The 53967-nt window shown below is 64.6% G+C and carries 63 protein-coding genes, 1 pseudogene and 1 riboswitch (1 of these 65 only partly in view); of the genes and pseudogenes, 23 read left to right on the forward strand and 41 right to left on the reverse strand.

Annotated elements, in window-relative coordinates; genetic code table 11:
* Positions 1-491: 491 nt before the first annotated feature.
* The 4 genes from AEQ27_RS09290 to AEQ27_RS09305 form a co-directional block, all read right to left on the reverse strand.
* Positions 492-719 (reverse strand): hypothetical protein, encoded by a 228-nt coding sequence (locus AEQ27_RS09290; protein WP_054146386.1) that lies wholly within the window; start codon positions 717-719, stop codon positions 492-494.
* A gap of 476 nt (positions 720-1195) precedes the next feature.
* Positions 1196-1678, reverse strand: coding sequence for a DUF2382 domain-containing protein (locus tag AEQ27_RS09295; protein WP_082383397.1), 483 nt, complete (start codon positions 1676-1678; stop codon positions 1196-1198).
* Entirely contained in the window at positions 1675-2319 is a 645-nt protein-coding gene (locus tag AEQ27_RS09300; RefSeq protein ID WP_082383398.1) for a hypothetical protein, read from the reverse strand. The genes AEQ27_RS09295 and AEQ27_RS09300 overlap by 4 nt, the downstream gene beginning before the upstream one ends.
* A complete protein-coding gene (locus AEQ27_RS09305) occupies positions 2316-3179 on the reverse strand; it encodes a DUF2382 domain-containing protein (RefSeq protein WP_054146388.1) in 864 nt (287 codons plus the stop codon). The genes AEQ27_RS09300 and AEQ27_RS09305 overlap by 4 nt, the downstream gene beginning before the upstream one ends.
* 315 nt (positions 3180-3494) lie before the next feature.
* Between AEQ27_RS09305 and AEQ27_RS09310 the strand changes: the two genes are divergently transcribed.
* Positions 3495-4211 (forward strand): TetR/AcrR family transcriptional regulator, encoded by a 717-nt coding sequence (locus AEQ27_RS09310; RefSeq protein WP_082383399.1) that lies wholly within the window; start codon positions 3495-3497, stop codon positions 4209-4211.
* A gap of 136 nt (positions 4212-4347) precedes the next feature.
* Here the strand turns inward: AEQ27_RS09310 and AEQ27_RS17190 are convergent, their stop codons facing one another.
* Together AEQ27_RS17190 and AEQ27_RS09320 are read right to left on the reverse strand one after the other, a co-directional pair.
* Positions 4348-4719, reverse strand: a complete 372-nt coding sequence (locus AEQ27_RS17190) for a PRC-barrel domain-containing protein (protein WP_152970260.1) — start codon at positions 4717-4719, stop codon at positions 4348-4350.
* Positions 4720-4839: 120 nt separating this feature from the next.
* Positions 4840-5145, reverse strand: coding sequence for a hypothetical protein (locus tag AEQ27_RS09320; RefSeq protein ID WP_152970261.1), 306 nt, complete (start codon positions 5143-5145; stop codon positions 4840-4842).
* Between the two features lie 182 nt (positions 5146-5327).
* On the opposite strand from AEQ27_RS09320, the gene AEQ27_RS09325 reads away from it, so the two are divergent.
* Positions 5328-6380, forward strand: coding sequence for a DUF475 domain-containing protein (locus tag AEQ27_RS09325; RefSeq protein WP_152970262.1), 1053 nt, complete (start codon positions 5328-5330; stop codon positions 6378-6380).
* A gap of 130 nt (positions 6381-6510) precedes the next feature.
* On the opposite strand, the gene AEQ27_RS18750 is transcribed toward AEQ27_RS09325, so the two are convergent.
* Together AEQ27_RS18750 and AEQ27_RS17770 are read right to left on the reverse strand one after the other, a co-directional pair.
* Positions 6511-7416, reverse strand: a complete 906-nt coding sequence (locus tag AEQ27_RS18750; RefSeq protein WP_152970263.1) for a helicase associated domain-containing protein — start codon at positions 7414-7416, stop codon at positions 6511-6513.
* 287 nt (positions 7417-7703) lie between these two features.
* Positions 7704-7880 carry a hypothetical protein gene (locus AEQ27_RS17770; RefSeq protein ID WP_161805513.1) on the reverse strand — a complete coding sequence of 59 codons (177 nt, stop codon included), beginning with the start codon at positions 7878-7880 and terminating at the stop codon, positions 7704-7706.
* Positions 7881-8119: 239 nt separating this feature from the next.
* Between AEQ27_RS17770 and AEQ27_RS09335 the strand changes: the two genes are divergently transcribed.
* The 3 genes from AEQ27_RS09335 (at position 8120) to AEQ27_RS09340 (ending at position 16349) form a co-directional block, all read left to right on the forward strand.
* Positions 8120-8755, forward strand: coding sequence for a TetR/AcrR family transcriptional regulator (locus AEQ27_RS09335; protein ID WP_161805514.1), 636 nt, complete (start codon positions 8120-8122; stop codon positions 8753-8755).
* A gap of 380 nt (positions 8756-9135) precedes the next feature.
* Positions 9136-9309, forward strand: coding sequence for an Rv0909 family putative TA system antitoxin (locus tag AEQ27_RS17195; RefSeq protein ID WP_152970265.1), 174 nt, complete (start codon positions 9136-9138; stop codon positions 9307-9309).
* A gap of 668 nt (positions 9310-9977) precedes the next feature.
* Positions 9978-16349, forward strand: coding sequence for a PA14 domain-containing protein (locus tag AEQ27_RS09340; RefSeq protein WP_152970266.1), 6372 nt, complete (start codon positions 9978-9980; stop codon positions 16347-16349).
* An 828-nt stretch (positions 16350-17177) separates the two neighbouring features.
* On the opposite strand, the gene AEQ27_RS16570 is transcribed toward AEQ27_RS09340, so the two are convergent.
* Entirely contained in the window at positions 17178-17426 is a 249-nt protein-coding gene (locus AEQ27_RS16570; RefSeq protein WP_082383401.1) for a DUF3892 domain-containing protein, read from the reverse strand.
* A 245-nt stretch (positions 17427-17671) separates the two neighbouring features.
* On the opposite strand from AEQ27_RS16570, the gene AEQ27_RS09345 reads away from it, so the two are divergent.
* Entirely contained in the window at positions 17672-18256 is a 585-nt protein-coding gene (locus tag AEQ27_RS09345) for a recombinase family protein (RefSeq protein WP_054146395.1), read from the forward strand.
* 80 nt (positions 18257-18336) lie between these two features.
* Here the strand turns inward: AEQ27_RS09345 and AEQ27_RS09350 are convergent, their stop codons facing one another.
* Both AEQ27_RS09350 and AEQ27_RS09355 read right to left on the reverse strand, forming a co-directional pair.
* Positions 18337-18540 carry a hypothetical protein gene (locus tag AEQ27_RS09350; protein ID WP_054146396.1) on the reverse strand — a complete coding sequence of 68 codons (204 nt, stop codon included), beginning with the start codon at positions 18538-18540 and terminating at the stop codon, positions 18337-18339.
* 441 nt (positions 18541-18981) lie between these two features.
* On the reverse strand, positions 18982-19686 hold the full coding sequence (locus AEQ27_RS09355; protein WP_054146397.1) for a hypothetical protein: 705 nt from the start codon (positions 19684-19686) through the stop codon (positions 18982-18984).
* A gap of 249 nt (positions 19687-19935) precedes the next feature.
* Between AEQ27_RS09355 and AEQ27_RS09360 the strand changes: the two are divergent.
* Positions 19936-20504: pseudogene (locus tag AEQ27_RS09360) on the forward strand (recombinase family protein).
* Positions 20505-20670: 166 nt separating this feature from the next.
* Here the strand turns inward: AEQ27_RS09360 and AEQ27_RS16575 are convergent.
* The 3 genes from AEQ27_RS16575 to AEQ27_RS09375 all read right to left on the reverse strand — a co-directional run bounded on the left by AEQ27_RS16575 (position 20671) and on the right by AEQ27_RS09375 (position 22798).
* A complete protein-coding gene (locus AEQ27_RS16575) occupies positions 20671-21372 on the reverse strand; it encodes a DUF3800 domain-containing protein (RefSeq protein WP_082383402.1) in 702 nt (233 codons plus the stop codon).
* A gap of 168 nt (positions 21373-21540) precedes the next feature.
* Positions 21541-22359, reverse strand: coding sequence for a DUF1883 domain-containing protein (locus tag AEQ27_RS16580; RefSeq protein ID WP_082383403.1), 819 nt, complete (start codon positions 22357-22359; stop codon positions 21541-21543).
* A gap of 160 nt (positions 22360-22519) precedes the next feature.
* On the reverse strand, positions 22520-22798 hold the full coding sequence (locus AEQ27_RS09375; RefSeq protein WP_054146399.1) for a hypothetical protein: 279 nt from the start codon (positions 22796-22798) through the stop codon (positions 22520-22522).
* A 103-nt stretch (positions 22799-22901) separates the two neighbouring features.
* On the opposite strand from AEQ27_RS09375, the gene AEQ27_RS09380 reads away from it, so the two are divergent.
* The 3 genes from AEQ27_RS09380 to AEQ27_RS17205 all read left to right on the forward strand — a co-directional run bounded on the left by AEQ27_RS09380 (position 22902) and on the right by AEQ27_RS17205 (position 24912).
* Positions 22902-23612, forward strand: coding sequence for an SDR family NAD(P)-dependent oxidoreductase (locus AEQ27_RS09380; RefSeq protein WP_082383404.1), 711 nt, complete (start codon positions 22902-22904; stop codon positions 23610-23612).
* Between the two features lie 138 nt (positions 23613-23750).
* Positions 23751-24428: a hypothetical protein gene (locus tag AEQ27_RS09385; protein ID WP_152970268.1), complete on the forward strand. Its 678-nt coding sequence runs from the start codon at positions 23751-23753 to the stop codon at positions 24426-24428.
* A gap of 139 nt (positions 24429-24567) precedes the next feature.
* Positions 24568-24912, forward strand: a complete 345-nt coding sequence (locus AEQ27_RS17205) for a hypothetical protein (RefSeq protein ID WP_152970269.1) — start codon at positions 24568-24570, stop codon at positions 24910-24912.
* 8 nt (positions 24913-24920) lie between these two features.
* Here the strand turns inward: AEQ27_RS17205 and AEQ27_RS09390 are convergent, their stop codons facing one another.
* From AEQ27_RS09390 to AEQ27_RS17215, 8 genes are all read right to left on the reverse strand, one after another.
* Positions 24921-25430: a hypothetical protein gene (locus tag AEQ27_RS09390; protein WP_054146401.1), complete on the reverse strand. Its 510-nt coding sequence runs from the start codon at positions 25428-25430 to the stop codon at positions 24921-24923.
* A 256-nt stretch (positions 25431-25686) separates the two neighbouring features.
* Complete coding sequence (locus AEQ27_RS09395; protein ID WP_054146402.1) at positions 25687-26040, reverse strand: DUF6188 family protein; 354 nt, start codon at positions 26038-26040, stop codon at positions 25687-25689.
* A 153-nt stretch (positions 26041-26193) separates the two neighbouring features.
* Positions 26194-26727 (reverse strand): hypothetical protein, encoded by a 534-nt coding sequence (locus AEQ27_RS17775; RefSeq protein WP_161805515.1) that lies wholly within the window; start codon positions 26725-26727, stop codon positions 26194-26196.
* Between the two features lie 177 nt (positions 26728-26904).
* Positions 26905-27135, reverse strand: a complete 231-nt coding sequence (locus AEQ27_RS16585; protein ID WP_082383405.1) for a DUF2188 domain-containing protein — start codon at positions 27133-27135, stop codon at positions 26905-26907.
* A gap of 150 nt (positions 27136-27285) precedes the next feature.
* Positions 27286-27495, reverse strand: coding sequence for a helix-turn-helix transcriptional regulator (locus AEQ27_RS09405; RefSeq protein WP_054146404.1), 210 nt, complete (start codon positions 27493-27495; stop codon positions 27286-27288).
* Positions 27492-28160: a hypothetical protein gene (locus AEQ27_RS17210; RefSeq protein WP_152970270.1), complete on the reverse strand. Its 669-nt coding sequence runs from the start codon at positions 28158-28160 to the stop codon at positions 27492-27494. The genes AEQ27_RS09405 and AEQ27_RS17210 overlap by 4 nt, the downstream gene beginning before the upstream one ends.
* Positions 28161-28684: 524 nt before the next feature.
* The gene (locus AEQ27_RS09415) at positions 28685-29119 is read right to left on the reverse strand and encodes a hypothetical protein (protein ID WP_054146406.1); all 435 of its coding nucleotides are present in this window, start codon (positions 29117-29119) and stop codon (positions 28685-28687) included.
* Positions 29120-29632: 513 nt separating this feature from the next.
* Positions 29633-30139, reverse strand: coding sequence for a hypothetical protein (locus AEQ27_RS17215; protein ID WP_152970271.1), 507 nt, complete (start codon positions 30137-30139; stop codon positions 29633-29635).
* A 141-nt stretch (positions 30140-30280) separates the two neighbouring features.
* Here AEQ27_RS17215 and AEQ27_RS09420 point away from each other — a divergent pair, with 141 nt between their 5' ends.
* From AEQ27_RS09420 to AEQ27_RS09430, 3 genes are all read left to right on the forward strand, one after another.
* Positions 30281-30529: a hypothetical protein gene (locus tag AEQ27_RS09420; RefSeq protein ID WP_054146407.1), complete on the forward strand. Its 249-nt coding sequence runs from the start codon at positions 30281-30283 to the stop codon at positions 30527-30529.
* 290 nt (positions 30530-30819) lie between these two features.
* A complete protein-coding gene (locus AEQ27_RS09425) occupies positions 30820-31056 on the forward strand; it encodes a hypothetical protein (protein ID WP_054146408.1) in 237 nt (78 codons plus the stop codon).
* A 109-nt stretch (positions 31057-31165) separates the two neighbouring features.
* On the forward strand, positions 31166-32227 hold the full coding sequence (locus AEQ27_RS09430) for a hypothetical protein (RefSeq protein WP_152970272.1): 1062 nt from the start codon (positions 31166-31168) through the stop codon (positions 32225-32227).
* Positions 32228-32327: 100 nt separating this feature from the next.
* Here the strand turns inward: AEQ27_RS09430 and AEQ27_RS09435 are convergent, their stop codons facing one another.
* The 7 genes from AEQ27_RS09435 to AEQ27_RS09465 all read right to left on the reverse strand — a co-directional run bounded on the left by AEQ27_RS09435 (position 32328) and on the right by AEQ27_RS09465 (position 37787).
* Positions 32328-32921, reverse strand: coding sequence for a TetR/AcrR family transcriptional regulator (locus AEQ27_RS09435; protein WP_054146410.1), 594 nt, complete (start codon positions 32919-32921; stop codon positions 32328-32330).
* Between the two features lie 4 nt (positions 32922-32925).
* Positions 32926-33480, reverse strand: coding sequence for a hypothetical protein (locus AEQ27_RS09440; RefSeq protein WP_054146411.1), 555 nt, complete (start codon positions 33478-33480; stop codon positions 32926-32928).
* Positions 33481-33581: 101 nt separating this feature from the next.
* On the reverse strand, positions 33582-34097 hold the full coding sequence (locus AEQ27_RS09445) for an ASCH domain-containing protein (protein ID WP_054146412.1): 516 nt from the start codon (positions 34095-34097) through the stop codon (positions 33582-33584).
* A 108-nt stretch (positions 34098-34205) separates the two neighbouring features.
* Entirely contained in the window at positions 34206-35669 is a 1464-nt protein-coding gene (locus AEQ27_RS09450; protein ID WP_152970273.1) for a bifunctional hydroxymethylpyrimidine kinase/phosphomethylpyrimidine kinase, read from the reverse strand.
* Positions 35651-36292: a thiamine phosphate synthase gene (thiE, locus tag AEQ27_RS09455; RefSeq protein WP_054146413.1), complete on the reverse strand. Its 642-nt coding sequence runs from the start codon at positions 36290-36292 to the stop codon at positions 35651-35653. The genes AEQ27_RS09450 and thiE overlap by 19 nt, the downstream gene beginning before the upstream one ends.
* Positions 36289-37104: a hydroxyethylthiazole kinase gene (thiM, locus tag AEQ27_RS09460; RefSeq protein ID WP_152970274.1), complete on the reverse strand. Its 816-nt coding sequence runs from the start codon at positions 37102-37104 to the stop codon at positions 36289-36291. Before thiM ends, thiE begins: the two co-directional genes overlap by 4 nt.
* Positions 37087-37185: riboswitch (TPP riboswitch) on the reverse strand. Its footprint overlaps the gene before it by 18 nt.
* A 74-nt stretch (positions 37186-37259) precedes the next feature.
* A complete protein-coding gene (locus AEQ27_RS09465; RefSeq protein WP_235451045.1) occupies positions 37260-37787 on the reverse strand; it encodes a hypothetical protein in 528 nt (175 codons plus the stop codon).
* Between the two features lie 153 nt (positions 37788-37940).
* Here AEQ27_RS09465 and AEQ27_RS09470 point away from each other — a divergent pair, with 153 nt between their 5' ends.
* The 3 genes from AEQ27_RS09470 to AEQ27_RS09480 all read left to right on the forward strand — a co-directional run bounded on the left by AEQ27_RS09470 (position 37941) and on the right by AEQ27_RS09480 (position 40404).
* Positions 37941-38591: an epoxide hydrolase family protein gene (locus tag AEQ27_RS09470; RefSeq protein ID WP_054146415.1), complete on the forward strand. Its 651-nt coding sequence runs from the start codon at positions 37941-37943 to the stop codon at positions 38589-38591.
* Between the two features lie 98 nt (positions 38592-38689).
* Complete coding sequence (locus tag AEQ27_RS09475; protein WP_054146416.1) at positions 38690-39760, forward strand: sensor histidine kinase; 1071 nt, start codon at positions 38690-38692, stop codon at positions 39758-39760.
* A complete protein-coding gene (locus AEQ27_RS09480) occupies positions 39742-40404 on the forward strand; it encodes a response regulator transcription factor (protein WP_235451046.1) in 663 nt (220 codons plus the stop codon). Before AEQ27_RS09475 ends, AEQ27_RS09480 begins: the two co-directional genes overlap by 19 nt.
* A gap of 65 nt (positions 40405-40469) precedes the next feature.
* Here AEQ27_RS09480 and AEQ27_RS09485 read toward each other — a convergent pair whose 3' ends face one another.
* From AEQ27_RS09485 to AEQ27_RS09490, 4 genes are all read right to left on the reverse strand, one after another.
* Complete coding sequence (locus AEQ27_RS09485) at positions 40470-40778, reverse strand: hypothetical protein (RefSeq protein ID WP_152970275.1); 309 nt, start codon at positions 40776-40778, stop codon at positions 40470-40472.
* Between the two features lie 188 nt (positions 40779-40966).
* Positions 40967-41197, reverse strand: coding sequence for a hypothetical protein (locus AEQ27_RS17220; RefSeq protein ID WP_152970276.1), 231 nt, complete (start codon positions 41195-41197; stop codon positions 40967-40969).
* On the reverse strand, positions 41194-41397 hold the full coding sequence (locus AEQ27_RS17225; protein WP_143048754.1) for a hypothetical protein: 204 nt from the start codon (positions 41395-41397) through the stop codon (positions 41194-41196). The genes AEQ27_RS17220 and AEQ27_RS17225 overlap by 4 nt, the downstream gene beginning before the upstream one ends.
* 454 nt (positions 41398-41851) lie before the next feature.
* Complete coding sequence (locus AEQ27_RS09490) at positions 41852-42292, reverse strand: hypothetical protein (protein WP_054146418.1); 441 nt, start codon at positions 42290-42292, stop codon at positions 41852-41854.
* Positions 42293-42420: 128 nt separating this feature from the next.
* Here AEQ27_RS09490 and AEQ27_RS09495 point away from each other — a divergent pair, with 128 nt between their 5' ends.
* On the forward strand, positions 42421-42672 hold the full coding sequence (locus AEQ27_RS09495; RefSeq protein ID WP_152970277.1) for a hypothetical protein: 252 nt from the start codon (positions 42421-42423) through the stop codon (positions 42670-42672).
* Between the two features lie 599 nt (positions 42673-43271).
* Here the strand turns inward: AEQ27_RS09495 and AEQ27_RS17230 are convergent.
* Positions 43272-43736: a hypothetical protein gene (locus tag AEQ27_RS17230; protein WP_161805517.1), complete on the reverse strand. Its 465-nt coding sequence runs from the start codon at positions 43734-43736 to the stop codon at positions 43272-43274.
* A 279-nt stretch (positions 43737-44015) separates the two neighbouring features.
* Here AEQ27_RS17230 and AEQ27_RS17780 point away from each other — a divergent pair, with 279 nt between their 5' ends.
* A complete protein-coding gene (locus AEQ27_RS17780; RefSeq protein WP_161805518.1) occupies positions 44016-44156 on the forward strand; it encodes a hypothetical protein in 141 nt (46 codons plus the stop codon).
* Positions 44157-44980: 824 nt separating this feature from the next.
* Here the strand turns inward: AEQ27_RS17780 and AEQ27_RS16590 are convergent.
* Positions 44981-45211 carry a DUF2188 domain-containing protein gene (locus tag AEQ27_RS16590; RefSeq protein WP_082383405.1) on the reverse strand — a complete coding sequence of 77 codons (231 nt, stop codon included), beginning with the start codon at positions 45209-45211 and terminating at the stop codon, positions 44981-44983.
* A gap of 142 nt (positions 45212-45353) precedes the next feature.
* Positions 45354-45575, reverse strand: a complete 222-nt coding sequence (locus tag AEQ27_RS09500) for a hypothetical protein (RefSeq protein ID WP_054146420.1) — start codon at positions 45573-45575, stop codon at positions 45354-45356.
* Between the two features lie 530 nt (positions 45576-46105).
* Here AEQ27_RS09500 and AEQ27_RS18755 point away from each other — a divergent pair.
* On the forward strand, positions 46106-46690 hold the full coding sequence (locus tag AEQ27_RS18755; protein ID WP_369813627.1) for a LuxR C-terminal-related transcriptional regulator: 585 nt from the start codon (positions 46106-46108) through the stop codon (positions 46688-46690).
* Here AEQ27_RS18755 and AEQ27_RS09505 read toward each other — a convergent pair.
* Together AEQ27_RS09505 and AEQ27_RS17240 are read right to left on the reverse strand one after the other, a co-directional pair.
* Positions 46608-47234, reverse strand: a complete 627-nt coding sequence (locus tag AEQ27_RS09505; protein WP_161805520.1) for a hypothetical protein — start codon at positions 47232-47234, stop codon at positions 46608-46610. The two genes, AEQ27_RS18755 and AEQ27_RS09505, sit on opposite strands and share 83 nt — an antisense overlap.
* A 1443-nt stretch (positions 47235-48677) precedes the next feature.
* Positions 48678-49055: a hypothetical protein gene (locus tag AEQ27_RS17240; protein WP_152970280.1), complete on the reverse strand. Its 378-nt coding sequence runs from the start codon at positions 49053-49055 to the stop codon at positions 48678-48680.
* 126 nt (positions 49056-49181) lie between these two features.
* Between AEQ27_RS17240 and AEQ27_RS09515 the strand changes: the two genes are divergently transcribed.
* Both AEQ27_RS09515 and AEQ27_RS18335 read left to right on the forward strand, forming a co-directional pair.
* The gene (locus AEQ27_RS09515) at positions 49182-49559 is read left to right on the forward strand and encodes a hypothetical protein (protein ID WP_152970281.1); all 378 of its coding nucleotides are present in this window, start codon (positions 49182-49184) and stop codon (positions 49557-49559) included.
* Positions 49560-49955: 396 nt separating this feature from the next.
* Complete coding sequence (locus tag AEQ27_RS18335) at positions 49956-50318, forward strand: hypothetical protein (RefSeq protein WP_235451047.1); 363 nt, start codon at positions 49956-49958, stop codon at positions 50316-50318.
* Between the two features lie 693 nt (positions 50319-51011).
* On the opposite strand, the gene AEQ27_RS09525 is transcribed toward AEQ27_RS18335, so the two are convergent.
* Together AEQ27_RS09525 and AEQ27_RS09530 are read right to left on the reverse strand one after the other, a co-directional pair.
* Positions 51012-51275: a hypothetical protein gene (locus tag AEQ27_RS09525; RefSeq protein WP_161805521.1), complete on the reverse strand. Its 264-nt coding sequence runs from the start codon at positions 51273-51275 to the stop codon at positions 51012-51014.
* Between the two features lie 260 nt (positions 51276-51535).
* A complete protein-coding gene (locus AEQ27_RS09530) occupies positions 51536-52381 on the reverse strand; it encodes an alpha/beta fold hydrolase (protein ID WP_082383406.1) in 846 nt (281 codons plus the stop codon).
* A gap of 130 nt (positions 52382-52511) precedes the next feature.
* On the opposite strand from AEQ27_RS09530, the gene AEQ27_RS09535 reads away from it, so the two are divergent.
* A complete protein-coding gene (locus tag AEQ27_RS09535) occupies positions 52512-53069 on the forward strand; it encodes a MaoC family dehydratase (RefSeq protein WP_200908353.1) in 558 nt (185 codons plus the stop codon).
* A 221-nt stretch (positions 53070-53290) separates the two neighbouring features.
* Here the strand turns inward: AEQ27_RS09535 and AEQ27_RS09540 are convergent, their stop codons facing one another.
* Positions 53291-53689, reverse strand: a complete 399-nt coding sequence (locus tag AEQ27_RS09540) for a hypothetical protein (protein WP_054146427.1) — start codon at positions 53687-53689, stop codon at positions 53291-53293.
* A gap of 232 nt (positions 53690-53921) precedes the next feature.
* Between AEQ27_RS09540 and AEQ27_RS09545 the strand changes: the two genes are divergently transcribed.
* Positions 53922-53967, forward strand: the 5' portion of a protein-coding gene (locus tag AEQ27_RS09545; RefSeq protein ID WP_054146428.1) for a hypothetical protein. Its footprint extends 185 nt past the window's final position; only the first 46 of its 231 coding nucleotides appear in the window; the start codon lies at positions 53922-53924; its stop codon lies off the right edge, out of view.

Below are 53967 nucleotides of genomic sequence, written 5' to 3' on the forward strand. Positions count from 1 at the left end.
CACGGTCATCGCTGCGTCGTTCGACCCCGCACTCATCACTGCCTAACGACGGATATCGGCAAAGGCACGGCGACTTTGCAGCGGGGCCTGACCACCTCGTGCCGTTGTCGTCTGCCCGTTAGACGGTGGTCTACCGGGCGGGTGGTCGGTTTCTCTAAACTGGTCCGCGACTAGAGGCCATAGAACGCATTTAAAAGACATGCACTACTCATAATTGCCCTTTATCTATACGCACTTGTCTGTCAGTGTGACTGCGGGGGACCTTCCCCGCTGAAAGGATTGACATGACAAAGAAGGGTCATTCCAAGTGGTGTCTCCTTGCAGGCTGGAGCTGTACCGAGACGATGTCTTCAGAGGGTCCAAGTTCGGACCGGCTAGGGACACCGGCAACCTGGGCATCATGGACCGCGAAGCTTCATCGATGCGCATTGTCGCGTAGCAATCTCTGAAGAGGGGCCCGCATAGCTGCGGGCCCCTCCGTGTGTCGGTGCCTATTCGCGGCTAGTGCCTGTAGCTCGGAGCGCGTCAGCTATCTCCTCGTCTGTGAAGCCCTCGTCCTTGAGTGACTGCCTAACGCCGCGTTCCTCCCGCTCCTCACGGGTTAGGCGCGTCTGCGCACGGATCTTTTTCAACTCCCGCAGGGCGGCGATCGCCACGTACGTGGCTACAAGGGCGGCCGCCAAAGCGACACCTGCCGCAATCAGTGCAACTAAGTCCATTTGTCGAGGCTACGCGAGCTTCTTCCGCACCCCTGCCTCTAACACGTGCAATCAGCGCACCCGGCCGGGGCGGGCGAATTGCCCTCTCGTAAGGGGAAGGTCCTACGAAGCAGTTGTCCAAGAAGTCCGCCTAATAGACGGTCCTTAACCGGACGGTTAGCGTTGGGTCGCGTGTTGGCCCACACGTGCACTGCGTAGGGCCAAATGTGCCGTTGGGTTCCGGCCTTAAAAGCAAGTTCGGCTGCTTCTGAGTGGGGGAGCATGGACGAGAGATTGATCTCATCGTCGACCGCCAGGTCAACCCGGCGCGAGTGGAGCACCTTCCGGGTGCCCACGTGCACGGAAGGGTGCGGGCAGAAAGATGGCATACGACACCCGCCTACACCCTCGAACGCTGCGATGACGGACGACATCGGGCGGCGAGACCCCGAGAAGGGCGTCTCGTCGACATCGAGATGGTGCAGGCGAGAGAGCCGTCAGCTTCTCGGGAGCGAAGGCACCCCGTCGTCTGTACGTCCGGCGGGAATGTCCGTCACGTCGACATGTTCGTGCCGGAGGGTGGTGGTGACGTCGATATCCTCCACGACGTGGTCCACGGTCACGCGGATGCGTTCGACGGGGACGACGACGCGGTCGACGACCATACGTTCTTCGTGCAGGACGATCTCGAACGGCGTCACGGCCGACTCCGAGAGGGTGGGCCCGTCCGGGGCCACGTCCTCGTGGACGATCTGGAGCTCCTCGCGGCGGACGGTCACCGTGATCGTCTCCTCGTACGAGACGACGACCTTCCGGAGGCGCACCCGCTCGACCGGGACGGTGGCCCTCGTCAGGCGGGCGCGTTCTCCGGAAAGGACCGCATCCACCGTTACGGGGAGTGGCGCCGTCGACCCGCCATGACGACCGACGGGATCGTCCTCGGGGTGTGGGTCGAGCGGGTCGACGGTGCCGGGGGTCATCGGCCCAGGCCGACGCGGTCGATCTTGCGGTGGTAGCGCATGCCGGCGAGGCCACCGAGGATCGCGCCCACGAGGGTGACGACCAGGACGGCGACGAGTCCGAGGACGCCCCCGAGGGTGATGTCTCCCTGGTCGAAGGTGCCCGTCGGGACGGTGCCGATGCGTGACAGCACGTCGAACTGCGCACCGGCGATCGCACCGACGACGGCCAGTACGACGGTGACGAAGATCGCCCAGAGCCATACGGCCACGCCTTGCTTGACGCCGGAGAACCGCGCCATGCGCCCGGCGACGTAGCCACCGGCGTAGTAGGCGATCAGCAGGACGACGAGGAGTACGACGATCCCGACGATGCCGGTCGTCGTCGCGTCGTCGGCGGCGGCGTCTGCCGCGTCACCGTCGGTCCCGGCGGTGACGCCGAGGCCGATCGCGGTGAGCAGGGCGAGGAGGAGGACGGTCAGTCCGGTGGCGCTCAGCCATCCGAAGAAGGCCGCGCCGAACTTGACCCCGCCGAACTCGGCCTTCTCACGTGCGACGACGCTGTGCCGGTCTCGATCGACGTCCGCCGGGACCCGGGTCTCGGCGTCGGGCGTGCGACGGTACGGGGCGTCGTCCCCGGTGGCACCTGCCGCGGTGCTCATGCGCCGGTGGTGCGGTCGTCGGAGCGGCGGCCGTCGGTGACGGTGTCGTCGCCGTCGAGTTCGATCTCCTCGTGGCGGACCTCCTCGGTCACCTTCTGCTGCTCGGTGACGGTCTCGGTGCCGAGCTGGACGCGCTCGACCGGGACGGTCTCCTTGTCGGTGACGACGCGGTCGGCGGTCAGGACGACCTCGTGGGTCTCCTCGGTGAGGTCTCCGCCGGAGAGGGCGTCGCCGACGTTGGCGTCGGTGATGGCCTCGCGGGTCACGCGGATCTCGTCGTGGCTGACCGGGACGGTCTCGGTGACCTGCTCGGCGACGACGTACTTGCGGAGGCGGGCGCGGCCGGCCTCGGTGGTCTCGGTGCCGACGTGCAGGCGCTCCTCGCTGCGGGTCATGGCGTCGTCGGTGTCGGGGCCCGAGGTGTCGTGGCCCGCGCCGGTTCCCGTGACGGTGTCCGCCGCGGTGCCGGTCGTCCCGGCGTCCAGGTCGACGGCGTTCGTGTCGGCGTCCTGGTCGAAGAGGGGCTGGTCGACCCGCGCGCTCTCGAGGCTGTAATAGCGGTACAGGTCCGCCTCCTGGTCGGGTGAGAGGTGACCGTCGGAGTCGTCGCTGTGGGGCGCGTCCTTGACCATGCCCTTGCCGTAGGCGACGTGGACGTCGTCGCCTCGGACGGTGGCGTCGACGAGGGGGGCGAACGATTCGCCGGTGCCGAAGAGTCCGGTGTTCACGGTGATCCAGGCGGGCTGGCCACTTTGGTCGTCGAGGTAGACCTGGCCGATGCTGCCGATCTTCTTCCCGTCCTGGTCGACGACGTCGCCGCCGGAGGAGAGGATCGTGTCGATTTCGTTGGTGCTGATCATGGTGATTCCTTTGCCGGGATGAGCGTTGGACGGGGTGTTCAACGTCGGTCTTGCTGAACCTGTTGTCGTCGGTGGCAGCAGGAGTGGGATGCGAGTCCCGCGACGACGATCTGCTCTGCACGTAATCGGCCCTCGGTTTTCGACCTATGTGCGCGCTCGTCGCGGGGTATGCAGTGTGGTGCCTTTGGCAATCCTGGGCTTACAACGTAAACCCAGGGGAAACGTACACCGTAAGCCGCAGTAGCGTGGGGTCGAGATGGCTGGGGTTCGTTCTTGAGGAGCAACCTCACGACACACGGGCAAGGAGCTTCGACGGTGGGAGAACGCGAGAAAGCGCGTCGGTCGGGTCTGGGTGCGCCCAGGCTCAGCCGGGAGTTGATCGTCGAGACGGCGCTCCAGCAGATAGATCGCTCAGGCCCTCAGGGTTTGTCCATGCGCACTCTCGCCCAGGAGCTCGGCGTGGAAGCCATGTCTCTTTACCGGTACGTCCACGGCAAGGAAGACCTTCTCGAGGGCGTCGTCGCGTCGTTGATGAGTGACCTCACCTCGCAGCTGAGAGACGCCCAAGATCAGCACTGGCAGGAGTTCCTGCAAACGGTTGCCCATGCGGTTCGTCAAATAGCCACGGATCACCCGAAGGCGTTCCCCCTCGTCGCGACCCGTCACCCTGCGGCCCCCTGGCTTCGCCCACCTCTGCGAAGCATCGAGGTCGTGAACACCTTCTTGACGGCCCTGACCGGAAACGGTTTCGACGACGCGGCGGCGGTAAACGCGTACCGGGCGTTCAGCAGCTTCTTACTGGGGCAGCTACTCCTTCAATCGGTGGTACGAGGAGCGGAGGCAGGTCCGGTGGAAGAGCCACTCGACGAAGGACGAGCGTCTGTGCCCGAGCATGACGGAAACACACCTCTCGACGAGGCTCCTGAGGTTCGCCGACTCCGTGCCCTCCTCAGTGAAGACCGCAGCGATGAAGAGTTCGAAGTCTCTCTCGAAGCCCTCCTGGACCGGCTGGCGCGCGACGTGTCGCAGTGACGCGGCCGCTTCGGTAGGTCGTTTCGTCCCCTCGTCGACTCAAGTTCTCTCCGAACGGTAGGGTTGGCGCGCGACGGGCCGGCCATGTCTGACAGGCGGTCGGTGATCCAATGCGGCGTGGCTGGTGGGCTAGCTGCTAATCGAAAAGGGCCGGTTCGGTGCCGTCTGGCTCGAGGTCATAGTGATCAATCAGTGCGGTGATTACCGTGCCTGAGAGAGCGCCATCGTCGCTGTGGGAAGCGTCTTTGATGATCTCTTTGGAGTACGGGAGGTGGATGTCGTCGCCTTCAGCCGTTAATTGATCGAGGGGCGCGAAAGTGGGTCCGTGACCAAGGGGGCCAATCGTGAAGGCCACCCACCTAGGAGCATCGGTGCCGGTGGCAAATTTGGTGCTGCGGATGGTGCCAATCTTCTTCCCGGCTTGGTCGTAAACGCTTCCGTCTGAGTGCAAAGGACCTCGAGTTGCTCGCTGCTGATCACTGTGTGTCGTCGGCTCGGAAGGTGTCATCAATCTAGGCCTCGCGTCCTGACTCTGTGCGCCACTGACTTGTGCGTCCGAGACCGCCCACAGCACTCCACGGGTGGAGCAGGCCAGCGTCAGCTGGACTGCAGAACAGGAGGGGCTAGCTCAGTCGACGTTGTTCTCGGGGTGCAGGTCTTGGAGATCGATATCGTGATCGATGATGGCCTGCACAGCCTCGGGGCTCGCGTTCAACGCCGCCGAGAGGTCTGCAACAGGGACGTGAGCGTCGACGGCGTCTTCCAGAGCTGTGGTGGCGGTCTCGGCGGCTTCAGGGATGTCTCCGACAGGGCTGCCAAGGAACGCCTGAACTTCATCCCGGGCGAACTTGGCCAGACGTTCCTGCTCGGGTGTCAGCGCTGCTGGCGTCGCTGCGGCATCACTCGCAGGTACCAGATAGGAAGAGTCGCTCATAGCGCTGATCTTAAGTCGAACCGAGCCCAGCCCGCGGTCGTTCATCGGCACTTTTTGGCCCGAACCAAGTCAGATCCGGTCGTCATTGAGGTCGTTACGGTTCAGCTACTTCGCACGTGGCCCTGCTCGACTGGGTAACCGGGCTCGAGGATGCGCCGCCGACATCGAACCGGAAGGCCCGGATGCGCGTCCTCGTCCGCAACTCGCTCGCCCTGCCCGTCGGCCTGACCGTCGTGGCCGTGCCACTGGTCTGGTGGCTGATCTCACCGGCCGCGGCCTTCGCGCTTGTCGCCCTGGTCGCGCTCGAGGTTGCCATGAGCGCCGACTCGTCGGTGCCCATGGCTGGCCTCGCGGCCCGACTGCATTTACCCGCCCGCCGATTCTTCCTGTCGGTCGGGCTGGTAGCCGGCGTGCTCGCCATGCGCCTGTTGCTGCCGCCGGCCGCGGTCGCCGTGAGCGCGGCCGAGTCGCCGGTAGACGCCGCGACCGAGGCCCTTGTCCAGCCTGCGCTGTTCGCCGAGCACCTCGGGGCCGCCCGGCCAGGACTTGCCGCGTTTGGTGCCGCGTTCATCTGGCTCGTCTTCGCCGAGTACCTGTTTAACATTGACCGGGCACCACGCCCGCATCCGTGGCTTGGACGACTCGAGGCGGCCGCGGCCCGGGTGACCAGGCCACGGGTGCTGGCGCTCGGGACCGCCGTGGCCGGAGCGGCGCTGATGACCGCACTCGTGCCTGCTAACGACCGGGTCACCGTTGGGGTGGCCGGGATCGTGGGCGTCTCGACCTACCTCTTCATGCGCGCCGTCGGGCGGCTCGCCCTACGGGGCGACGCCGCCTGGCGGCTGCACGTCTACGCGGGCACCGTAGTGTTCCAGCGCGGCCTGACGGTGTTCATGCTGTTCGAGATCCTCGACGGCGTCTACACGCTGTCCACGACCAACACGGGGCTCGCCTACCTCGAACAGGCGGCCGTGGCGGCGGTCGGGGTGGGCATCGGCGCGGTGTACCTCGCTCGACTGACGTCACGCATCGACTCGACGAAGGGGCTGGCCCGGCTGCGTCACCTCAAGGCCGGAGCCGCCTACGTGCTCGGCGTCCTGGCCGTGCTGCTGTGGGCGAGCCTCGTGGTGCCGATCCCCGGGGCGGTGGTCGGGTGGTACGGCACGGCCATCATCGGGGCGGCGTTGCTCACGTCGTTGCGGTGGCGTCGTCCGAGGCGCCTCTTGGCTCGATGATCGCCGCACGCTCACGGCTGATCAACCTGGCGGCCGGTGCAACCGGGACTACCTAGGGCAATATTCTGTGGCGCGACCTGGACCGGGCAACCTGACCGGTCAGTGCGAGGGTGCCGAGCGAGGCCTCGCCTTAGGTGGAAGGTTGCCTGGGGTGGGACGGGATGAACCAGCCCGGAATGGATGCGTCCAGATCATGCCGACGTGTTTGGCTAAGCCTGCCCGTTCGTGCCAGGCGGCGTTGTCGCCCCAACCACCTCCCTACCGCGATCCCTGTATGGTCCCGGTCTCGGGCTGTGGGGAGTGTGCCGCCGCCCTCGTCTATCCAGGACACGGTTCGATTGAGCATGCGGGTGAAGTGGTCGTCTTCCCGTCGGCGCCGTGATGAAGCGTCAGGAGTTCCTCGAATACTCCACACCATTCCTATCTCCGCCAATGCGGCGATCCTTGTCTGTGTCAGGGTGCCGGCACGGTATTCGACTCTTCGGGTGTCGACCCATCTGCCGAGGGCGAACCCGTCGGAGGTGACGAACCACACCGGGACGAGAGTGTCCCCTCGTTGGGCTTGGTATGCCCGCAACTGTTCCAGGCCGCTCTCCCATTGCTGGGCTAGGTCACGCACAACCCATGTGAACCCCATGTCTTCCAGCTCGGGCCACAACCTCATCGCGCGCACGGGGTCGCGCTGCCATTGCCTGCGCCGAGACTGCACCCACACCCCCAACGTCAGCCCGTCGTCGGTGCAATAGGTGTGAGGGACCAGTCCGTGGCCGTGGGCCTGGATGAATTGTCGGTAAGCGTTGATCCCGGCATCCCGGTCGATCATCACCCACCGAACGCCGACGTCATCCAATCGTTCGCGCCGATCGCGGGGGAGCGTGCCGGCGTCGGCGAGAGTGCGCTGACGGTGCAACCACGCCCCCAGACGGTCACCTTCGGCCGTGACGTAGGACCGGGGAACGTCAGCACTGGAGTGCTCTGCGCGGTACAGCAGGAGCGCATCGAACATGTGCTCCCAGAGGTCCTCGCGCCCACTCATGACCCCATTGTGCAAGGTGCGGCCCCTCAAGCCCAGACCCTCCCCTTCACCGACTGCGCTGGGTGCAAAGTGGCGCACGCCAGTCCACTTCGAGCAGGCGCCTGTCACATCCTCGAAGGTGTGTGCAGTTGCGGTCTAGGGCGGGTGTGGGAGGCTGAGGTGGGTCGCGATTCACAGGTCGCGGCCCTGTGTGAGGACGAAGGGCAGGGGTGCTCGGCGTCGGTGGGAGACGGGCCGTAAGTATCTGAGCGCTACGGCTCGTCTCTCCATGAGGCCCCGTGGAGTACTCAGCCGCGGCGGAGGTGCCGGCCGATGGCTATCTGCCAGGACTGGTCAATGATTGTTTCTCGTGCGGCGCTGGTGACGGTGAAGGTGTCGTCTGTGTAGATGAGGTGCCCGTGTCCGATGTGCTGGCTGCCGAGGTCTTCGACGATGCTCCATCGGCCCGGGGCGTCGTAACTCACGACGGCAGGAGATGGTGTCCGGGGAAGGCGCACGCGAAGCGGCTCAGCAGCGGGCCGAAGCGGGAGCCCCGGAGCGGTGCGGGGTCCGATGATGCGCGGTCAGTGTCGTTCAAGGAATCTCCGGATGGTCTTGGCCATCCTGCGGTGTGCGGCGCACAACTAGTCGACCCAAATCGTGGGTTGGTGGTAGCCCCGGACGGGGGATTGCCCACGGTGGCTCTAGTTGGTGGGGTGGGTGTGTGAGTGAGCAAGCCCCCGCCCCGACGTACCAAGACAGCGGCAACACCGACATTCGTGTCCGGATCGTGGAAGCCACCATCGATTCGTACCGGCATCACGCCTTTCACGAGACCACCCCGGCACTCGTTGCCCGCCGGACAGGTCTAAGCGAAGAAGTGATCGCAGCCCACTTCCCTGTGTGGGATGGCCTGGTGATGGCAGCCGTTGACCGGTGGAATGCTGAACGGATGCAGCACGTGCACCCCCTCATGGTTTCCCACGGCACGGTCGCTTTCCTGCGTGGAATCGTCAGGGAGAATGTCGCCGATCCGTCTCTGATGAGAGTGCTGACGGCACTGCTGAACGTCGCCGCGACCCCGAACCACCCGATGGCGCCGCTGCTGCACCACGAGTGGAGGAAGTTCCACCACGTCGTGATGGCGGGCCTTGAAGCCGACATCCGCGAGGGGCGAGAACCAGCGAGCATGGAACCAGCCCGGGGAGCTGAACAACTCATCGCCCTGTACGAGGGCCTGCAGATGCAATCCATGGTCCGGCCCCGGATGGATCTCCTCGAGGCCTTTGACCGGGCCATCACACGTCTTCGGGCTGGGTGGTCCCACGCTTACACGGCCCCTGTCTGGGATCTTAGCTAAAGCCGCAGAGGCGGCCCTGCTGCCGTTCACGCGCGCTCAGTGTGTCCAAAAGGTGCCGCCAATCAGGCGTGCGGGGCCGCGCCTCGGGCACGCCGGATCAGGTAGGCAGTCCAAGACGCGACCTGTGCTCGGTAACCAGCCGGACACCCCGCAACGGTACCCCGGTTGGCATGAGCAACGGCTAGAGCTTGAGGCAGGGTTCCCGGGACTGTGGTGTTCTGGGTGTCGGCGATGCCAGTCCCGTGGGGTAAGCCCGGGTGTCAGTCAAGCCGGCAGGGAGTATCTACCGGAAGGGTCGCGAATCTGCGGGCGTCAGAGAGCTAAAGGGTGTCCACTGACTTTGGCTCGCAACGCGCGAGCTAGAAGCAAAGGAGAACACGATGGGCCTGCTCGATAACGCCAAGGACGCCATGAACGGTGAACAGGGTGAGAAGATCACCGACTCCGCCATTTCCACAAGCGAGAAGACCGTCTCTGCCAAGACGGACGGCAAATACGACAACAAGCTCGATGCGGCTGGCGACGCCGCCGACAAGAAAGTCGGCAACGACTAAGCGCCCGCGCTCTCTAGCGCGGTGCAGCTCGCAGGAGCTGCGCCGCGCTTTCCAGTGTCCTGGCTCATAGCCTCTTGTCGGTCGTTCATCGGGAGACAATTCGGAGTGGGTTTGTGGGCATGTAGGCGACGGTCGCCGTCGTCTGGTCACGGTTGCGTAACTGATGTGACCACCCTGTACCCCAGTTGTGCACCATCTTGCTGAGCTGGTCGGGCAGGTCGCTGGGGCGCTGATCAGTCCGTGTAACCCGGACTGCATGGTCTGGTCGGCGGTGGCCGACCTGAGGGCCTTTTCAGTGTCGTTTGGGTGCTTATTCTCAGCTTGACGTGGGTCATGGGGGCCCGCGCTGGTTGGGGTTTGAGATGTTGTCTGGTTGGGGGCGCCGCGGCGCCGTTGTGGGTTCGGTAGCGGCGTTCGCGTTGCTGGCCGAATTGTTGGTCGCGGTTCCCGCGGTCGCGGCGGAGCCGGTGCCGGATTACGGTTCCGTGCCGCCGATTTCGTCCGATGCGGTCGATCCGGCTGTGCCGACGGTCCCAGACGGGTCGACTGTGCCGGCCGTGGGGGAGGGGTACGAGACTGCCCCGAACCGCACGGGCGAGGCGCCGAAGGCCTCGACCAAGAATCAGCCGAAAGTCGATGAGTCGTATGACCCGGCGACGTCGGTGTTGGTGGAGCAGTCCGAGTTCCAGGATGTGTACGAGAACGAGGACGGCACGAAGACTGCCGTGATCGCGCCGGAGCCGGTGAACGTCGAGCAGGCCGATGGGTCGTTCGTGCCGGTCGAGACGACGTTGGTCAAGCGCCGTGACGGTGACCTCGAGCCCGGTGCGCACCCCCTCGCGCCGGTGTTCGCCGACACCGCAGCCGACGGACAGGTGTTCTCCGTCACGAAGGACGGCTACACGATGGGCATGGAGCTCGTCGATGCTGCGGACAGCAAAGCGGTCCGGAAGGTGTTCCCCTGGTCGAGTACCCCGGCGGACCTCGTGCGCTACCCGGACGTGTTCCCCGACACGGACCTGACCTATGAGGTCACCGACGGGTCGGTGAAGGAAGAACTCGTCCTGGCGAAGGTGCCCTCGGCGAAGAACGAGTCCTGGACCTGGAACGTCACCGCCCCGGGCCTCACCGCCACGATCGACGACAACGACGCGGTGGTCTTCACCGATGCTGCCGGGGCCACGGTGTTCGGCATCCCGGCACCCGTGATGTATGACTCGTCCGGGGTCGAGGGGCAGAAGACCGACGCCGAGGCGATGGTGCCCTTGACCCTGAAGAAGACGTCGGCGGGGTGGGCGATCACGTTGACGCCGGCACGGTCGTGGTTGACGAATGAGGACCGGGTCTATCCGGTGCACATCGACCCCGCGGTCCACGACGGGGCGATGAACGATGCCCACGCCTTCCGAAGCGACGGGGTCAACCGGGCCGACGGGATCTCTCGCATCGGCAACTCTCGTGATGGTGGCGACAAGTTCTGGCGCACCGTCCAGCACTACAACTACGAAGCCCTCTTCGGTAAGCAGATCCTCGACGCGTACCTGTACACCCGCAAGGGTGGCGAGGGAACCACGGACACGTACCTGAACACGCTGCACTACGCCACCGCGTTCAGCTACGGGGGCGTCGGCAACCACCTCGGCAACTGGAACCTCGGCGCTGGAGAGGGCTACGTCGATGACGACCGGGTCACCCAACAGATCTCCAACTGGGTCAACGCCTCGTCCAGCGGGAACTACCTCATGCTCCGCGGGTACGAGGCGGCCGGGAAGTACTCCTACAAGTCCGTCGTCTCGCAGCTGCAGATCACGTACAAGGAATTCCCGACCGCGGGGACCGCGATCGCACCCTCGCCGGCGAATGGAGCGCGGTCGACGTTGACTCCGACGCTGCAGATCTCGGCTTCTGACCCGAACGGTGAAGGCCTCGAGTACGTCTACCGCATCAGCGAGAACCCGAACCCTGACGTGTCTCCGGTGTGGGTCTCCGGTTGGCAGGGCTCGTCGAAGGCGACCGTTCCGGCGGGTGTGCTGCAGCCGGGCAAGACGTACTACTGGAAGGGACACGTCCGGGACGGGTACGACGGCCAGTTCGGTACGTCCACCATCCGCGGCTCGGGTTCGTGGTCGTTCTCGACGAACACCCCGGCCCCGACGCCTGCGCAATCCAGTGCCTCGATCGCGGACGGGACGGTCATCACCGGTCTGACGCCGACGCTGTCGACGGGGACGTCGGCGGACGCGAACGGTGACGCGGTTCAGTATCAGTTCACGATCGCGACCGGCACCGACGGGGTGACCGGGGCCGTTAACTCCTCCGGCTGGCTCGCGACGCCGTCGTGGACCGTTCCCGAGAACACCCTCCAGGATGGTGGCCGGTACACCTGGTCGGTCCGCACGAACGACGGCTACGACAAGCCGCAGCCGTCGTGGCGGAACGCCCTCGTGGTGAACCAGAGGATCGGCGAGTCCGGGCCCGCACCGGTCGACACCGCGGGCCCCGTGACGGTGAACCTCGCCAACGGAAACGTCGGCATGCGCTTCAGCTCGCCGACGGTGTCGACCGTGGGCGGCAGCATGGGCATGGCGTTCAGCTACAACAGCCTCAAGCCCAAGGCCGGCGGCCTGACGGGGTCGTACTACGACGTCACCCCCGCAGCTGGCGCGACGCCGTCTTTCGACTTCACCGGCAAGACGCCTGTGCTCGTCCGGACCGATCCGAATGTGTCCTTCGATTGGGGGTCGAGTTCGCCCGGGCCGGCGGTCTCCAACGACTACTTCCTCGCGCGGTGGACCGGGTTTCTCAAGGCACCCGCTGCCGGGACCTACCAGTTCGGTGTCAGCCGTGACGACGGTGCCCGGGTCACGGTCGGCTCCACCAAGGTCTACGACGGGTGGGGCGCCGAATCTCGTAGCGCCGTGCTGTGGGGCTCGAGCGTGAATCTCGCCGCGGACGCGGTGCCGTTCTCCATGGACTATTACGAAGGCGCCGTCACCGCCGGCATCGAGCTGTGGGTGAAGGACAGCACCGGTAACTCGTTCGTCGTTCCGCCGTCGTGGTTCTCCCGTCAGGTGGAGACCCTGCCCGCGGGCTGGTCGGCCTCGACCGCGCTGAACGGTGATGCCGGCGACTGGTCCAGCGTGCAGGTCACCGACACTGCCGTGATCCTCACCGACACCACGGGAACCGCACACACGTACACCAAGACCGGTGGCACGGGTGCATCGACCGGGTACAAGGCTCCAGAGGGGGAGTACGGCGTCGTCGCGCTGGATGCCACCGGGAAGGTCACCTTCACCGAGGACGACGGCACGGTGACCGTGTTCGGTGCCTCCGGCCGGGTCGAGACCGTCACCGGTGCGGGGGACGCCTTGAAGCGCGCCACCCCGATCGCCACCTACGTCGGTGGTACCGGGATGATCCAGTCCCTGTCCGACCCGCTCTCGTACGACAGTGCGTCGAAGACGTACAAACGGCAGGTGATCTTCGCCTACGGCACCGCGACGGGTTCGCCCTGCGCCACGGCTCCGTCCGGGCTGGCTGCTGCTCCGTCGGGGATGCTGTGCAAGATCAGCTACCCGGACGGCACGGTGACCGACCTGTTCTACGACGCCAAGGGCAACCTCGCCCGGATCGTCGACCCTGGCAACGAGATCACCGACTTCGGCTACGACGACGGCAAGCTCACCGCCCTGCGGGATTCCCTGGCCAACGACTGGCTGGCCGTGCCGAACACGGGCCGGGTCGACGCGCCCGCGGTGAAGACCCAGATCGCCTACGACGACAAGGGGCGCGCCACGAGCGTGACCCTCCCGGCGCCGGACGGTGTGACCGAGAACACCCGCCCGCAGAAGACCTACGCGTACGGCCCCCTCACCGGTGCCGGCACCGCGACGGTCGATGTCGCCGGCCTTCCTGTCCCGGCCGGTGCCCACGCGATGACCGTCACCTACGACGACGCGTGGCGGCAGCTGACCTCGACCAGCCCCTCGGGGCTGACCAGCAGCCAGGTGTGGAACGGCAAGGACATGCAACTGTCCTCCACCGACGCGCAAGGCCGCATGTCGACCACGATCTACAACGCCCAGGACCGCCCCACCGACACCTACGGGCCCGCCCCCGCGTCCTGCTTCGGCAGCGACCGGAAACCGGTGGCGTCTTGTGCCGTCACGCCGGCGCACTCCTCGACGACGTACGACCAAGGACTCAGGGGCCTGAACGCGGTCTGGTACGACAACAACCGCTTCGCGGGTGCCCCCAAGGCCTACAGCCTCGGCCTGCCGGGTGTCACCGACGGGTCGATTAACAAGGACTGGGTGATGGACGCCCCGATGGCGGGCATCCCGACCGACAACTGGTCGCTGCGCATGACGGGCCTGATCACGTTCCCGACCGCGGGCACCTACACGGTGAACACGCGCGCCGATGACGCCAGCCAGGTCTGGATCGACGACATCCCGTCGCCGGCCGACCCGACACCGGGCGCCGTGCACGACGCCCCGGGTGTCACGATCACCACGACGGCGCCGAACCAGCAGGCCCGCATCCGCATCCACTACCTCGACTACACCTACAACGCGACCCTCAGCCTCAGATGGTCCGGCCCCGGCCTGCCGTCAGGCGTCGTGCCCGGCTCGGCCCTGACCCCGGACTACGGTCTGGCGACCTCGAGCACGACCGACGACGCGGCCCCGGCTGGTGTCGCAGGGGTCTCGAGCAGCCAGGTGCCGTCGCAGACGAGCTTGACCGAGTACGCCAACCCGTGGCTCGGCCAGCCGACCGCAACGATCGAAGACCCGACAGGGCTCGCGCTGAAGACCACGACGACCTACGAGGCCGTCGGGTCGGGATACCTGCGTCGTCTGACGCGCACGCTGCCGGCTCAGGCCTCGGCGGGGGCGACGACGTCGACCTACTACGGCGACACCGAGACCACCACCGCAGCCGTCTGCGGCGTCCCGGCCGGGACCCCGCAGTACGGGGGCACGAAGACGACCACGACCGGTGCCGGCATCGTCACCACGACGGTCACCGACATCCTCGGACGCGTCGCCGGCACGAAACGCACGGGAGACGCCGACTGGTCTTGCATCACATACGACGCCCGAGGACGTACGGTGACCGCGACGACCCCGGCATACGGCACCAGCCCGGCCCGGACCGCGACGTCGAACTACGCCGTCGCCGGTGACCCGCTGACCTCGAGCACTACGGACGGATCCGTCGCGGGGTCTCCGAACGGGAGCACGATCACCACGAAGACCGACCTGCTCGGTCAGACGGTGTCCTACACGGACGTGTGGAACACGGTCACCACGACCGCCTACGACCGCACGGGCAAGGTCACCTCGACGACCACGAAGGCGGCCAAGGGGGCTCCGCACACGCAGGCGTTCGAGTACAACATCGACGGGCAGATCACGAAGGTTACCTACGACGCTGCTGTCCTGGCTCTGCCGGTCTATGACCGTGGCGAGTTGGTGTCGGTGTCGTACCCGGCCGGTGCCGGGAACCTCGGCAACGGGTCGGTGTTGCAGTCGATCCAGAAGAACGCCGCGGGTGCCCTGACCGGTCTGACGTGGGCGTTCCCGAACGGGCAGCAATCAGTTACCGATCAGGTCGTGCGGTCGCAGTCGGGTCGCATCCTGACGAACACCGCGACGTCCGGTGCGGCGTCGAACGTGTCGTCCTACGGGTACGACGCCGCCGGGCGGCTGGTCACGGCCTCGATCCCGAGGCACCAGCTGACGTACTCCTTCGCCAACGCTTCGTGCGGTGCTGCGGCAGCAGGGCGGAACGGCAACCGGACGTCCTCGACGGATGCTCAGGACGGAGGCGCGGCGTCGGTCACGACGTCCTGCTACGACACCTCCGACCGGCTGCTCTCGACCACGGTCACGGCGCCTCCGGCGGGTGCGACGCCAACGGCGCAGACGATCCCGGCAGCGAAGATCACCTACGACGCCCACGGGAACACCACCCGCCTCGCCGACCAGGTCATGACCTACGACAGCCTCGACCGGCACCTGACCACGGTGCTGGACGACGGCAGCAAGGTCGTCTACCAGCGTGACGTCACCGACCGGATCGTCAAGCGCACCCAGACCACCAAAGCCGGGGCCACCACGTCGACGACGTACTCCTTCGCCGGCGACGGGGACAGCCCCGACCTCGAGCTGGATGACCAGGGCGGCGTCACCTCGGCCGTGGTCTCGCTGCCCGGCTCGGTGCTGGTATCGATGGGGGCGGCGTCGCAGTCGTGGTCGTACCCGAACATCCATGGCGACATCATCGTCACCGCCGACCAGACCGGCACCCGTTCTGCGGGGCTTGCCGTGTACGACCCGTTCGGTCAGACCATGGACCCGACCACGGGTGCGCTGGGCACGGTTCCCGCCAACCAGGCAGGACCCGACAACAAGCCCGGCGACGCCGACTACGGCTGGCTCGGCCAACACCAGAAACTCAGCGAACACCTCAGCACCCTCGCCACCATCGAGATGGGGGCCAGGCAATACGTGGCCGTTCTCGGCCGGTTCCTGGAGGTCGACCCGGTCGAGGGGGGTGTTGACAATGACTACGTCTACCCGGCAGACCCGGTCAATTCGTTCGACCTGAGTGGCGAGTTCGCGATGGCTCTGGCGCCTCTCATCGCTGTCGGAGTGGCTAGCTCGTGGAATCCGGTCGGTTGGGCCATTCTTGCCGCAGTTGTCGTCATTGGAGTCGTTTCCCTTGGCATTCTCTATGCCAAGAAGCACAAAAGCAGCAACGCGGGCTCAGGAAGCAAACCTCGAGCTGAGCGGCCCAAATCAACCCCGCAGCAGATCGACAAAGCTGCAACTAAAGCTGGGTACAAGAAGACCAGCCAAATTTCTGAGGGGCAAGCGGTCTACAAAAAAGGACGAGAATACATTTCCTATGACCGTTTGGGGCACAAGGGTGCCTTTTGGAAGAAGGGGCCGACCGTAAGTGGTCTAAAAAATCCTTCAACGCGTACTGGCTCCTTCGCCAAGGACACGAAGAGACGAGTAGCAAATTGACCGACACGTCTTATGGGCTATATCGCTGGGCGGTCCAGCTTCCGGGAGACACGAACGATCGCACACTCGAAGCCGTACGCGACGGTCAACGTCCCGAAGATACTGGATGGTCGACCAGCGGTCCGAGAGATTCATTAAAACTGGTTTTTGACAGAGGCTCGAGTGCCCTGCTCCAGCACGTTTTACGAGAGAAATTCTCCACACCGTCTCAGGGCGAGATGGGGCGTCTCAGACGAGAATTAGCCAATGGCATTGCCGCCTCTCTATCACAGACGAAGCCTAGATCTCAGGTCTCTTCGAAGACAGAGGAAAGCGATTTTTTTGAGGTTGTTACTTGGGCTCTCATCGACGTGCCAGATGGGTCTACCGCCACAGCACTCAAGGAACGTGCAGATGGTGCGTCCCAAGGTTCCCTGTCACGGGTAATTGATCCGTTCAAGACGTTCTTTATCAGTCTCGATGACACATCGTCAGTTGCCCTGCGCAAAATGGTTCTACAGCAGACGACAGAGCTCGAAGGCCTGAGAGACCTGCTAATTCAGAATTTGCAAGAGTTCCTAATTGAGTCGGGTGTCTCTTAAGACAACTAGCTTGACCGATCGATACATGCTGGATTAAACCTCTCCGTCGTGCCGAGCGCGCCGAGTCCGATCCCTTGATCGGAGGGGCCGTTAGAGCGCGTTGTAGCTACCTCGTGTGGAGGTGTGCGGTGACGGCGGCCTGCCATGACGGGCGGCAGGTCTGTTCGTCGGCCGCGGTCTAGAAGAGGCCGAATCAAGAAAGGACCCCGCTGAGATAGCGAGGCCCTTCCCCGTGGGTGATGATCCGTCAGCAGTCCGGAAGGTAGTCCAGGTTGTTCCGTCCGGTCGAGTCCGGGTTTGTTGTCAGGTAGTCCTTCAGCCCACGGGTGCCGACTCGCACGTACGTAGTCTGCCCTCCCGCGGAAACGGAGTAAGCCTTTGAGTCTGCTTCGATCTTGGCTATTGCCTCGGACTTCGTGTGGCTCCATGACGCTCCGCAGAGGCCGGTGATGTCGCCATCCTGGTCTTTCTTGCTCTTCGTGACTTCCTGGGTCATGGCCAACTCCTTTGTCGCCGAGGTCGCCGGGTGCTACCTCAAGTCGGACTGTCGCAGGCATGGCTGGAATATCGCTGACATAGCTGAGGAAGGGTCGACCGACCGCCTTTTCCCAGGGCGGCCCTTGCTCGGAAGAAGTGTTGCCATGGGTATACCCCAGCGCTACGGTCTCTCGAGGGTGCGGCGCGCGTGGCGGTAGGGCGTGGTTGAAGCCTTTCGCCTCAGGTCTGTGTCAGGGTCTAGGGATGGTGCAGCACAAAACGCAGGTCGTGGCATATGTCCGGGTGAGCTCGGTCGATCAGAACCTGGGCCGGCAGCTCGAGGCCGTCGGCGAGGTCGACCGTGTCTTTGAAGAGAAGGTCTCGGGCGGATCAAGGGCGGACCGGGTCGCGCTCATCGACTGCATCCGGTACGTCCGCGAGGGCGACGTCGTCAAGGTCGCGTCGATGGACCGGCTCGCCCGGTCGCTCGGGGACCTTCGGGAAATCGTGGACGAGATCACGAGCAAGGGTGCCTCGGTGGTGTTCGTGAAAGAGCAGCAGACCTACAGCCGGGACACCGACGATGCGATCGGCCGGCTGATGCTGAACCTACTGGGGGCGTTCGCAGAGTTCGAGCGGACCCTGATCCGGGAGCGGCAGCGAGAGGGCATCCGGCTCGCGCAGGCGGCCGGGAAGTACAAAGGCCGCTCCAAGAAGTTGTCCGATGAACAGGTGGCTGAGGCCCGCTGCCTGATCGAGTCGGGTGTGCCCAAAGCGAAGATTGCGCGGGACCTGCAGATTGACCGGACGACGCTGTACCGGGCACTTGTAGTCAAGTTGTCGGAGTGACCCTGGGGTGAGGGGAATGGCCGCGTCGTGTAGGAGCAGAAATGGAGTTCCGGGATGCACCGTTTGTTACTTTATGGCGGTTAGCGGCGGCGAAGGTGGTCGATGATGGCTGCTTGCCACGACTGGCCGTAGGTGGTCGTACCGGAGGGACCGGTGATGATGAATTGACCGTTGTGGTAGCGCAGGCGGCCCTGTCCGATGCGCTGATCGCCTAGATGCTCGGTGATGAGCCAGGCGTTCGGTGCTTCGTAGCTGAGGCTGAATGGGAACGGTATCTGCGTCATTCTCCCCATCAGAGGTGGTTCAGAGGGAGTCGCGGGAAGTGATGGTAATGGGTCAAATCTGGGCAAGGTCACGGTGTTGGTCCTGCAGGAGAGGTCGTGGGTGAAAGTGGGTCACGCCTGCGCTACCGGATCAGGAGAGCGACACAGGCGCGACCCGTGACCGGTAACCAGCCGGAACACCCTCGAAGGCTAACCCTGAACGACAACTCGGTCTACTTTTCTTCCGCTTATCTACGTTTAGGCGTGTCGACGAAGTCGAGTCAGAAAAAATTTGGGGAGTCGTCAACTCCGTTGGTGTTACTCGGGTTGTTTCAGGTGCCGGTGACGATCCCTTAACGGGAGAACCCCCTCTCGTACGGGATACGAGAGGGGGCCCACCGGGATCACCGGCCCCGAGTAGGGCAAGGTCGGTGCGTCGTCACGGAGACGACCCGGGAGGTGTTACTCCGTGGCGGCGGTGATCTTCGCGACGCCGACGAGCATCTCGTCTTGGACGGCGTCGGTCTTGAAGGTCTGGTTCAGCAGGTCGGCGGCGTCGGGGCTGATGTGGACGGTGGTGCCCTCGAGGACGGCGTTGGTGCCTTCCATCTGGATGGGCTTGAGGGTGCCGCCCCAGAGGTTGAAGAGGTAGGCGTCCTCGGCGGCGACGGTGCCGTTGGCGGTGACGGTGCCGTAGAGCTTGCTCTCGCCCGGGTCGATGCGGAAGTCGGTGAGTTCGACGACGGTGCCGTCGGCGGCGGTGAGGCTGATGCCGGAGCCGTCGTGGTCGATCTCGCCCTGGACGTAGGGGCGCACGTCGCTGTCGGGGCCGTAGTAGTCGACGTTGCCGCCGGTGATCGGGAACGCGAACGTGCCGTCGGTGAAGGTCGCGGTGCCGACGACACCGGGCGTCAGGCCGAGCGAGGTGAGGGCGTCGACGAAGGACTGGTCGACGGCGACCTGGGTGTCGACACCGTTGCTGAGGTCGGCGATCGACGCGGCGGGCGTCGAGGCGGCGCTGGGCTCGGACGAGGACGAGCTCGACGAGGACGACGTGTCGGAGGACGAACCGGAGTCCATCGAGCAGGCCGCGAGGCCGAAGACGAGGGCGCTGGAGGCGACGAGGCCGAGGGCGGACTTGGTGAGGGTCTTGCGGGTGATGTTCATGGTGGTGCTCCTTATCGTTGTCCCGGTGGGGAGTTGATAAGGGTTCGCCGCCAATGCTGGATGGGATTGGTGCGTTACCTGAACGTGATGTGGGCAAAATCTTGTGCACCGATCATTGGCCGTTCATCGGGACACCTGCTCGGGCCTAATTCGGTTTGTTGAGGTCAAGTGGGGCCTGGCCTGCGGATTCGCGTATGCCTGTCCCGCAAAAATGCCCGGTGACGGGGGTCTAAACGCTACAGTCGGTGGATGCTCATCGGATACGCCCGCGTCTCGACCTCGGGACAGGATCTGGCAGCACAACGTGATGGTCTTGCAGCACTGGGTGTTGACGATCAACACGTGCATGTTGACCACGGCTTGTCGGGCACAACTCGAGCCCGGCCGGGCCTTCGCGAGGCCCTCGCTGCCTGCCGTGCCGGCGACGTCCTGGTCGTCACAAAGCTCGACCGTCTCGCACGGTCACTGCGCGACGCGACCGACATCGCGGACGAGCTGACGAAAAAGGGTGTCGCGCTCAACCTCGGGGGGCGGTCTACGACCCCACCGACCCCGTCGGCCGGCTCCTTTTCAACGTCCTTGGCATGGTCGCCGAGTTCGAGGCCGACCTCATCCGTGCCCGAACCCGGGAGGGCATGGCGATCGCGAAGGCCGCCGGCAAGCTCCGTGGCCGCAAGCCCAAGCTGACCGCCTCTGAGGAGAAGCACCTCGTGCAGCTGCACCGCACCGGCGCCCACACCACGAGCGAGATCGCGGAGCTGTTCGGTGTCGCCCGCTCGACGGTCTACTGCGCAATCCAGAGGGGAGCGCAGGCATGAGGAACTTTTCTGGCGAGGCAGGATTTGCGTCGGGACGACTACGCACGAGTGCGCCCCGTCGAAGACTCATCGAACAGATCTGCCGGTAGTGGGAGATAAGGGCTATAGTCGGAGTCGCAGACCCCCTCCGCGCACGCGGGCCAAGGGGGTCTAGCTGTGTCCGGACTTAGATCTGTTGTGGCCTGCGCGCAAGGTCACGCTCAGCAAGGTACTTTTCGTACCACTGCTGGGCGAACTGGTTGCTGTCGTGCTGATCGAGATATGCGTTCGCGCTCCAGGCGACCAAATCAGCCATCTGCTCCAGCTGCGACTGTCGCGAGTCAAGATGGATGGCGTCCTCAATGACTCGCCGCTTATCGAGCTTGAGCGACCGGTGCGTCGATCGATACGTGGGATCGGACCCATCGCCGTCCATGAAGATCATGGCCAACGAGTTCGACTGCTCGAGCTCCTGTTCGACTCGAGAAACTAACGCCTGGTACGTGCGCTGTCGTGTCTCCGCAAAATCTTCAGGCCGACCGCGCCGATAGACAGCCCCGGCGCGCAATCCCTGCGCGCACCGCAGCGTCTCGAGGCACTCCTCCGCGACCTCGCGGCCAAAGTCCTTCCAGAAGTCCACGCCTTCGTGTCTGTGTCGATCCGGGAACTTTCGCGAGATCCTGCCCCGCCCATTGACGTAATCAACTGTGTGCAGCTCCTGAGTGACCGGGATCCCCGAGTCGCGCCAGAGCCGCTTCCGCAGATCGAGCCAGTCCCGCAGCACCCCTGCCCATCTGTCCGGAGCGAACTCCACCCACCCGTAGACGACCAGCCCCGATTGCGGTCGCCCCGAGTCATCGACGTAGATGAGGCGATCAAGTCCTGGCACAACACCATTCTTGCAACCCCTGGACTTGATCTCGGCAGACCCTGGTCCGGCTCACTGAACAAGTCGCCCGCGGGTGACCAAGATTGCCTCGCAATGGGTGCAGAGCTGTGAGGTCATCTAATTCAGCCCAGTATCAAGGCGCTCGAAGTAGGTCTAGCCTCATGCCTCCTACTCTGACCCGGCCTGCTGGCGTTCTCGAGCATCAATTACGAGTTCGGCAATCTCTTCCGCTATGTCGCTGATCGGAGTGTCACTGGTTGACCGAGCGAACTTGTCGGCCAGGGATGGACTGTGCGCCGCAACGGCAGCGTGGTCGACGTTATGCCAGACCGGCAGCAGGTTCTGTTCACCCCCTACCGTGAGGGTGACAATGCCGTCGAGTTCATACTGCGGCCATCCCTTTGCGAAGTAAGCATCACTGAACACGACCGCAGCGAAACGGCTGCTTCGCAGACCTCGATCGATGCGACGTCGAAGACTGTCACCGATCCTGAGCTCTGCTCTGTCGAGCCATACCGATACTCCGCGGTCCTGAAGCGCTTGCGCCAGAGGCAGAGCGACGTCGGTCTTGTCCTCGCTCGCATGGGAAAGGAAGACGTCCCAAGTGCGTCCGTCGAAGTCCCCCTCTGATTCGGGCGGAAGCGGGCGCCGAACGGAGACCTGTCCAGAGACCCTGCCTTCCGGCGCGCTTCGATACTCAGGAAGGTTCCCGCGCGGCGGCGGCTCAACGGCGATCGTGGCGTTGATCCGACCGGGGGCGCCCCCGAGGTCAATTGCGAGATACCAGTGGCCATTGGAAGGCACAGTAAGTCGCGCCGGGCTCTTCTTGATGAGTCCGCCGGTATACCGAAAACGGCCACCGCGACTGGCCGCATAAATGCGATAGTTCGATGAATCCATTAGCAAGACATTGGCCTGCTGCCGAAGGGTGACGACGACCGTCGCTCCCTTCTTTTGCTGCCCGAGATCCTTCTTCAGATGCTCCATGTTGTGAGCCTACGTGCGACCTCTGACCATGCCCATTGCTAACGGTGCCTGCCCGGTAGGGGATACCAGAGCGGACAGTGACAATGGGCATGCGCGGACAAACCGGTGAGCGACGGTGGTTCCGCGGAGGCCACATCGCTTACAGCGTCACTGAGCCTGGCTAGGCGGAGTCGTTCACGCGCTTCCAAGCAAGCTCCAAGGCCCCGAAAACGATATTGGGGATGACCACGGTCACCGTCCTGCCCAAGATCACCGCGGTGACCACGGTCTCCTTACCCTCTGTGACACGGGAGACGACCTCAAAGTCGCTAGGAACTACCCGCTTCATCTCTAGGGGTTCACACGAACTCGCTGGCGCGGCGCCCCACAGCAGAAAACCGTGGTCGACCTCGGCCGCGTAGGAGATGCCGTGCACCGTCCACTTCGAGCTGAAAGTCACCCTCAATCATAAAGCCGCTTCAAGCGTCGATCGCGATCGACGCTGCCCGATAGACGATCGTTGAGCGGGAGACACGGTGAGATGGAATGGCTAGCGTGAGGTCATGACTCACGCAGTAGTGACTGGTGCCTCTCGTGGGCTGGGGCTCGTTGTGTCCATCGAGCTAGCGCGGCGGGGCTGGACCGTCTTCGCCGGCGCCAGGCGGCCCGCCGATCTACACCCTCGCCTTGCCGAGCTGCGGGAACAAGAGGGCGAGTCCTTCGACATCAGGCCTGTCGCTCTTGACGTAACTTCGGATGCGTCGGTCCGGGCTGCTGTCCAGACGATCGCCGACCAGACGGGGCATATCGACGTCGTCGTCAACAACGCAGGTGTCCCTGGCACCTGGGCCGCGCCCGAAGATGTCGGCCCGGACGACTTCGCGGCCGTCCTCGAGACCAACGTCCTCGGACCGGTCCGGGCCTCTCGAGCATTTCTGCCCTTGCTCCGCGAGAGTGCTCAGCCCCGGCTCGTGTTCGTCTCCTCCGGAATGGGGTCCTTTGCGTCGCAGACCACCGACCCTGCGTTCCGGGAAATTGCGCACGTGCCCTATCCGGCGTCCAAGGCTGCACTGAACATGATTGCCGTCCAGTACGCCAAGGCTCTTCCCGACATCATCGTGACGGCCGTTGATCCAGGGCTGACGGCTACAGAGTTCACCGCAGGGTCAGGCCACTCCGTAGATGAGGGTGCGGCGCCAATCCTGGCCGCGGCACTCAACGTTGAGGGGCCGTCTGGCCGCTTCTTGAACGGGGCCGGACCTGCGGGCTGGTAGATGAATTGCCTCTTCGCCGCAAATGTCCGATAGCCGATCGTGCACTGGGAGCCGAGTCGACGTGGAGTCCTGATCTCTACGCGGGGGTCCCGTCGATCGCCCTCGCCGTCTCAATCGGGGGATCGGCATACTGAGGTCGTGCCGATCCCGCCCCATCACGAAGCCGTGTTCCGGCGGCTGACCGACGCGGCCAGGAAGACCTTCGGGACAGACCACGTCTCCGTGACCCTGCTCGCTCCCGACACAGATCGCCTGCCGTTCCTGGAAGTTCCCGGCCTGTCATTTATCGGCGAACAATGGATCGTCGTCGACTTCGCCACCGGTCGAAGACTAGAGCTCGAGTGGAACCAAGCCGGGGTAGACCGCGCGATCAGTCTGCTCGAACGACGGCAGCGGAGGATGGCCATCGACAAGACCGCCTCGGAAGGCCTGCCGGGCTGGATCGAGTCACTCGTCGGCACTCGCGGCCGGGTGACGGTCCACGCTCCGGTTGCTGAGTTCGACCTGGTGGTGCGGGTGGTTCCCGATCGGGGTTTCGCTTTGCCCTTCTCCGTTCACGTGCGGCATGACGGCAATGTTGTGGTCGAGGGCTCGCAGCTTCACTGGTGGACGTTCGGCGCCGGGCGCAGTGACGATGACGGCATGGCGGCAGCGAAGGACCTCATCGAACAGGTTGTGCTCTACGGCGGCAGCATCAGACGCACATGGCGAGGCGTCACCTTGCTCGATGAACACGGTGACTACTTCTCAGGGCCAATTTCGGGGCCGAGGCTGCCGTTCCGGCCCCAACGCCTCCACTTTCGCGCCTACGGCTAGCTTCATCCCGCCCCCATAGAACGCATGACGTCCAGCTAAGGTGTTCCGCATCTTCGACGGCCGCCCGTTAGGGGATCGAGCAGCGGGCGCGAGTCGACTAGGTCAGTGGGTCCGGAGCTGATCTGACTACTTTCGAGTCATGCCCGATCGCCCGCTACCGCCCGCCCCAAGTGAGCAGCATCAACTGCGGCGGTACCTGGAAGCTGCCGTCCAGGAGTGGGGCGTGACGTACTGGCACGAAGACCGAAACTGGACCTCGGCTAATGGTCGCGAAGTCGTCTGCGGATGGGGGACCTACATCGACCGGGGGTCCCAGCGGGTGCCGATCAAGGTCTGGTTCGACGGACTTGACCATGACATCGCGATCTACGGTGAGCATCGGCGCAAGGACGAGTACGCCGAGTGGCAAGACCTCGCGGTCATGTCCACCGTGCTTGACGAAGTGATCAATGTTCTCGATCGGATGCGGCAGCCCGTCCGGTAGGGGATGGCTTACCAGGGCTCAGCGAGGCCTGTTTCCAAGCAGCGCAGCGACGAACGCAGCATCTTCTGGAGCTGGCCTAGTTCCTGCGAGCTCCATCTGTTCAGCGCGTTCGAGCGGCTGTCATCGGTGAGGTACGGGAACTGTCGTTCGACCAGTTTGTCGTAGACGGCTTGCGCGGCCCTGGATCGCGACCGGGGGAGGTGCAGTGAGTGGCGGACATCGTCGGCCAAGTTGATGCAGGTGAGGGCCGCCTCCTCGTCGAGCTTGTTCACCTTGCGATCGAGGTAGTCCTTGACCCCACGCACGTCGACGATGCTGAGGGCCTCCGGTGGGCCGCTCGGCCAGGACTGCTGCTCCGCATGGCGACGTGCCGCGTCTTCGGTGGGGAAGGTCTCGACGAGGGTGGCTTGGGTTGCGACGGCATCTCGTGTCTCGTCGTCGATGTCCTGTCCCCACCAGATGAAGCGGGGGCGAGGGCCGAGATCGACCCGGACAGGCCGCCCGTCATGTATGCGCATCTCCTTGGTCTACAGGTGTCGAAGCAACGCTGCCTAATGCTGCAGGGAGGTATTTGCGCATCTTCGTAGATGGAGAAGGAGCGCCTCGGCTTTCGCAGAGTGTCGTTGTCTCGATAGGGGATCGGTCACTGGGATGCTCCGGGGTCGTATCTAACGGGCACTGACTCCTACGGCTTTGCCCGCGGCCAAGAAAAACGTTGAGTGTTCGGTTTGAGCCCAAGGGGTTGAACCGGCTCGGAGGAGCACGCGCCAAGGCTCAGACAACGATGATGGCGTCACCGTTCCAGATCTGGAAGCTCTCGTACTGCACCGAATCATCGACGGCCTCTAATGCACGACTGTCTCCGAACTCGATGCGAATCGCATCTTTCGACAGACGGTAGGCGTTGGTCACATTCATGGACAGCAGCGCGACAACATCGGCGGCACCAGCAGGAGTCTCGTCATAAACGAGAACGCTTCCGGCCTTGTCGATCCGGTAGACCGACTCGATGGACAACCGCACCCGCTCATCGAAACGCAGCTGGAGTTGAAACTGGCCGAAAGATACGGATTCGAGCCTCCTGTCGAGAAGAAACGACAGGTCGATATCGACGGGAACGCCATACATGCGGCAAGCCTAGTTTGCGGCGGGACGGTCTTCACTAGAGCCGATCTGATGCCCGATAGCCGATCGTTACCAGGGTGTGGCGGCCGTTCACGTGGATGCATCGAGGAGGTCGATTGCCGGTTATGGGCTGTCGCTTCGGTCTGAAAACAGGAATCAGGCTTCAAGTGCCTTTCGCCGTTTCGATGAATTGCTTAAGCGAGCGAGGTCTCCCCACTTGTCAGCGGCACGCAAGACGCCGAGAGCGAGCATGACGAGGAAGACGATGGCCACGACGACCCCGAGTAAGGGGCTGACGGTGCTGCCGTAGACGGTGTCGGTTCCCCCGAGGACGGAGTTCGGGATTGCGTAGGAGATACCGTCGGGTCCCACCGCTCCGCTGAGGACGACGCCGCTGTAAGTCAACTTCTTGTCGTCGCTGATCCAAGTCCCGACGCTTTTGCAGCCGAGTCGGCCAATGAACTCGCAGCTCTCTTCAGTGTAAGTGCCTGTCACACGTGGCTGAGTCGAGTCATAGACCGAGAACGCGAGAAGTATCCCGAGGAGTAGCGCGGCCAGGGCTGCGCAGACGTAAACCGTCAGATGCCATGACCGTGTCAGGGGACGAGCGCGACGGCGAGTGTCATCGGGTTGCCGGTGCCTTGGGTGGTAGGGCGCACTGTCTGCATCTGAAGGAGAGGCGTGGATCACGAACGCCAGCGTGCCATACGCATAGCTCGTGCCTGCGTGTGTGCCCGGTAGGGGATCGGCTATCAGACGCTTAGGCCGTTGTGCTCGACGCGGCTTATGCCCCTAGGCAAGTGGCGGAACAAAGCAGGGCCCGACCATCGGCTGATGGTCGGGCCCTGCTGTGAGGGGATGCTCGGGTCAGCCCTTCACATTTCGCGGGTCATTGCCCGGCGCGATTGTGTCCTTCGCTCGCACTTGGCCCTGCCGATCGTGGACGGAGAGTTCCCCGCCACCCTGGTTGCCGATGATCTGCCGCGCGCGATCGATCGCCGCAGCCTGGGTGTCGGTGTGTGCCGAGGCGCGCGTTCCACCGCCTCGCACGTCCCAACCCCCGTTCGGGTTGGGTACTACGTTCCTGTTCGTGCTCATGTTCACCTCCTTTGTCACGACCAAAATAGACTAAATGATTGAAGCTCAACATAAAACAGGCCGCGTGGCGAATTACGGTCACGTGAACGTATGCGGCCGACACGCGGCCGTTTGACGATGGTTCTCCGGGGCTCTGTCTGGTCAGCAAGGCTATGGGTCGAGCTGCAGCAGCTGACCGATGGTGCAGTCGAGGGCGTCGCAGATGGCTTCCAGGGTGCTGAAGCGGATGGCCTTGGCGTGGCCGTTCTTGAGGATCGAGAGGTTGACCGTGGTCACTCCCACTCTTTGGGAGAGTTCGACGAGGGTCATGCCGCGATCGTTGAGGAGTGACTCGAGGTGGCATGTGACGCGGCCGGTCACACGAGGCCGGAACTGTCGTTCTGATATTTGGCACCGGTTCTGAACACGGCTGCGAGGGCTGCCAAGACAACGGCGACGTAGATCGGCCAGAACGGCACCGATGCCGCGTAGCCATTGCCGATGAATGTTCCCTCGAAGGCGGGCTCGCTGAAGGCGATGTGAGGTTGCGAGATCTCGCTCACGACCTTGAGGACACTTGCGCCTTCGAAACCGACGAAGACGACTATGGCTAGGGCGATGAGGGCTCGGGAGCACGCCCGAGCAAAGGGCGCTCCGGAGCCGATCGTGCGAACGAGGATGAAGACGCACAACGCCACACCGAAGATCGTCAGCGCGGAGACCAGGGCGCTTGCACCTTCGAGAACGAGAGTCGACACGGGAAGGTCTTTGACCGTGCCGGTCATCTGAGTGATGGCCGACGTGGTACCGACGACTACCGAAGGGGCACCGTCCGGAGCTGAGCCCGCGACTTCGCGAATAGGGGCCGTTGTGTTCCAGGTGTATTCCACTCCGGATGATCGGTCGTTCAACCGACCAACGAGAGTGGCGATGGCAATGCAGGCCTGGCCGAGAGCGGCCAGCATCGCCCCGAGGGACAAGACAAAAACGAAGCTGATGGAGCTCTTTTGAGTGAGTGCCCTGGCGGGCGGATCAGGCAAGGTCATAAATCGCAGCGTAACGATAAACGTTGTGCCGTTCCGGTCCCAGTATGAGGGCCGTGGGTCGTGTCTTGGCGACATGCTGTTGGGGCCGCAGTCAAGATCGTCCGGCTTGAGCTTGCGCAGCCCTGCCCGCCTCTCTGAGTCGAGGCCTCTTGTCCCGACAGACGATCGGCTATGGGACACCTGCCGACCCCGAGGGTCAGGAGAGCGGCTCACGAGTCTTTCGCTGGAGGCCTCGAGCTCGTCTCAGAACCGTGGAGCAGGAAGAGTGCCCGAACTGTCAGCGCTACTCCTCCAAGGAGAAGGCCCGACGCTATGAGGGAAAGCCAAGACGGCCCGTCCGCGAAAGTGCGCACGAAGAGAAGAACAACCCCCACTAGCGACAAGAAGGAAACGGCCAAAAGGTACTTTCGCAATGACGCCATGAGTGTCCAATCGTTTTGCGTGAGAACCTACCGAGCAACTAACCATCGGGCCGCGCAACCGACGAATGCTTGTCCGTTGACCGATCGCTTATAGGGCCGAGGTTACGGTCGTCGGGAGCTCAGCCAGCCCTGCCACCAGCGGCCATGTCTGCGCGCCCCTCCGGGGGCGGCCCAGTCGAAGGGTCGGAGGCCCTGCTGCTTCCTCTCCTCGTCGATGCGATGCTCCAGGTCTTCAGACCAAGCGTCGAGGGCAGCGAGGTAGTCAGCGCGTTCAGTGCTCCAGGCCACGTCTAGCTCGTCGGTGAGGAGGTCGATGAGACCGCCGCCGTCTGGGTTCAATCGGTCCTCGCATCCGGAGACGAGGAGGAAGGAACCGTCTTCCTTGAGGAGCTCGGTGGCCGGCAGTATGAGGTGATACTCGAACGGCGGAAGAAACGGGACCTGGTCGCACTCCGCGACAACCCAGCAGCCCGCGTAGTCACCCCGCCCGATGCGTCCGCCGATACCTGCGTCAGGCCATGTCTCGAAACGTGGCACGGCAACGCTTCGCGGGATGCCCGGCCCTGTATCACCTGACGTGGGCGGGCTTCCCGGCTGCAGTTGCCGTCTGCGGAAGATCACGTCTCATCATCCTCCATCTTGCGGGACGAGCCGCAGCTCTGGACCTGCTTGCGCTGCCCGATAGCCGATCGCTGGCTGCAACGCGAGTTCTCTCTAGATGCGAGGCAACAACACCATGCCGACGAAAAAGGTCGCGATTACAGCTAGGGCAGATAGGGCTAGGACAATCTTGTTGTCTCGAACGACCTTCTTGTCGGGCGTTTGGCCGGCTGCTTGGGACCTGCGACCTCGAACCAGTCGAACGATCGACCACGCGAAGAATGCCAATGACACGATGGCAACACTGCTCAGCATCTGTTGAGAATGGCAGACGCAGAGATGCGCAGCCGCAGAATGCCTGTCGGGTAGGCCGATAGGGGATCCTCTTCCGTGCGAATGGAAGTGGCGCGGACGCCCAGTTGCCCTCAATGGTGCCGGGAAGGTTCAGTATCAGCGTCTCAGGTTGGTGAGCCACCGCACGAACCGTCCCGACTCTTCCTTTGGGGGATTTGGCGTCACTTCCCAGCTGAACGGCGGCAAGCCTTTCTGCTCCCGTTGCTCGTCTACTTCTCGCTGGAACGCCTCATTCCACGCGGCGTCAGCGGCCAGGAAGTCGTCGTGGTCGATGCTCCAGGTCACGTCCAGCTCTTCGGTCAGGAGGTCGATCAGGCCCCCTCCGTCAGGTCTCTCTTCGTCGCTGCATCCTGAGACGAGAAGAGGTGACCCGTCATCTCGGAGCAGCTCATCTTCCAGCGCGATCAGGTGGTAGCCGAATGGTGGAACGAACGGGGTGTCATCACACCAGGCGATGACCCACTCGCCTGCGTGATCCCCACGTCCGATCCGTCCGGCGATACCGTCAGCTGGCCAGGTCGCAAAGCTAGGAACGCTGGTGCTTCGGGGAATGACTGGTTCGGGGGGGACGGGCATAATGGGGCGGGGCTTGCGGAAGATCATGGTTCATGATGCGTTACCAAGCCGGAGAACCGCGGCGCAGGGGACAAAGCCGTCCCGTTGGACGATCCTCTGCCGGGCTCAGAGCTTTTGCCGCATCTGCTGTGAGGCGAACCCCTTGAGGGATGCGAACGAGGAGACAAGATGAACGTGCTTGAGGACATCAAGGTTTGGGGGATGTTGCCCCGCGAGATCGCCTACATCTGTTTCAGTGCGGTCGTCACCCTCACTGGTCTGGTGACTGTGGCCGGTCTGATCCTCGGCTTGTGGTGGATGTTCATCGGATCGGCCTTGGGAGCCGCGGTCGCAGCGCTCTTGTTCAAGCTCTCTCTTCATTTGAAGGAGATCGCTTATCTGCAGTTCGAAGAGAGCCGATCGCAGGTCTCGGACTAGACGGAGGGCGGGCGTGGCGATGGATCTCGAGGCGTCCCGATAGCCGATCGTTGGCCGGCCGCGGAAAAGAATTGGAGCTTTAGGTGACTTTATCCAAACCTCCTAAACCCGACATCAGTGTGAAAAGCCAATGGCCCACAGTGTCCCGGTAGCCGATACCTCAGCGAGGTCGGCTCCGTGCGGCCCTTCCGAGAGGCCAGAGGTCTCGAAGCTGGTGGGATGGTCAGCCCACGCAAGGTCTTGGTGGCCGTTCGGTCACCAAGATCCCGGGAGGGTTCTAATCTCGGCCTATGACTGTGTTCTGGCCCGCGTTTATAGGCGGAGTCGTCCTCTTGATCGCCGGCGTACTCATCTTCCTGAAGTCCGGGTCTATCGCTACTGGAATGAGAAGCATGAGCGGCCGCGTTCCGGGGCGTGAAGCTTTCGACGGTTCTTACACCACACGCAACGCGAGGATCACTGGCGTTGCGTTCGCATTGGGTGGTGTGCTTGCGATCATCCTGAGCTTGCTGGACCTCAACTGGTAGACAAGTGTCCCGATAGGCGATGGTGCAGCGGCCATTTCGGCTCATGGGGGACGCGAAGGAGTCCGGTTCGGTGGCCTTGGGGGTTGCTTGAATTCTCTAGTGTTGCGGCATGGCTGACCTCCCGTCGATGGAAACACTCGCGGAGCTATCCACACATTGGGGTCAGCGTTGGTCGCCGGCGCCGCCTGGTTCGGTGGAGGACTACCGCTTCGGCAGTGGGGTCCTCTTGGAGTTCGACAGGCTCCCGACCTTGCATCAGCATGCCGAGCAGGCCATGCAATACGCCGAGATCATCTTCCGCGACCTGACGCTTCTTCGAGCCCTGAAGCAAGGCGCAACCGACGCCAGCGTCTTCGTCTCGACCTTTGCATGGTCTCGTGGACCGGAGCCTGGAGATCGTGACTCTTGGCTCAAGCGTTTCTTCCCGGCACGCCTTTGGCACTCGGACATCAGCGCGACGTGGATGGCCGATCCAGACTGTCCCGAAGAGCTTCCTATTTACGAGCACGCGTACGTTACCCAGCTCGGACTAGACGATCCTGGCCTTGCAGCCGCGTTGGCGCTTTCCTCAGGGATGGATGGGGAATCGTTGGCGATCTACCCGTCAGATGCGTCGTGGGTGTTCACCCTCAAGGAGGACGGGGCCTTTGTCCGGACTGACGGGGACAGAGCTGCTGAATTGGTGGCTCAGTTCCCTGAATGGGTCGGGCGGGCAACCCGTGTGAGGCCATCGAATGCCCGCTTGGAAGATCAACGCGACTGGCAGATCGATTTCTCGTATCTCGACGAGCGGACTGCTTCGCGCATCTTGGACATGGCAGAGACCCAGGGGCTTCTGGAATGGCCAGCAGGTGGACGCCTCGTTGATCCTCGAGACGATCACATGCTGGCCCTGTCTCGAGAGCAGGGGCAGCGCCTCCGAGTGCTCGCTACTGACGCGCCGGGCCTCGTCGTGGACGACTTCACGGGCGAAGGTCGCGAGATGACCCCGGCCATGGTGCGGGAGGAAATCGAAGAAGGACAGGACCCCTTGGCGGGTCTCGATGAGTTCATCGACGAGGAGGCCTACCGTCATCCCGCCGAAGCCAAAGACGGCCATCTTCCGAAGCGGTTCTGGAGCCCACGGCACAGTTACGACGGCATCGACGGATCGGATCTCGCGTCTACCTGAAACACGCAAAAGTTCGAAGGCCCGCCGTCCCAAAAGGGGATCGCCGACCGGGTAGGGGTTGACCGACACGGCGCTGACAAAGGTTGGTGCCTGGGTCGCGTCAGTGTCGTGCTTCGTCCAGTCCGTCGAGATGCAACTCGACGAGTGCCAGGACCTGTTCGGCCGATCGCGTTGAGGGGTCCCACGTGTGCTGAATCGCGAGTCCGTCGACGAGTGCATGGAGACGATCGGCTTCAAAGGTCCGGTCAAGATCAGGACGAAGGGTCCCCGCCTCCGCCATGATGTGGATGGCGCGCTCACAGATCCGGCCGACCCCGTCATTCAGGCGGCGTGCGCTGCGGGCGAGGTTCTCATCGGTCCGCGAGAGTACGCCGAGCTGCACCTGCGCCAGGATCTCGGCGGTGCGTTCGTGATCCAGGGGCAGGACCTGCGCCAGGACGTCGAGGGCGAGAGTCCGGCCGGTCGAGCGTAACGCCGCGAGTCGCGCGGTGACACGTTCCTCGATCGAGGTCAAACAGTGCTCGCGCAGGGCGTCCTGGGTCGGGAAGAGTCGGCGGAGGGAGGCTGCGGCGATGCCGGCCTCGTCGGCGACGTTGCGTACCGACAGGGCGGCCAGGCCGTCGCGCTCGAGGAGCCGCAGGCACGCAGCCGTGATCAGGGCGCCCCGTTCCTCGAGATCGACGTGGCGTGGCATCCGGTCAGCCTACGACTGGTCCCGCGCTCGATGCGGCGGGCTTTCGTGGCCAGACGGTGTAGCTGAAGGCCCAGAGGATCTCGACCCCGATGACCACCCCGAGCACTACGAAGGTCCCCTGCAGGTCGGAGGTGCGCTCGGGTTCGTCGACGATGGCGATCAGCGCGCCGAGGATGCCTCCGGCGATCAGGGCGGCTGTCCCCGTCCGCAGCACGTCTCCCCAGCACTGCACGGTGTAGCGCCGTCCGGCGAGGCGTTCCGGGGCGGGGCCGTCGGCGAACCGGTGGGTGAAGCGGGTGTCCGCCCAGGCGATCATCCTGTGTCCGTAGGTGATCGACGTGCCGATGTAGATCGCCGCGAGGCCATGGTGCCAGGACGCGGTGGCGCCACCGAGCAGGTCGACTGCCACGAGAGCGAGCAGGATCACGTCGATGAGTGGCGCAGCGACCAGCAGTGCGGTGCTGAGCCGCGGGCGGTGGAGGATGTACCGTGCCGTCAGCCCGCCGAGGATCGCGACCCAGAAAGCGACTTCGCAGACGACGATGGCAATGAGGGTCACAGAGTCTCCATCCGTTTGAGTACAGGTGTACTCGAGCAGCATGGCATCGGATGCTCGCGGTGTCGATGGGTGATCGGCCAGGAGCCCTGCCTCGTGGACGCTCAGTCGGCGTGTTCGGGTGGCCACACCACGGCGAAGTACTCGAAGACGATCTCATCGAGCTCTGACCAGTCGGCGCCGCGGGCAGCGCTCGTCCGTTCCCAATACAGCCGGTGCTGGATCTGCCAGCTGCTCAACGTGCGATCGTCTTCTCCTTCCGCGCGGGCGAACGCGGCGTCGGCCCCGTCGAACGTGTCGATCCGCAGTTGCGTGCTCCGGATCACGATGCGAGGGACGCCGGCCCCGTCGCAGGCGATCCAGTGCGACCCGATGCGGGGGAGGGGGGCACCTCGATGGGTGAACTCCGAGACGAGCTCGGCGGTGGCTCGTTTGGTCCCGGAGAGGACGATTTGCAGCAGTTCGTCGGCGAGCTTCGCGGTGTCGCCGAAGTGCTCCACCGTGTAGTCGGAGTCAACGGCGTCCTGGTGTCGTCGCGATTGCGAGTAGTCCGACCACATGGCGGTCGCGGCTGCGAGGTCGGGGGCTGCGGCAGGGGTCGCGGCGGGAGTCTTGGTCATGGACTCGATCGTGTCAGAGAGTTCGGCAGTGGCGAGGTCAGGGCAAGAGCTACCCGATTCGCGTGCCAGATCGGGCGGACGGGACGCGTCCTCCAGGTGTGGCCTTCGCTAGAACGCGAGCTCGTGCTCGGCCGACGTCTGGAAGGCCTGGAGCATTCGCGCTCGGGTCGCTGACGTCGCCCTGGCCGCTGTCGCCGTGACGATGTCGATCGCGAGATCGGTCGCTTCGGCGAAGGATGGATCGGCGTAGGTATCGAGCCAGTCGCGGAACGGATGCTCGTCGTGGGACAGAGCATGGAGCCGCTGCCCGACGTCTCGGTACAACCAGTAGCAGGGGAGGAGCGCGGCGATGAGCTCGCCGTAGTCCCCGCCTGTCGCGACGTCGGCAAGGTGTCCGAGGTACGCGGTCGTCGCGTCACTCGGCAGAGTCCCGTCTGCGTCGGCGGGCGGGACCCCCCCCTCATGGAGCGCCATCTCGGCCGTGAGGGCCTCCTCGGCTCCGCCCGCCCAGAAAGGCCGGTCGGCGCTGGAAGGAGCGAGGCCGCCGGCCCGGCCGAGGGCTCGCGCGTACTCGCGCAGGTAGAGGGTGTCCTGTGCCAGGTACCACCTGAAGGCGGCCGTGGGCAGAGTCCCGTCGCCGAGCTGGCGAATGAACGCGAGATCGTCGATGGCGGTCCGCGTACCGCTGATGCTGCTCCACCAGCTGGACCTCACGTCGTCGGGGGTCGGTGCCGTGTCGAGACCACCGCGGGACCAGAGGCCGGCGAAATGGTGGACGGGGCCGTGACCCCGTCCCACGTCGAGTTCGTCGGCCCGTCGAAGGCTCTCTCCGAGCCACTCGGTGGCGTTCCGGACGGCTTCGGGCCAGCTGTCTCCGGCTGCGCGGCGGGGGGCGATCGCGGACGACAGCGAACAGCCTGTCCCGTGCGTGTTCTCTGTCAGGACGCGTGACGCGACGTATTCCGTGGCCGTTCCGTCCGGGTTGACGAGGGCGTCGCGAACGTCGGCGCCGTCGAGGTGGCCGCCCTTCGCGAGCACGATCACGTCGTGTCGTCGGGCGAGTTCACGAGCTTGTCCCAGCACTGCCTCCCACGTCGTGGCGGGGATGGTCCCGAGGAGATCCGCCAGTTCCGGCACGTTCGGCGTGACGAGGTCGGCGAGAGGTAGTAGTTCTTTCAGGGCCTGGCCGGCGGCGGCGTCGAGGAGGCGGTCGCCGCTCGTGGCGATCATCACCGGGTCGAGTACGACGACCGGCGGCTGGACCTCCAGCAGCCACGACGAAACGGTGGTGATCGTCTCGGCGTTCGCGAGCATGCCGATCTTGACCGCGTCGATCACGACGTCGTCGCTGACCGCCGTGAGCTGCTGGCCGAGGAACGGGGCCGGGGGTACATGGAGGGCCCTGACCCCCCGGGTGTTCTGAGCGACGAGGGCGGTGACCACGGCCATACCGTAGCCACCGTTGGCGCTGATGCTCTTGAGGTCCGCGTGGATGCCGGCGCCGCCGGTGGGGTCGGTTCCGGCGATGCTGAGCACGCGGGCGATGCCAGCGCTCATGAGCGTCCCGTCCATGCTTCGGCCAGACGCCTGGCTGCTCGCCGAGGGTCGGGATCGCCGCAGATCGACGACACGATCGCCACTCCTGCTGTTTTCCCGCACAGTTCGGCGATCTGGTCGTGGCCGATGCCTCCGATGGCCACGACCGGAACAGGGCTCTGGGCTGCGAGCTCTGCCAATCGGTCGACGCCGAGGGCGTTCTCGGCGTCGGGTTTGGTGTTCGTCAGCCAGACGGGCCCGATGCCGACGTAGTCGGCATGCTGTGCAGCCTGCTCGATCCGCGATGGGGTCGACGCGCTGACGCCGAGAAGGGCTTCCGGGCCGATGAGATCGCGTACGACATCGGCAGGCAGGTCCGACTGCCCCACGTTCACGCCGGAGACGCGGATGCCTCGGGCCCTCGCGGCGAGGAAGACATCGACACGGTCGTTGACCAGCACGGGGACGTGGATGGGAGTGACCTCGGAGATGGCTGCCACGAGATCGAGGAACTGGCCCGCCGGGGAGTCCTTCTCGCGGATCTGCACTGCGCTGACACCGCCGTCGACCGCGGCGGCGACGAGGTCGGGCAACTGGTGTCCGGCCCTCCGGGCGATGACCGTGTCCGTGACGAGATAGAGGGAGAGATCGGGGGTCACGACAGGGCCGCGCGATCGGCGACGGTCGCCGGATCGATGGCCGACAACGCGTCGAGGAGGTGGACGGCGAACGTGCCGGGGCCGGTCGAGCGCTCGGCGGCGACCTCTGCCGCGACGGTGTAGACCGTGACGGCGGCGACCGTCGCCTCGAAGGCGTCGTCGTGGACGGCCGCGAAGGCCGCCATGACCGCTCCGAGAACGCAACCGCCTCCGGTGACCCTCGTGAGCAGGGGGTGCCCGTTCGCGATGCGGACCGTGCGTTGTCCGTCCGTGACGAGATCGACCGGGCCGGAAATGGCGACGACCGTGCCCGCCGAGCGTGCCAGGACCGTCCCGTGTTCCAGGGCCTCGTCGGGGTGGTAAGAGCTGTCGACGCCCCGGCCTCCGGCTCCGCCACCGGCGAGTGCGAGGATCTCGGAGGCGTTGCCTCGCACGATCGTCGGCTGCTTGTCGAGAAGGCGATGCGCGAGGGCGGTGCGGACGGGAAGGGTGCCGATCGCGACGGGATCGAGCACCCACGGGGTCGATGCGTGGCGCGCCGCGTCCGCGGCCTCGAGGGCTGCGGCCATCTGGTCGCTGTGCGGGGTGCCGAGGTTGACGAGAAGACCGCCGGCGAGGGGGGCGAACAAGGCAGCCTCGACGGGGACGTCGACCATGGCGGGGGCTGCACCGAGCGCGAGGAGCGAGTTGGCGGTGACACCTGCCACGACGGAGTTCGTGATGCACTGCACGAGCGGTTCTCGTGCACGGAGTTCGTCGAGTGCGGCTTGGACGATTGGCAGAAGTGCAGGCGCGGTCGTCACGCGAGACATCCCTTCGCTAGTTCTAACTAGATCAGGTTCTACGGGTGTCATCTCAGCCCCTCATGAGGAGGGGCACCCCGTGTCACAGTGGCGCCATCCTGTCATGAATCCGGGACGTGATGACCACTGACGACGGCGTTCAGAGGCCTCTGATCATCGGAGACTCACCTCAGGACGCGCGGCGACGGGTTCCAAGCCAGCACGGCGTCTCGTAGTTCTTGCACCGATTTCTCGCTGTCGAGGCTCAACACCGGCTGGTCGAGCGAGTCGAGCCAGGCGTCGTGTGCGTGACGGCTTCTCCCCGCGAAGGCGGGATCGTCGTAGCCTGCAGCCCATTCGACGAACTCGGTCCATGCCGCGTGGTCGAAGTCGCCCCCGGCCCTCCGCCGAACTTCCCGGGCTTCCAGCCTGCGCAGCCGCTCACGGGGGCCGAGTGTGAGGAAGACCACCGCGTCACATTCCGCGACGATGGGCTCTCCCCACTCCATGACGGAGCCGGACAGGACCCACGCCTTCTTCGGGGCGAACAGCTCCCGCATCAAGGACACCCGAGACGCGGGCGCCCGCTTCTGGACGTAAGGCGGCTCCGTCGGTACGAAGAGGTAGTCGTCGGCGTCGGCATGCGGAACGGACCAATGCTCCGCCAGGGCTCGCCCGAGCGTCGTCGTCCCGCTGCCGCTGGCCCCGGTCACGTGGATCCTCGAAGGCTGCATGGCCTCATTCTCCGATGCGGCCGGTGGTGCACGGGCTTCGTGCGGAACCCCGGGGGTGTGTCGAGATCGTTGGCGGTCCTCTCGCCTGCGCCGCGTCTCCCGGGTGTCGGACCTCGTCGATACCGTTTCGACATGCGCCCCTTCGTCCTCCGCACGCCGATGTCCGACGTCACCGATCTGCGTCGACGCTTGGAAGCCTCTCGATTCCCGCCGTCGCCGATCGGTGATGCCGCAGACGAGAGCAGCATGTCGTTGACGCGGGTCGAATCGGTCGTCGATCGGTGGCGTGACGGGTTCGACTGGGGTGACGTCGAGGACCGTCTCGCCTCGACGCCCCAGTTCGAGACCGACGTCGACAGGCAACGCCTCCACTTCGCCCATCTCCGCGCCGCCAACCCCGCGGTCACGGAACGCCTCGCCGTCGTCGTGTTCCATGGCTGGCCGTACTCGTTCGTCGAGATGCTCCCGATGGCACGGCTCCTCGCCGCGAATCCGGCCGTGGTGTCGCCTGGTCGTGTGATCGGCTTCGACGTCGTCGTGGTGTCGCTACCCGGCTACGGGCACTCCGCAGCCCTCGACGATCGACCCTTCACCGGGCCTGTGGTCGCGCGGCTCATGCAGACGCTCATGACGGACACCCTCGGGTACCAGCGCTACATCACCTACGGGAGGACGTCGGATCCACGACCAGTGATTGGCTCGCCGCCCTGTATCCGGAGTCCGTCCTGGGGCTGTTCGCCACGCACGCCGCCTTCCCGCCGCCGTCACGTCAGCACCAGCTGAGCCAGGACGAGTCGAGCTGGGTCTCCCGACACGAGCAGGACTGGGCCAGGGCGTCGGCCTACGCCGGCCTGCAGTCCACCCGCCCCGAGACGCTCGCCGTGGCGCTGTCCGATTCGCCGGCACCGCGCCCGCGACGGACCGGCCGTCTCGGCTGGGCGACCACCCGCCTGACCGACGCGTCTCTCTGGCGAGCCTTCACGTACCTCCTGGTGGGCTTCGTCGTCACCACGACCGCGTTCGCGGTCTCGGCGGCTCTGCTCGTCACGGCGCTGGGCGCCATGACGCACGCCGTCTGGGGCCGCTACCTGCCCGAGCAGGTCGGGGCAGACGGCCAGCTGCACCGAGGCGCGCAGTTCCTCGGCGTGTTCGTCGACACGACGCCCCGGCAGCTCGCCTTCGCCGGACTCGGCCTCGTCCTGTTCCTCGCCGTCTGGCCGGCTGTGAACCACGGTCTCGGCTCGTTGCAGCGCGTGGTCATCCGCTCGATGCTCGGTGCGAGCGCGCGGGAGCACCGCCTGGCCGAGGTGACCGCCTCCCGCGACGCCGCGGTGGGCGACTCGGACGCGACCCTGCGCCGCATCGAACGCGAGCTGCACGACGGCACCCAGGCGCGCCTGGTCGGCCTGGCCATGACGCTCGGAGACGCCCGGGACCGGCTCCAGGGCGGTCACGAGCCCGCGGGTGTCGAGGGGCTCGTCGCCCAGGCGCACGCCTCCACCAAGGAGGCGCTGGTCGAGTTGCGGGCACTGGCTCGCGGCATCCATCCTCCGGTCCTCGACGAGGGCCTCGAGGCCGGGCTCTCCTCCGCGTGCTCTCGGACCCCTTTCCCCGTCGCGCTCCGGGTGGATCTGCCCACGCGACCGTCCCCGGTCGTGGAGAGCCTCGCCTACTTCGGAGTCCTGGAACTGCTGACGAACGTGTCCAAGCACTCGCAGGCGACCGCGGCGACGGTGGACGTCGACCAGGACGGACCTGACCTCCACGTGACGGTGACCGACGACGGAACGGGCGGCGCACACGTCTCGCTCACCCACGCCGCCGGTCAGGGCACCGGTCTCGCGGGGCTGCTCGAGCGCCTCCGCGCGGTCGACGGCCGGCTCGAGATCGACAGCCCGACCGGCGGGCCGACGACGATCCGGATGACGATGCCGTGGCGGCGACCCTCGTGAGGGTCGTCATCGCCGACGACAACACGATCGTCCGTGAGGGCCTCGCCGCTCTGCTGCGAGGGCGGGGGCACGAGGTCGTCACCGCGGTCGAGGAGGGTACGGCCGTCCTCCCGGTCCTCGTCGATCACGAGGTGGACGTCGTCGTGATGGACATCCGGATGCCCCCGACCCACACGGACGAGGGCGTCCGGGCCGCGATCCAGGTCAAGACCCTCCACCCGGGGGTCGGGGTGTTGCTGTTCTCCCAGTACGCGGAGGTGCGATGGGCGAGGACGCTGCTCGACGTCGCGACCGTCGGCGTGGGGTATCTGCTCAAGGACCGTGTCGCCGAGGTCACGACCTTCATCGACTCGCTGCAGCAGGTCGCCGCCGGGCACGTCGTGCTCGACCCCGAGGTCGCTGCCGCGCTCGTCCAGGCGCCGCGTCCCCTGCGGGACCGGTTGGGTCGGTTGACCGCCCGCGAGACCGACGTCCTCCGACTCATGGCCGAAGGGCGATCCAACACGGCGATCGCCGACTCGCTGCACCTCTCGTCAGGAACCGTCGAGAAGCACGTGACCGCCGTCTTCGCCAAGCTCGGCCTGGAGGCCACGCCGTCCGACCACCGACGAGTCCTCGCCGTCCTGCGCTTCCTCGCCGCATGACGAGCTTCTAGCGTTGCGAAAGGTCGTCGCGTCAGACGATCGGGTTTCGGACAGGGCCGGTCAGGTCAGGCGAAGCGGCTTCTGATGTCCTTCTCGAGCTGAGTGAAACGCTGCTCGTAGGCCTGGTAGTGCCACCTGGTGGCAAATCCGTAAGTGCCTTCGTCGCTCGTCATCTCGAGGTGGATGCCACTGCCACTGCCGTTCTCCGTGATCGACCAGCTGACGATCATGGGAAGTCGTTTCTTGCCGGCATTCATCACGCCGCCAAACATTCGGTAGGCGACTCGGGAGCCCGCCTTCACGCTGCCCGTGCGAGCGGTCGTCGTGGGCCGGTGAGTCAGCTCGTGAAGGAAGTCAGCGACACGGTCGGCCACGTCGTGAGGCGCGACGCGAGTCGTGAGGTGCACGTTGCGCTGGACAGGCTAAAGAGGCATGGCTCTTCTTACCTGACGTGGACACATCAGGGAACACGAAGATGTCCGATAGGGGATCGGCTACCGGATTGCCCTCCAGGTCTCGGACGCTAGCAAAAGTGTCAAATGAGATCGCGGGGCCATAGCTCTCACGACTTAGTGCGAGTGCCGTGGCGGCGGAGTGTCCGGACGAATGAGATGTCGAGGACGACACCGACGACGACGACGCCTGCCCCGATGAGGGCGTCAGGTCCGGTGAGCCCCTGGGTGATCGTGTAGATCGCGGCTCCAACAACGATACCTGTGCACACGATTACGTTGAACCAGGCTCCAAGAAGTCCGCCCGGAGCCTCACGTCTTGTGTTGTCCTCAGGGGTCACGAGGGGTTCCAACCTCGTTCGATCGCGAGCATCACGAATCCGATGCCGAAGACAAGCCAAGAGGCGATGATCCAAGGGAAGACGATGTGTTTACGGCCCTGGTAGATCGGGCCGCCCTCTCGGCGGTGGTGGACGAGTTCGTAGATCACGCCACTGCCGAAGCCTGCAAAACCAAGCACGACGAATACGAATGGCAGCACGTGAGATCGTCCTTCGGTCGACGGTAAGGGGCGAGACAGGGACGAGGCGCCCTCAGCAACCAAACCATAATCCAGGGAATCGACGCGCCCAATAGGGGATCGGTTTTTGCGACACGAGCTCGGGCCACGCACCCTCTCGCCATTCAGCTCGCGACGAAGAAGACTGCAATGCACACCGCTCCGAGGCCCAGGGCGCAGTAACCGAAAAAGCGAACAGGTCGTCGAACGGCTTCACCGCCGACTCGGCCGGACGGTGTCCTGAAGTTGTCGCCGAACACACTGAGGGCCGCGTCGGTTTTGAACAGAACAAGGAGGCCAAGCGTTATGGCAAGAGCCGCGACTAGTAGGGCAGGCCAGGCATCCATGAGGCAAGCTTGGCACGTTGCCCTCGCGTGAGTAGGTGAAAGTAGATCGACGTAGGCTCACGTCCTTTGGGCGCCCGATAGACGATCGGCTACTGGCCGTCAGGGTCTTGGTAGGAGCCGAGATCGATCGTCGCTCGTTTGCCCTCGTTGTCTGTGGCCGTGATGTCGAGCGAGGCACTGCCGTCTGGGGTGGAAGCGGTCAAGAACACCAAGGTGCCGAGTTGGTCAGTCGTCGTGACAATGACGTCGGCGGGGTCGACCGTCGCGAAGGCGTTCGCGATGGTGTGGACGTCAGTCATCGTGTACTCGAATCCCGGCGTCACGTAGCGGCAGACGTCACGTGTGTCCGACGCGTCCCTGGAAGCCGAGATCAAGGCCCTCAAGGCCGCTTCGGACGTGTGGACCCCGTGGCCGCAACTCATTGACTGAACGGCGACGATGGTGGTGCCGATGAGGACGACCGAGCCTCCCAGCGCTGCCCAATGAAGGCCCGTGCGTCGAGGCGAGGCAACGGTGTCCGCGGAGTCCATGGGGATGAACGTAGCGGTATGCCAGGCCTGTCTCGATAGACCATCGGTCACTGGTCGAGGCAGCCCCAGGCATCATTGAGGGCATGAGAGCGGGGACAGTTACCTACAGGAAGACCCTCGCCGGTGTCGTGGCTGTCCTCAGCGATGTGGACCCGTTGGGTCTCGAGCCTGGTTCGCCGGACGGTGCCCCGTCGGATGAGTACGAGATGGAGGCGGTCGACCTGGTTCGCATTCTTCTCAAGGCCGGCGCCGTCACGACCCTTGATGTCGAGGCGGTCTGGATGCGTTGGTTCTCGGAGTCGCTTGTCCTGCGACTCGGACCGCCCCGGATGGCGCAGCTGATTGATCGCTTGAACGAACTCGTGGACGACGCCCGATAGGGGATGGTCGAGCGGTCATGAGGGGGAGATGGCTGCGGCTTCGGAAGCGTGACGTGTCCAGGGTCAAAACGGAGGACCGTTGATTGTCCAATCAACGGCTTCAATGAGAGTTGCTGTGATGTAAACCACCGGGACCGTGAGCAGCCCGGTGAAGAGCGAGGCAGCCGCCCAGCCTCGGCGGCTTCTCTTCCAGACTCCACTAGCACGCCAAGCGATGGCCGCGCCGGTAGCTCCGAGTGCCGGCGGTCCTATGAGCAGCCATCCGAAGGAAGCGTGATCGCCGGCCGTGACTGAGTAGACGAACGGGAACACGACCGCCGCAATCATGAGCGCGATCGTCAGCAGGGGGATGCGTCGTGCAGTGTGGTCGCCCGTGGTCGGACCTGATTCATCCACGTAGGGCCGTTCTGTCGAGGTGCAGGCTAGGACTTCAGTCCTTGACCCTACGGCTCGGGCTGGTACGCGTCGTCGGGAACGAGCGACTGTCTCGATAGCCGATCGATCATCGAGATCCGTTTTGGACTGACCTATTGAGACAGCCGGCGCCCCGTAGCTGCGGGGGAGTGGCTAGCCTCCGCCTTGGATCGGCGACCGATCGCCTACAGGGCACCCTGTTCATCCATCCACCGGCGAATCGTCATGGCCGCGGCACGCCGCAATTTCGCGCCGCTGCTCCGTGTGAGTGTGTCGCCGGGAGTGCTGAAGGCCAATACCTCGAAAGATCGCCCGAGACTGTCTCCGGGAACCCTGTAATTGACGATCAAAGGCGCTTCGCTGACGTCGGTGATCCATGCTCGATCAATTGTTCGGGAGAAAAGAAACTCGTGGGAGACCAGGCGATCGTTATGTAAATAAAGACCAACATGAAGTGCCCGGACGCCGAGCCAAGTCCCTGCCAGTAGCAGCACTGCCGCAACCACGTAGACGGTCACGTTGCCGGATGCCAGAAAGGCGAAGCTTGTGCCAGCGGCTATGGCAATGGCCCCTAGTGCCAGCATGCCGACTCGGGTGCATCGGGCCGGCCGCAGCGTCCGCATGGCTTGGCGTTGTGAGCTCGGCTTCACTTCTTCTGATGTTTCAGAACGAGCCCCACAACGACAGCGCCGATCACGGACAGGCCGAAGATAGACCAGCCAGCCAACGGGTAGGCGTCGAGGAAGGGGTTCACGTCCCCGTTCATACCTCAGGACCGTTTGTTGTGCCCACTTGTTGAGTAGCCAGTTGCTGGATGGTCGGCTGTCCCATTTGGGGATCGGCTACCGAGAGCACATGCTGCCTTGGGTGAAGACCCGTAAGACAAAGCTGTACTTGCACGACGAACGCGGCGGGGAGAAGGTGATCCTATGAGCGACTTCATTCCCGCATGGACGGCCCTCGGAGCAGGCATCGCGCAGGGCGACAAGGAACGAAACGAGAAGAACACAGCCGACGCTGCGCAGGTCGATCCAGGCAAAGATGAAGACACCGCCGAACCCGACGAGTAACGCCCGGTAGGCGATCGGCTACCGGCCGAAGGTCTTGGACGTCTGAGGCCTAGGAAAGTCTCCCTTGGGGGGAGGGAGGGGTGCTAGTGGTCTGTGCCCTGAGAGAGGAGATTCGGCTCAATCCTCGACGGGCACGGAACATGACATTGACGGTCAGTACACCCCAGAGCACACCGGGCAACACGGCCAAGATGATGCTGGCTACACCTTCAGCCGCTCTGACGCGGTCCACGGCCCACACGCTCCAGATGAAGAACAGGCCGAGGTAAAGCCACCGGGCCCGGAGCACATCCTCGATCCGTTGGAGCGACGTCCTGAGCTGCGCTGGAGACATGTGTGCAGGCATGGGTCCACCGGCGACCCATCGCCGGACAGCAACGTAGTTTGGCCTGCCGCCTTCTCGCCCCCAGACCCAAAAGCCCAGGCCAATGGCGACGGCTACAGCTAGGACCGCGACCGTCAGAGTGGGTGTCAACCCGAGATCTGTGAAGTGCGCTGCACGAAAGAGCAGCCACAGGCACACTGCCGCCAGGGCGCCGAGACAGAGATGAGCTACTCCGGCGAAACCGATCGAAGCACGACGCGTGGGCATAACTGCAATCTATTCTCCGGGCGTGAGCCCGAACGGTTTAGGTGTCTTATCTCGCTTTAGGGAGATTGGATAAAGCCGGCGCAGGAGTTCAAGGGTGTCCCTATGGACGATCGGCCATCAGACGCTTAGGCCGTTGTGCTCGACGCGGCTTATGCCCCTAGGCAAGTGGCGGAACAAAGCAGGGCCCGACCATCGGCTGATGGTCGGGCCCTGCTGTGAGGGGATGCTCGGGTCAGCCCTTCACATTTCGCGGGTCATTGCCCGGCGCGATTGTGTCCTTCGCTCGCACTTGGCCCTGCCGATCGTGGACGGAGAGTTCCCCGCCACCCTGGTTGCCGATGATCTGCCGCGCGCGGTCGATCGCCGCAGCTTGGGTGTCGGTGTGTGCCGAGGCGCGCGTTCCACCGCCTCGTACGTCCCAACCGCCGTTCGGGTTGGGCACCACGTTCCTGTTCGTACTCATGTTCACCTCCTTCGTCACACCCAAGGTAAACCAAATGATCGAAACTCAACATTATGCAGGCCGCGTGGCAGGTTACGGGCGTGTGAATGTATGCGGCCTTTGATGATTGGGGGATGGGACGGCCATACAAAGGGGCGGAGGCTTAGCGCTTCCGGCGTGACCTGAGCACGAGAACGACGCCGTAGATCGTGGCCCCGATGCCTAGTAGCACGAAGAGGAACTCGAGGCCCCTGGTCGACGGAGGCGTACGGTCGGCCGCCACGAGTGCCAACCAGCCAATCCCGAGCAAGAGCGAGAAGAGCCCCATGACTATCCAGTAGATGGGTCGCGGGTCGCGGCCGTCCAGCAGCTTGTCGTTCCACATGCACTAAGCGTGACACCGCGGCGCATGCAAGGCGGTGGTGGGTTCCGATAGGGGATCCGCAACCGGTGCTCTGGGCCGTTTTGACTAGTGCTCGTGGGCGGGTCCATAAACCTGATTCCGGTCTGGCGGGGCATCTCGTGGCAGATCGATGTGGGGTGAGCAGATCGGTGGGTTGCATGGATGACGGTCGACGTCTCGGTTTGTGCCTGGATGAGCGGGTTGACGAGTTCGCGTTGCTCCTGGGCGGGGCCCCGATGGATGGCATCGACGATAAGTCGCAGGCGTGGCTCCGCATGCAGTACGCCGAGATCGTTCCTCTTGTCCTCCCACATGCGCTCCGGTCCGTCGAGAGTGGTGAGCCGCTGCCACCGGAGTGCTTGAGCGCGCTCCGAGACGCCGCGGCCCGGGCGGCCGGCAGGCCCGGAGCACGATTTTCGACTGTCCTCAGAGGTGCGTTCCCCGCGCTCCAGGTGTTCTCCGTCGTGATTCACGGCACCGTCCGGGTGGACGCGTCTTGCCTTGTCCTGGCCATGACGCGGGGTGCACGAGTCGCTCATGAGCTCGGATCGTGCTGGGCCGAGAGCTGGCTGAACGCGACCTCAGGGGTGGATCGCCACCTAAAAGCGGCCGCCCGGGTGTCGGTGTCCTGCAACGCCGACGTGGCTGAAGCGCCGATCGAGCTGGTCACGACGGACACCGAGCTCGATGAGGCGGAGCAACGCATGCTGACCCTGACCGCGTACGGGCTGTCGAATGCAGAAATCGCCCAGGCGACCAGCTACAGCCGACAAGCTGTGGGCTGGCATCTTGGCAAGCTGATGCGTGCATGGAAGGCTCCGAACCGAACCGAACCGCACTTGTCGCAGTCGCTTTTGTCAAGGGCGTCATCGTCGCCAAAATCGCCAAGCCGTCGGCGACGAAAGCCATACAGGCCGAGACGCCGCCGCCACCGCCACCGCCACCCGGTCCGGAAAGGTGAAAGGGGCTGGAGAACGACGTCGTTCTCCAGCCCCTTACTTCGCGGCGTTCCGGTCAGGCCGGGACGACGAAGTCCTCGGCGCAGGAGACCTCGTCCTGCCCCTTCTCGGTATAGCCATCGGGCACGGTGCGGGTGACGCCTTCGATGTAGTGCGCTTCGGTGCCGGTGAGGACGCTGCCGTCGTTGTTGGTCTCGTAGACGTTCACATCGACGCGGATGCGTCCGGTCTGGTCGACGAAGCCCGTCCCCTGGGTCAGAGCGGTCTTCCGGCCCGGGTTGGCCGTGACTGTGTCGCGGCGTTCGTTCGTGGTGGTTCGGGTCTGCGAGTACTCGGCGCCGCCTTCGATCTTCAGGACTTCTTTGATCTCAAGGCCTACAGAGCCGCCGGTCTTCCAGGTCTCGGAGAAGGAGCGGACGTCGCCGACCTGTGACGTGATGGGGGTGGTGGTGCCTTCGTTGCAGTTGGAGACGGGCTCGCCGTATCGCAGCCATTCGACGTGTCGTGGGCCCTCGCTCTGGACTTCGAACGTGCAGTCGCCCTCGAGCCCCTCGGTCTGCCCGGTCGGGTCGCCGTTGCAGACCTTCTGGAGGTTCTCGGCGCTGTAGGCGTCGGCGGCGGATGCGCTCGAGACAGGGAACAGTGCCCCGGCCAGCGCGAGCGCGGCTGCTCCGGCGGCCACCCCGAGGCCTCGCCTGCGGGTGGTGGGAACGGTGACGGTGTCTTCTGTGCTGCGGGTGTGGATGGTCATGTGCCTTGTCCTTTCGCCGTGCGAGTGATCGTCTGGCCGACCTTGTCGTGTCGATCCGGATACCGACTCTGCCCCTTGGTGGCACTCCGGGGCATCTCAGTAGCCTCTTCATTAGTCGATCGACTCATACGCCGGAGAATGGCCGCTGACATGCGCTAAAGGCAGGCCCAGAAGCCCCGTCGGTGGGGTCTCATCAGGCAGGTGGAGGAGTGCAACGCACGGGGGTCCGAAGGGGCTGCTACTCGATACCCGCCAGCTGCTGACTCGGGTAGCGGGCACCTGGCGGTTCGGGTGGTCAGGTGCCCGCCGGTTCGCAGCCCTCTAGGGGTAGGGCTGCTTGCGTCCTCGAAATCAACGGGTGAGACCACGAGGGCGCAAGATCATGCAGCTAACTCAGCGTGGTCTGGGCTGATGCGGTGAGCGTAGTCCCGTGGCCGGCCGATTCCTAGACCTTGGATGGGACCGGCGGGGTCAGTCTGTCACTGTCCCCGCCGGCTGCTCGAGACCAACCCGACATGGCCCGAACACGGCCGCAGGCGGGCTGTGTGTCCCGGCCTTCCCAAAAGGGGAACCAAGCCTGTCTGCTCCGGTCGCTGCACTGTACGTGAAGCACGCTGGAGCCGGTGACTTAGGTGCGCGTTCGGAGATAAACAATGCTGGCGGAGGGCATGTCACGGTGCCTTGATCGCCGGGCCGTCTTGGGGTTGTGGCCCGGTGTCCGCCAAGGTGCCGACTCGACGTCATGACGGTGGCGATCTAGCGTTGTCCGTGCAGGTAGTTTCCCGTTCGGGTTCGGGTCTACCTGAACCAGAGCCGAACCATGCCGGGGAAGGTTCTGTCTGAGCGTCCGGGCCATTCGGGTTGGCCCGGACTGCTTAGTTTAAGGCCCGGTGAACCGGTGATGTGCACGGAACGGCCCTGCGTGGGCACTTACAGGTAGCTCGGGGAGGTGGTGGGGCCGGCGTCGCATCCCGAAATGCGGTGGCCCCACCTCGAAGTGCTGGACCCGAATCCTGTACCCCGGTATTAGGCGACATAGTGCCCCCTGCCACGCGCAGACGGTACACCCGTTGAGGTCCTATGGCTAGGCGCATCCTGGCGGTGAGAGCGGGGGCACCCTTCCGGTTCGGGCCGGGAAGGGTGCCGTGTCTCCGTGCAACAAGTGGAGGTGAGCCGTGGGGCTGCACCGTCGGGGACGGCAGGGTTACGGGCCCTGAGGAGACAGCCGTGAACGGTACACGCTGTCCATGACGGGGGAGTGGGCGCGGCCTCGGAGGCCGATTCCATGGCGCGGCAGGGGATTGGAGGCGTTTCGGTAGACGATGGCTGGCCGGTCGGAGCTTGACGGCACTCGCCCTCTCACTCCGGGGTTGATCAAAGGGGAATTCGGAGCAGCTCCATCGTCCAGGAAGCGAGCGCGATGCCGATCGGCGGGACGATCACGATGCCGGAGACGATGCCGCTGATTCGTCCCCACCGCCCGCCGAACTCACCAGCGGCGACACATACCGCGATGGTGAGAACGCCCACCAACATGAGGGCGACCCAGACACTGATGACGGATGCGGGCGCGAAGGAAAACTTCATTTCGAGAGTCACAGTCGCGACGGCGCAGAGGGGAGCGAGGGCGGTCAAGAATCGGCCAAGTCGCGAGGCCGACCGCCGCGCGGGAAGCAGTCTGCGACGGGGGAGCCGAGCAACGGCACGCTCGGCGCGCTCGAGCTCAACATTCTCGAACGGGTTCGTGGACATGGCGAGAATCTAGCTCGTCAGCTCGTCAGCTCGTCAGCTCGTCAACTCGTCAACTCGTCTGACGTCGTCCGACAGCAGATGCCGCTAGGCGGTCGGCCCAGCGCAGCGTGCTGGTAGCTTTCGACCGTGGTGACCACCGTCGTCCGGCCTAAGAGAGCGAACGGCCCGCGTGACGGTACGTCCGCCTCCGCGGCCGCGGGCTCTTTCGCCGTGGCATTGGGCATCGTGACGCTCGTGGCACTGGTTCTCTATGTCGCCCTCTACGCCTTGATGTGGGCGCCGGTGGCTCTGTGGGACAACGAGGGCTGGCTGTTCCTCTACCCAATCTTCCTCGCGGCCTGGGTGCCCGTCGGCATCCTGGCGGCCACTTCTCTCGGCCTCTCGATCGCCAGTGGGGTGCGGCACGAGGCGCGACGGCCCCTGATGGTCGCAAGCCTGTTCGTAGCGGCCCTCCTGCTCACGGCATCGCTGCCGGCGCTGTGGTTCGGGCCCGGTCCGCTTTAGGCACGAGGGTCAATCTCAGCGAGCGGCGGTCACTGAGGGGCGTCTCAGTCGTCTACCGGTGTCCCGGCAGGGGTTTTGTCTAATGGGACACGTGCCGGACACGCTGATGCTCTTGCCCCGGGCTCTGACACCCCACCTACAACGCCAGAGGCCAGCTAACGTGTCCGAGTGCCAGTTACTTCTCACCGCGCGTTCTTGGATGAGTCTTCGGCGAACCGCGGTCCGAATCACCAGGAGTACCTTCTCTGCGCGGCCCTGGTACCTGTCGAGGAGTGCGACGAGATTCGCGAGCAGCTGCGGCCATTACTGCTCCCAGGGCAGATCAAATTTCACTGGACAGACGAAAGTGACAGGCGAAAGCACGACATCGTGCGACGAATCGTTGAACTCGGGCCCATGAGTATCGTCTACTCGCACCTAGACGTCCGTCGCAAGAAGACCGAACGTTACCGACGCAAGACGCTGGAGAGCGTCTATCACAGCCTTGTGGACATGGAAGTCTTCGATCTCACTCTCGAGTGCCGGACGAATGCCCAGGACAGGTACGACGTGCAGCACATCGTTGGGCTTCAGGGGCAGGGCTTAGACAAGCGCCTTCGTATCAGCCATCTTCGGGGTGGCGATGAGCCACTTCTGTGGATCGCTGACGCTGTCCTAGGGTCACTGAACGCGGAGTATCAGGGTGAGGACAGCTACATAGCAGCCTTGCGGTCGACGCTGCTGATCGAGGAGCGCACCCCCGAATCGCTGGACCTGTAAAAAACGAAAGACCCTAGATCCAGTCGTCCGGCTGGGGTTCTAAGGTCTTCTTCCTGATCCGTCGTAACGGGAGGCATGTTTCAGCGTACGCGAGTCGGCGCCGAGGGGCAACAGACCGCACGGGGCCGGGCGGGCGCGTGGTGGCGTCTGCGCAGATTACGGACTGGCTTGATTGTCAGCAGTACCAAGAGGCGAGTCAGCCGGTGGCCTTAAGGGATAACGCCCCCACACCCTCGACTCGGCGGCTGCGGGAGCGGAGACAACTCGGGGTTAGGTTCCCTCTCCGGGCCGATGAAGAGGCCGATCTGGACGGTTCACCCGACGGCACGTAATGTTGCCCTCTTCGCGTGTGCGGAGTTCGGGGAGTGAGGGCAGTTATGCCTCTTCTTGTCCATGTCACGGTGCATCGCGAGGGTCGGTTCTGGGTGATCGAGATCCCGTCTGTCGATACAGTCACGCAGGCGTATCGATGGTCGGAAGTCCGCCCGATGGCGCAGGACTGCGCGGCTCTTATGTTGGGCGTGCCCCCGCGCCGGGTCAAGATCGGCGCAGTGCGCTTAGCGCCAGAACCGGACTGGAGATCCTGGTGAGCACCCGTTACTGCCGGGTATCTCAAGCTGGTGCCGGCTGGACCAAGCCAGGTTTCAGGGGCGATGATGACCACCGAGTTGATCAGGATCAGCACCTGGCGGTCTAGGTGGTGGTCTGCGATCCTTCGGCCCGCTTCATTGCTCGGGCGATCAGGTCGAAGGGGTCCTCCTTGATTACTTGACACAACAGGATCAGCTCGACAACAGAAACCGGGCGATCCCCGCGGAGAATTCGGTAGACGGAGTCCGGGGACACTGAAGTATCTGCAACCCAGGTACGAACCGTGATGCTGGCGACCCCTTGAATGGCTCGTAGCTCCGCGGCCAGTGCTTGTTGGAGGTCTCGCTCGACGGTCTTGCTCACCATGTCCACAGGTCGACGGTACCAAGGCGACGAGTTGCTCAGCTTTTCTGGCGAACGATGGTGCGGCCCGGGGGCAGACACGTGGCTAAGCCATGTCCGATGGGCCACCCTCTACCGAGATCTCTTTCGGGCTGATCTATTGAGACGTCCAAATCGGTGCAAACCCTGTCTTGTGGCCCGCCGGGCCGGGCGTCCGGTGCGCGATCGCTGACCGGGCTGAGAGGCGCTTGCTCCACGGCACAAGTGGGCTTAGGGAGTCCCTGTCACTGTTGTGAGCGACCGAGCTCGTCCTCGATGAGATGGGCCATCAGCTGTGGCTGTTCGAGCCCTGGAAGGTGCGCCACCTTCGGGAGGACGCGGCCCGGGCGCTGGGCGATGCGTCGGGCGGTCTCTTCGTAGAACGGGATGTCGCACGGTAGGTCGAGCTCTCCCCACGTGCTCAGTACAGGCACGGTCAGTTCGGGAAGGCGCGTCCACGCATCGACACCGGCGTCACCTGTCGGACCGGTCTCGTCCACGTCGACGATGTCTCGGTTCATCTCGAACAAAAGTGTTCGGGCTTCACCGCCGACCCTTCCCTCAGTGCTTGACGGACCGTCGAGCCAGAGGTGGGCGAGAGCACGGAGTCGATCGTCGGTGCTGAGGGATGCGTTGTCGGTTTTGTTGATGAGGTGTGCGGTGGCTCTGTCTGGTCGCCAGTCGAAGGGGGTGTCGTCGTCGGTCATTCCTGACACAGCTGCTCCGATGAGCACGACCCCCGTCACGCGGTCAGGGTGCAGGAGCGCGGCGTCCAGTGCCAGTGCGCCGCCCATGGAGTTGCCGACGAGCACGACCTGATCGAGGGCGAGGTGATCGAGCACCTCCATCAGGTCCGAGACATGGGTGAAGGCGGAGCTCGTCTCGGCTGCGGGACTGGCCCCGAAGCCTCGTCTGTCGTATGCGACGACGTCGACCTGCTCACGGGCGAGGGCTTCCGCGGCCGCGATCCATGATCGCTGGTCTGCAACGCCGGCGTGCAGGAGCACGACGGTCGGCCCGTCTGCCTGCCATCGGGTGACGGCTAGTCGTCCGCCGTCTGTTGTGTTGACGACCCGTTCGCGTGCGTTCATGAGGCCAGACGTTACTGGTTCATTCAGGTGGGAATGAGGTCTTACGTGTCCGATAGGCGATGGGCGGCCGGACGGTCTCTCCTGCGACTGGCGTCAAACGAGCGCTGCCTTGCCGACCTAGGGTGAGGTTGTGCCCTACGAACCGGACGCGACCGCAGCCCACGACATGTCGCCCTTCGCTCAGCGGCTCGCCGAGCGATTCTTCGAAGACTACGTGCCCGGCCTCGCCCTGGAGCACGGCTCGTACCGTGTCACGGCGGACGAGATCGTCGACTTCGGGCGTCGCTTCGATCCGCACGACATGCACGTCGACGCCGTTCGGGCTGAGGCGACACCCCTGGGCGGACTCGTGGCCAGCGGTTGGCACACCACCGCGATGATGATGCGCCTGATGGTGGAGTCCTACCTCAACCAGGCCGCCAGCGTCGCGTCGCCCGGCGTCGACGAGCTGCGCTGGTCGGCTCCCGTCCACGCCGGCGACGTGCTCCGCGCCCGGTTCACCGTCGTCGACACCCGCCCCTCAGCGTCCCGTCCCGACCGGGGAGTGGTGCGCACCCGCATCGAACTCCGCAACCAGCAAGACCGGGCCGTGATGACGCAGGTCATGACAAATCTGGTCCTGTCCCGCCCCGACACGTGGTTGCCTGCCCACATGCGGAGGAGTTCTGGAGCAGGGCACCGGAGATGAGTGGGTGTCCGGTACCGGCGAGGAAAAGGCAGCGCTAAGCCGATGGGCCGGGTAGGACTTCCGGGCCGGGCTCTTATCGGACTGCTGTGGATTAGCGGCGCCGGTGCAATCGGGGTGGGCGTTATCCGGCTCCTTAGAGGTGCTCGTCCCTGAACCAGGCGCCCGCTACGGGATCGTCTATCGGCCTGCCACCAAGCTGACTCGGCGCAAGCCGCAGCGGTCTACGTGAAAAGCGCCAGGGGAAGCGACACCACGAAACATACGGGCGGCACGATCGCGATGCCACCACAGACGCCGGCCCATCGGCCAGTGCGGCCGCCTAGAGCTCCGGCGATGAGTGCGAGCACGATCGAGGCGACCAGCAGGAATGGCACGGCGAGCCAGACCATCGAGGTCCACTCTGCGGCGGAGAACCAGAGCCAAGAACCCTCGGCGCAGGCCGTGACGAAGCAGACGATGAGGGTCAGCGGGGCGAGCAGCCGAGCCCGACCGGTCGGCTCGGTCTCGGGGGCGGGGCCGTCGCCCAAACGGGGTGACGGGTCGACGAGCGGGTCGCGGAGGGGCAGCGCCGCCACTTCGGCCTCGGCCCGGCGAAGCAATTCACGGTGGGCCTCGTTCATGCCCTGACCCTAGCGCCGGCGTGGCCACCAACCGCCTTGGCACCCTTTGACTCGCCTCGCACCCTCGACGACTCGAGTCCGGAGCGTGTCCGGTAGGCCATCGCTTACGGGCTCGGAGTGAGAGTTGGTCCAATGCCTGCTCTATGACGATCTACGGTTCCCATGTCACCCCTGGAGTCGCGCGTCCGGAAACGAGCCCGGTTAGGCTCTGGCTCACGAGCGAGGAGGATGCGTGTCGAAGGCTCCGCAGGCGACGCCGTATGAGGAAGCGATCGTCG

Origin of the sequence: Frigoribacterium sp. RIT-PI-h (assembly GCF_001297205.1) — a bacterium.
Taxonomy (GTDB): domain Bacteria; phylum Actinomycetota; class Actinomycetes; order Actinomycetales; family Microbacteriaceae; genus Frigoribacterium.

Excerpts from the sequence above, each read along its gene's own strand:
- AEQ27_RS09290 (WP_054146386.1), bottom strand. The coding sequence starts at position 719 with ATGGACTTAGTTGCACTGATTGCGGCAGGTGTCGCTTTGGCGGCCGCC.
- AEQ27_RS09295 (WP_082383397.1), bottom strand. The coding sequence starts at position 1,678 with ATGACCCCCGGCACCGTCGACCCGCTCGACCCACACCCCGAGGACGAT.
- AEQ27_RS09300 (WP_082383398.1), bottom strand. The coding sequence starts at position 2,319 with ATGAGCACCGCGGCAGGTGCCACCGGGGACGACGCCCCGTACCGTCGC.
- AEQ27_RS09305 (WP_054146388.1), bottom strand. The coding sequence starts at position 3,179 with ATGATCAGCACCAACGAAATCGACACGATCCTCTCCTCCGGCGGCGAC.
- AEQ27_RS17190 (WP_152970260.1), bottom strand. The coding sequence starts at position 4,719 with ATGACACCTTCCGAGCCGACGACACACAGTGATCAGCAGCGAGCAACT.
- AEQ27_RS09320 (WP_152970261.1), bottom strand. The coding sequence starts at position 5,145 with ATGAGCGACTCTTCCTATCTGGTACCTGCGAGTGATGCCGCAGCGACG.
- AEQ27_RS09325 (WP_152970262.1), top strand. The coding sequence starts at position 5,328 with ATGCGCGTCCTCGTCCGCAACTCGCTCGCCCTGCCCGTCGGCCTGACC.
- AEQ27_RS18750 (WP_152970263.1), bottom strand. The coding sequence starts at position 7,416 with ATGAGTGGGCGCGAGGACCTCTGGGAGCACATGTTCGATGCGCTCCTG.
- AEQ27_RS17195 (WP_152970265.1), top strand. The coding sequence starts at position 9,136 with ATGGGCCTGCTCGATAACGCCAAGGACGCCATGAACGGTGAACAGGGT.
- AEQ27_RS16570 (WP_082383401.1), bottom strand. The coding sequence starts at position 17,426 with ATGACCCAGGAAGTCACGAAGAGCAAGAAAGACCAGGATGGCGACATC.
- AEQ27_RS09345 (WP_054146395.1), top strand. The coding sequence starts at position 17,672 with ATGGTGCAGCACAAAACGCAGGTCGTGGCATATGTCCGGGTGAGCTCG.
- AEQ27_RS09350 (WP_054146396.1), bottom strand. The coding sequence starts at position 18,540 with ATGACGCAGATACCGTTCCCATTCAGCCTCAGCTACGAAGCACCGAAC.
- AEQ27_RS09355 (WP_054146397.1), bottom strand. The coding sequence starts at position 19,686 with ATGAACATCACCCGCAAGACCCTCACCAAGTCCGCCCTCGGCCTCGTC.
- AEQ27_RS16580 (WP_082383403.1), bottom strand. The coding sequence starts at position 22,359 with ATGGAGCATCTGAAGAAGGATCTCGGGCAGCAAAAGAAGGGAGCGACG.
- AEQ27_RS09380 (WP_082383404.1), top strand. The coding sequence starts at position 22,902 with ATGACTCACGCAGTAGTGACTGGTGCCTCTCGTGGGCTGGGGCTCGTT.
- AEQ27_RS17205 (WP_152970269.1), top strand. The coding sequence starts at position 24,568 with ATGCCCGATCGCCCGCTACCGCCCGCCCCAAGTGAGCAGCATCAACTG.
- AEQ27_RS09390 (WP_054146401.1), bottom strand. The coding sequence starts at position 25,430 with ATGCGCATACATGACGGGCGGCCTGTCCGGGTCGATCTCGGCCCTCGC.
- AEQ27_RS09395 (WP_054146402.1), bottom strand. The coding sequence starts at position 26,040 with ATGTATGGCGTTCCCGTCGATATCGACCTGTCGTTTCTTCTCGACAGG.
- AEQ27_RS16585 (WP_082383405.1), bottom strand. The coding sequence starts at position 27,135 with ATGAGCACGAACAGGAACGTAGTACCCAACCCGAACGGGGGTTGGGAC.
- AEQ27_RS17210 (WP_152970270.1), bottom strand. The coding sequence starts at position 28,160 with ATGACCTTGCCTGATCCGCCCGCCAGGGCACTCACTCAAAAGAGCTCC.
- AEQ27_RS17215 (WP_152970271.1), bottom strand. The coding sequence starts at position 30,139 with ATGATCTTCCGCAAGCCCCGCCCCATTATGCCCGTCCCCCCCGAACCA.
- AEQ27_RS09420 (WP_054146407.1), top strand. The coding sequence starts at position 30,281 with ATGAACGTGCTTGAGGACATCAAGGTTTGGGGGATGTTGCCCCGCGAG.
- AEQ27_RS09425 (WP_054146408.1), top strand. The coding sequence starts at position 30,820 with ATGACTGTGTTCTGGCCCGCGTTTATAGGCGGAGTCGTCCTCTTGATC.
- AEQ27_RS09430 (WP_152970272.1), top strand. The coding sequence starts at position 31,166 with ATGGCTGACCTCCCGTCGATGGAAACACTCGCGGAGCTATCCACACAT.
- AEQ27_RS09435 (WP_054146410.1), bottom strand. The coding sequence starts at position 32,921 with ATGCCACGCCACGTCGATCTCGAGGAACGGGGCGCCCTGATCACGGCT.
- AEQ27_RS09445 (WP_054146412.1), bottom strand. The coding sequence starts at position 34,097 with ATGACCAAGACTCCCGCCGCGACCCCTGCCGCAGCCCCCGACCTCGCA.
- AEQ27_RS09450 (WP_152970273.1), bottom strand. The coding sequence starts at position 35,669 with ATGGACGGGACGCTCATGAGCGCTGGCATCGCCCGCGTGCTCAGCATC.
- thiM (WP_152970274.1), bottom strand. The coding sequence starts at position 37,104 with ATGTCTCGCGTGACGACCGCGCCTGCACTTCTGCCAATCGTCCAAGCC.
- AEQ27_RS09470 (WP_054146415.1), top strand. The coding sequence starts at position 37,941 with ATGCGCCCCTTCGTCCTCCGCACGCCGATGTCCGACGTCACCGATCTG.
- AEQ27_RS09490 (WP_054146418.1), bottom strand. The coding sequence starts at position 42,292 with ATGGACTCCGCGGACACCGTTGCCTCGCCTCGACGCACGGGCCTTCAT.
- AEQ27_RS17780 (WP_161805518.1), top strand. The coding sequence starts at position 44,016 with ATGAGCGACTTCATTCCCGCATGGACGGCCCTCGGAGCAGGCATCGCG.
- AEQ27_RS16590 (WP_082383405.1), bottom strand. The coding sequence starts at position 45,211 with ATGAGTACGAACAGGAACGTGGTGCCCAACCCGAACGGCGGTTGGGAC.
- AEQ27_RS09500 (WP_054146420.1), bottom strand. The coding sequence starts at position 45,575 with ATGTGGAACGACAAGCTGCTGGACGGCCGCGACCCGCGACCCATCTAC.
- AEQ27_RS18755 (WP_369813627.1), top strand. The coding sequence starts at position 46,106 with ATGACGCGGGGTGCACGAGTCGCTCATGAGCTCGGATCGTGCTGGGCC.
- AEQ27_RS17240 (WP_152970280.1), bottom strand. The coding sequence starts at position 49,055 with ATGTCCACGAACCCGTTCGAGAATGTTGAGCTCGAGCGCGCCGAGCGT.
- AEQ27_RS18335 (WP_235451047.1), top strand. The coding sequence starts at position 49,956 with ATGAGTATCGTCTACTCGCACCTAGACGTCCGTCGCAAGAAGACCGAA.
- AEQ27_RS09525 (WP_161805521.1), bottom strand. The coding sequence starts at position 51,275 with ATGGTGAGCAAGACCGTCGAGCGAGACCTCCAACAAGCACTGGCCGCG.
- AEQ27_RS09530 (WP_082383406.1), bottom strand. The coding sequence starts at position 52,381 with ATGAACGCACGCGAACGGGTCGTCAACACAACAGACGGCGGACGACTA.
- AEQ27_RS09540 (WP_054146427.1), bottom strand. The coding sequence starts at position 53,689 with ATGAACGAGGCCCACCGTGAATTGCTTCGCCGGGCCGAGGCCGAAGTG.